The sequence below is a fragment of the Leucothrix arctica genome, assembly GCF_003172895.1.
Lineage (GTDB): Bacteria > Pseudomonadota > Gammaproteobacteria > Thiotrichales > Thiotrichaceae > Leucothrix > Leucothrix arctica.
In genome coordinates, this window is record NZ_QGKL01000041.1 from 115,344 (window position 1) to 173,014 (window position 57,671).

General features: G+C 44.0%; 47 protein-coding genes. 20 read left to right on the top strand and 27 right to left on the bottom strand.

Going from position 1 to position 57,671, the window contains the following annotated elements; genetic code table 11:
- Positions 1-666: 666 nt before the first annotated feature.
- Positions 667-2,049, bottom strand: coding sequence for a signal recognition particle protein (gene ffh / locus DKT75_RS16830; RefSeq protein WP_109824931.1), 1,383 nt, complete (start codon positions 2,047-2,049; stop codon positions 667-669).
- A gap of 153 nt (positions 2,050-2,202) precedes the next feature.
- Between ffh and DKT75_RS16835 the strand changes: the two genes are divergently transcribed.
- The 4 genes from DKT75_RS16835 to glnD are packed head-to-tail and all read left to right on the top strand — an operon-like array spanning position 2,203 to position 8,231.
- Positions 2,203-3,012 carry a cytochrome C assembly family protein gene (locus tag DKT75_RS16835; RefSeq protein WP_109824933.1) on the top strand — a complete coding sequence of 270 codons (810 nt, stop codon included), beginning with the start codon at positions 2,203-2,205 and terminating at the stop codon, positions 3,010-3,012.
- The gene (locus DKT75_RS16840; RefSeq protein ID WP_211665472.1) at positions 3,009-4,295 is read left to right on the top strand and encodes an HlyC/CorC family transporter; all 1,287 of its coding nucleotides are present in this window, start codon (positions 3,009-3,011) and stop codon (positions 4,293-4,295) included. Before DKT75_RS16835 ends, DKT75_RS16840 begins: the two co-directional genes overlap by 4 nt.
- Complete coding sequence (gene radA, locus DKT75_RS16845) at positions 4,288-5,649, top strand: DNA repair protein RadA (protein WP_109824935.1); 1,362 nt, start codon at positions 4,288-4,290, stop codon at positions 5,647-5,649. Before DKT75_RS16840 ends, radA begins: the two co-directional genes overlap by 8 nt.
- Complete coding sequence (glnD, locus tag DKT75_RS16850) at positions 5,646-8,231, top strand: [protein-PII] uridylyltransferase (protein WP_158278898.1); 2,586 nt, start codon at positions 5,646-5,648, stop codon at positions 8,229-8,231. Before radA ends, glnD begins: the two co-directional genes overlap by 4 nt.
- A gap of 17 nt (positions 8,232-8,248) precedes the next feature.
- On the opposite strand, the gene DKT75_RS16855 is transcribed toward glnD, so the two are convergent.
- Entirely contained in the window at positions 8,249-8,680 is a 432-nt protein-coding gene (locus DKT75_RS16855) for a hypothetical protein (protein WP_109824939.1), read from the bottom strand.
- A 205-nt stretch (positions 8,681-8,885) separates the two neighbouring features.
- On the opposite strand from DKT75_RS16855, the gene DKT75_RS16860 reads away from it, so the two are divergent.
- Entirely contained in the window at positions 8,886-10,064 is a 1,179-nt protein-coding gene (locus tag DKT75_RS16860; RefSeq protein ID WP_109824941.1) for a BaiN/RdsA family NAD(P)/FAD-dependent oxidoreductase, read from the top strand.
- Positions 10,065-10,107: 43 nt separating this feature from the next.
- On the opposite strand, the gene serC is transcribed toward DKT75_RS16860, so the two are convergent.
- The 5 genes from serC to DKT75_RS16885 form a co-directional block, all read right to left on the bottom strand.
- Entirely contained in the window at positions 10,108-11,283 is a 1,176-nt protein-coding gene (gene serC, locus DKT75_RS16865; protein ID WP_109824943.1) for a 3-phosphoserine/phosphohydroxythreonine transaminase, read from the bottom strand.
- Positions 11,284-11,394: 111 nt separating this feature from the next.
- Complete coding sequence (gene pdxR, locus DKT75_RS16870) at positions 11,395-12,927, bottom strand: MocR-like pyridoxine biosynthesis transcription factor PdxR (RefSeq protein WP_109824945.1); 1,533 nt, start codon at positions 12,925-12,927, stop codon at positions 11,395-11,397.
- Between the two features lie 239 nt (positions 12,928-13,166).
- Entirely contained in the window at positions 13,167-13,904 is a 738-nt protein-coding gene (locus DKT75_RS16875; RefSeq protein WP_158278899.1) for a sulfite exporter TauE/SafE family protein, read from the bottom strand.
- A 151-nt stretch (positions 13,905-14,055) separates the two neighbouring features.
- Positions 14,056-14,955, bottom strand: a complete 900-nt coding sequence (locus tag DKT75_RS16880) for a substrate-binding periplasmic protein (protein ID WP_109824949.1) — start codon at positions 14,953-14,955, stop codon at positions 14,056-14,058.
- Between the two features lie 26 nt (positions 14,956-14,981).
- Positions 14,982-15,716, bottom strand: a complete 735-nt coding sequence (locus DKT75_RS16885; RefSeq protein ID WP_158278900.1) for a HAMP domain-containing protein — start codon at positions 15,714-15,716, stop codon at positions 14,982-14,984.
- 171 nt (positions 15,717-15,887) lie between these two features.
- On the opposite strand from DKT75_RS16885, the gene DKT75_RS16890 reads away from it, so the two are divergent.
- The 3 genes from DKT75_RS16890 to DKT75_RS16900 all read left to right on the top strand — a co-directional run bounded on the left by DKT75_RS16890 (position 15,888) and on the right by DKT75_RS16900 (position 21,089).
- Positions 15,888-16,679, top strand: coding sequence for an MOSC domain-containing protein (locus tag DKT75_RS16890; protein WP_109824953.1), 792 nt, complete (start codon positions 15,888-15,890; stop codon positions 16,677-16,679).
- Positions 16,680-16,878: 199 nt separating this feature from the next.
- The gene (locus DKT75_RS16895) at positions 16,879-19,053 is read left to right on the top strand and encodes a glutamine synthetase III family protein (RefSeq protein ID WP_109824955.1); all 2,175 of its coding nucleotides are present in this window, start codon (positions 16,879-16,881) and stop codon (positions 19,051-19,053) included.
- 116 nt (positions 19,054-19,169) lie between these two features.
- Positions 19,170-21,089 (top strand): alkaline phosphatase D family protein, encoded by a 1,920-nt coding sequence (locus DKT75_RS16900; protein ID WP_109824957.1) that lies wholly within the window; start codon positions 19,170-19,172, stop codon positions 21,087-21,089.
- A 37-nt stretch (positions 21,090-21,126) separates the two neighbouring features.
- Here DKT75_RS16900 and DKT75_RS16905 read toward each other — a convergent pair whose 3' ends face one another.
- The 4 genes from DKT75_RS16905 to DKT75_RS16915 all read right to left on the bottom strand — a co-directional run bounded on the left by DKT75_RS16905 (position 21,127) and on the right by DKT75_RS16915 (position 25,039).
- A complete protein-coding gene (locus DKT75_RS16905) occupies positions 21,127-22,512 on the bottom strand; it encodes a sigma-54-dependent transcriptional regulator (RefSeq protein WP_109824959.1) in 1,386 nt (461 codons plus the stop codon).
- 20 nt (positions 22,513-22,532) lie between these two features.
- Complete coding sequence (locus tag DKT75_RS16910; protein ID WP_109824961.1) at positions 22,533-24,182, bottom strand: two-component system sensor histidine kinase NtrB; 1,650 nt, start codon at positions 24,180-24,182, stop codon at positions 22,533-22,535.
- Positions 24,149-24,376: a PP0621 family protein gene (locus tag DKT75_RS22535; RefSeq protein ID WP_170310677.1), complete on the bottom strand. Its 228-nt coding sequence runs from the start codon at positions 24,374-24,376 to the stop codon at positions 24,149-24,151. Before DKT75_RS22535 ends, DKT75_RS16910 begins: the two co-directional genes overlap by 34 nt.
- Before the next feature lie 72 nt (positions 24,377-24,448).
- Positions 24,449-25,039, bottom strand: coding sequence for a hypothetical protein (locus DKT75_RS16915; RefSeq protein ID WP_109824963.1), 591 nt, complete (start codon positions 25,037-25,039; stop codon positions 24,449-24,451).
- Between the two features lie 153 nt (positions 25,040-25,192).
- On the opposite strand from DKT75_RS16915, the gene DKT75_RS16920 reads away from it, so the two are divergent.
- The 5 genes from DKT75_RS16920 (at position 25,193) to DKT75_RS16940 (ending at position 32,837) form a co-directional block, all read left to right on the top strand.
- Positions 25,193-27,187: a tRNA(Met) cytidine acetyltransferase TmcA domain-containing protein gene (locus tag DKT75_RS16920; RefSeq protein ID WP_109824965.1), complete on the top strand. Its 1,995-nt coding sequence runs from the start codon at positions 25,193-25,195 to the stop codon at positions 27,185-27,187.
- Positions 27,188-27,219: 32 nt separating this feature from the next.
- Positions 27,220-27,780 (top strand): hypothetical protein, encoded by a 561-nt coding sequence (locus DKT75_RS16925; RefSeq protein WP_109824967.1) that lies wholly within the window; start codon positions 27,220-27,222, stop codon positions 27,778-27,780.
- 88 nt (positions 27,781-27,868) lie between these two features.
- Positions 27,869-28,915: an efflux RND transporter periplasmic adaptor subunit gene (locus DKT75_RS16930; RefSeq protein ID WP_109824969.1), complete on the top strand. Its 1,047-nt coding sequence runs from the start codon at positions 27,869-27,871 to the stop codon at positions 28,913-28,915.
- Entirely contained in the window at positions 28,915-32,103 is a 3,189-nt protein-coding gene (locus DKT75_RS16935; RefSeq protein ID WP_109824971.1) for an efflux RND transporter permease subunit, read from the top strand. Before DKT75_RS16930 ends, DKT75_RS16935 begins: the two co-directional genes overlap by 1 nt.
- An 11-nt stretch (positions 32,104-32,114) precedes the next feature.
- The gene (locus DKT75_RS16940; protein ID WP_109824973.1) at positions 32,115-32,837 is read left to right on the top strand and encodes a metal-dependent hydrolase; all 723 of its coding nucleotides are present in this window, start codon (positions 32,115-32,117) and stop codon (positions 32,835-32,837) included.
- Between the two features lie 4 nt (positions 32,838-32,841).
- Here the strand turns inward: DKT75_RS16940 and pgi are convergent, their stop codons facing one another.
- A complete protein-coding gene (pgi, locus tag DKT75_RS16945; protein ID WP_109824975.1) occupies positions 32,842-34,515 on the bottom strand; it encodes a glucose-6-phosphate isomerase in 1,674 nt (557 codons plus the stop codon).
- A gap of 353 nt (positions 34,516-34,868) precedes the next feature.
- Between pgi and hemP the strand changes: the two genes are divergently transcribed.
- From hemP to DKT75_RS16975, 6 genes are all read left to right on the top strand, one after another.
- Entirely contained in the window at positions 34,869-35,051 is a 183-nt protein-coding gene (gene hemP, locus DKT75_RS16950) for a hemin uptake protein HemP (RefSeq protein ID WP_158278901.1), read from the top strand.
- 90 nt (positions 35,052-35,141) lie between these two features.
- Positions 35,142-36,359 (top strand): imelysin family protein, encoded by a 1,218-nt coding sequence (locus DKT75_RS16955; protein ID WP_109824979.1) that lies wholly within the window; start codon positions 35,142-35,144, stop codon positions 36,357-36,359.
- A 3-nt stretch (positions 36,360-36,362) separates the two neighbouring features.
- Positions 36,363-37,754: a di-heme oxidoreductase family protein gene (locus DKT75_RS16960; protein ID WP_109824981.1), complete on the top strand. Its 1,392-nt coding sequence runs from the start codon at positions 36,363-36,365 to the stop codon at positions 37,752-37,754.
- A complete protein-coding gene (locus DKT75_RS16965) occupies positions 37,751-38,890 on the top strand; it encodes an imelysin family protein (RefSeq protein WP_109824983.1) in 1,140 nt (379 codons plus the stop codon). The genes DKT75_RS16960 and DKT75_RS16965 overlap by 4 nt, the downstream gene beginning before the upstream one ends.
- Before the next feature lie 2 nt (positions 38,891-38,892).
- Positions 38,893-39,996, top strand: a complete 1,104-nt coding sequence (locus DKT75_RS16970; protein ID WP_109824985.1) for a DUF1513 domain-containing protein — start codon at positions 38,893-38,895, stop codon at positions 39,994-39,996.
- A gap of 185 nt (positions 39,997-40,181) precedes the next feature.
- Positions 40,182-40,763 (top strand): dimethylamine monooxygenase subunit DmmA family protein, encoded by a 582-nt coding sequence (locus tag DKT75_RS16975; protein WP_109824987.1) that lies wholly within the window; start codon positions 40,182-40,184, stop codon positions 40,761-40,763.
- A gap of 20 nt (positions 40,764-40,783) precedes the next feature.
- Here DKT75_RS16975 and aroQ read toward each other — a convergent pair whose 3' ends face one another.
- The 11 genes from aroQ to DKT75_RS17030 all read right to left on the bottom strand — a co-directional run bounded on the left by aroQ (position 40,784) and on the right by DKT75_RS17030 (position 52,591).
- Positions 40,784-41,245, bottom strand: coding sequence for a type II 3-dehydroquinate dehydratase (aroQ, locus tag DKT75_RS16980; RefSeq protein ID WP_109824989.1), 462 nt, complete (start codon positions 41,243-41,245; stop codon positions 40,784-40,786).
- 17 nt (positions 41,246-41,262) lie between these two features.
- Positions 41,263-42,504: an NAD(P)/FAD-dependent oxidoreductase gene (locus DKT75_RS16985; RefSeq protein ID WP_109824991.1), complete on the bottom strand. Its 1,242-nt coding sequence runs from the start codon at positions 42,502-42,504 to the stop codon at positions 41,263-41,265.
- 1 nt (position 42,505) lies between these two features.
- The gene (locus tag DKT75_RS16990) at positions 42,506-43,195 is read right to left on the bottom strand and encodes a spermidine synthase family protein (protein WP_109824993.1); all 690 of its coding nucleotides are present in this window, start codon (positions 43,193-43,195) and stop codon (positions 42,506-42,508) included.
- 137 nt (positions 43,196-43,332) lie between these two features.
- The gene (locus tag DKT75_RS16995; protein ID WP_109824995.1) at positions 43,333-45,183 is read right to left on the bottom strand and encodes a DUF937 domain-containing protein; all 1,851 of its coding nucleotides are present in this window, start codon (positions 45,181-45,183) and stop codon (positions 43,333-43,335) included.
- A 114-nt stretch (positions 45,184-45,297) separates the two neighbouring features.
- Entirely contained in the window at positions 45,298-46,272 is a 975-nt protein-coding gene (locus DKT75_RS17000; RefSeq protein WP_109824997.1) for an ABC transporter permease, read from the bottom strand.
- Positions 46,269-47,396 carry an ABC transporter permease gene (locus DKT75_RS17005; protein ID WP_109825001.1) on the bottom strand — a complete coding sequence of 376 codons (1,128 nt, stop codon included), beginning with the start codon at positions 47,394-47,396 and terminating at the stop codon, positions 46,269-46,271. The genes DKT75_RS17000 and DKT75_RS17005 overlap by 4 nt, the downstream gene beginning before the upstream one ends.
- Positions 47,393-48,934 carry an ABC transporter ATP-binding protein gene (locus DKT75_RS17010; protein ID WP_109825004.1) on the bottom strand — a complete coding sequence of 514 codons (1,542 nt, stop codon included), beginning with the start codon at positions 48,932-48,934 and terminating at the stop codon, positions 47,393-47,395. Before DKT75_RS17010 ends, DKT75_RS17005 begins: the two co-directional genes overlap by 4 nt.
- Positions 48,935-49,079: 145 nt before the next feature.
- Positions 49,080-50,072: a BMP family lipoprotein gene (locus DKT75_RS17015; RefSeq protein WP_109825006.1), complete on the bottom strand. Its 993-nt coding sequence runs from the start codon at positions 50,070-50,072 to the stop codon at positions 49,080-49,082.
- Between the two features lie 154 nt (positions 50,073-50,226).
- Positions 50,227-51,180 (bottom strand): YheT family hydrolase, encoded by a 954-nt coding sequence (locus DKT75_RS17020; protein WP_109825009.1) that lies wholly within the window; start codon positions 51,178-51,180, stop codon positions 50,227-50,229.
- Position 51,181: 1 nt separating this feature from the next.
- A complete protein-coding gene (locus DKT75_RS17025) occupies positions 51,182-51,790 on the bottom strand; it encodes an HD domain-containing protein (RefSeq protein WP_109825013.1) in 609 nt (202 codons plus the stop codon).
- Positions 51,791-52,591, bottom strand: a complete 801-nt coding sequence (locus tag DKT75_RS17030; protein WP_109825015.1) for a hypothetical protein — start codon at positions 52,589-52,591, stop codon at positions 51,791-51,793.
- Positions 52,592-52,764: 173 nt separating this feature from the next.
- Between DKT75_RS17030 and msrB the strand changes: the two genes are divergently transcribed.
- Positions 52,765-53,214, top strand: coding sequence for a peptide-methionine (R)-S-oxide reductase MsrB (gene msrB, locus DKT75_RS17035; RefSeq protein ID WP_109825018.1), 450 nt, complete (start codon positions 52,765-52,767; stop codon positions 53,212-53,214).
- A gap of 55 nt (positions 53,215-53,269) precedes the next feature.
- Here msrB and DKT75_RS17040 read toward each other — a convergent pair whose 3' ends face one another.
- From DKT75_RS17040 to DKT75_RS17055, 4 genes are all read right to left on the bottom strand, one after another.
- The gene (locus tag DKT75_RS17040; protein ID WP_109825021.1) at positions 53,270-54,442 is read right to left on the bottom strand and encodes an acetylornithine transaminase; all 1,173 of its coding nucleotides are present in this window, start codon (positions 54,440-54,442) and stop codon (positions 53,270-53,272) included.
- 337 nt (positions 54,443-54,779) lie between these two features.
- Positions 54,780-56,066, bottom strand: a complete 1,287-nt coding sequence (locus DKT75_RS17045) for a hypothetical protein (RefSeq protein ID WP_109825023.1) — start codon at positions 56,064-56,066, stop codon at positions 54,780-54,782.
- Between the two features lie 95 nt (positions 56,067-56,161).
- Positions 56,162-56,725, bottom strand: coding sequence for a PhnA domain-containing protein (locus DKT75_RS17050; RefSeq protein ID WP_109825026.1), 564 nt, complete (start codon positions 56,723-56,725; stop codon positions 56,162-56,164).
- A 124-nt stretch (positions 56,726-56,849) separates the two neighbouring features.
- Positions 56,850-57,665, bottom strand: coding sequence for a hypothetical protein (locus DKT75_RS17055; protein WP_109825029.1), 816 nt, complete (start codon positions 57,663-57,665; stop codon positions 56,850-56,852).
- Between the last annotated feature and the right edge of the window lie 6 nt (positions 57,666-57,671).

The following is a 57,671-nucleotide window of genomic DNA, read 5'->3' on the forward strand; positions in this document are numbered from 1 at the left end:
GCATCCTGTCAGAAAAGGAAACGCGGAATTGTACTCTAATCTTGAAATATTAAAAGAGGTATTTACAAAGAATACTGTAATAGTTCACACGTCGATTAGTGCCGCCCGTACATCTCATGATAGAAACAGCCTAAATAATATGTAATTATCTAGCCATGTCCGCTTCATTTTCAACACGTTAGTGTCATTTGAGGGGTACGTACGAATCATAAAATCCTGAGGATTATAGCATCTAAAGGCAATATAAAAATTATAATAAACAAATGAGCCGCCCCCGAGGATCATCCATGAATCACATAAGAACAATTACACCCTACGCACTCGCCTTCACTTTATCATTTGGCGCATGCAACCTATGCTCAGCAAGCGATATCACACCAAAAAGCGCGACATTAGTACTTGAGATTGACACATCGAAGCTAATCAGCTTCAGCCTTGTAGAAAAAAAGAAACATACTTTTGAGAAAACAACCTCAGTTAAGCGCGACAGCAAGATATCCAAAAGCATCAAACGGGCTAAACGAGCCTTAAATAAGTTAACTAGCTTCAAGTACGGCAAAAAACAAAAAGTTAAAGCCCACTTAAGCAAGTCTAGCTACCTTCTTCAGTACACTCACAAACTTTAAACAAAAAAGGCCCACTATTTCTAGCGGGCCTTTTTAAACATTACATTCCGGGAAAACCACCGCCACCACCGCCCATTCCAGGAGGTAACTGACCTTGCATTCCGCGCATCATCTTCTTCAAACCACCACCGGAGAACTTCTTCATCATCTTGCTCATCTGCTTGTGCTGCTTCAACAAGCGATTAACATCTTGAATCTGAAGCCCACAACCATTAGCGATTCGGCGCTTACGTGAGCCTTTAATCAAATCAGGAGCACGACGTTCTTGCGGAGTCATTGAGTTAATAACAGCAACCATGCGCTTTGTTTGTATCTTGGTTGACTCTTGGTTAACAACATCGGCCATCTTACCCATACCCGGTAATTTATCGACCATACCGCTCATACCGCCCATCTTTTCCATCTGCATCATTTGAGTTTTAAGGTCTTCTAAATCGAAGCCTTTACCCTTATTAAGCTTTTTCGCTAACTTCTGTGATTGCTTATGGTCAACATTACGCTGCGCTTCTTCGACAAGTGACAGCACGTCACCCATACCTAAGATACGAGACGCAATACGATCGGGATGGAATGGCTCAAGCGCATCAAGCTTCTCACCCATACCGATAAACTTGATTGGCTTACCAGTGATTTGCCTTACGGATAATGCTGCACCACCTCGAGAATCACCATCCGCTTTCGTTAACACAACACCTGTTAGCGGTAATGCATCACCAAAGGCTTTTGCCGTATTCGCAGCATCCTGTCCGGTCATACTATCGACAACAAACAGTGTTTCTACCGGCGTTATCTCAGCATGAACCGCTTGAATCTCTGCCATCATCTCAGAATCAATATGCAAGCGACCCGCTGTATCGACAATCAATACATCAAGATACTGCTTTTTAGCTTCTGCCAACGCATTACGAGCAATCTCTACTGGCGACTGATCAATACTACTTGGTATGAAAACCGCACCGGTTTGTTCTGCCAATGTTTCTAACTGCTTGATCGCAGCTGGTCGGTAAATATCACAACTGACCACACCAACTTTTTTCTTTTCACGTGTTTTCAACAACTGCGCTAGCTTACCAGCGGTAGTCGTTTTACCCGCACCCTGCAAACCCGCCATCAAAATAACAGCTGGGGGTTGGGCATTAAGGTCTAGTGATTCGTTGGCCTTACCCATCGTCTCAACAAGTTCGTCATTTACGATCTTGATTAGGGCTTGACCCGGAGACAGGCTAGAAATAACTTCTTTACCAACCGCTCGCTCTTTTACACGTGAGACGAAGTCACGAACAACTGGCAGCGCAACGTCAGCTTCCAGTAAAGCCATACGCACTTCACGTAAAGCATCTTTAATATTATCGTCAGTAAGTCTCGCTTGACCGCGTAACTTTTTGACCGTATCCGACAGGCGATCGCTTAAATTCTCAAACATATTATTAGTACTTTTTTAATTGTTACTAGCGTATTAATGGATGTACTGAGCGAGGCAACATTAACTAAAAAAAATCTTAGCCATTACGCTCTATGCACAAAGCAGGTTACATTATACCATTATGCACTAAGAATATTCACCTGAACTAAAATAATGATAACAATTGGTACCATCGCAATTCTCTTGTATGCCAGCACGTGGTTCGCACTGGCCGTAGGGTGGCGGGCGACCGTTAAACGTGAAGATATACCTTCGTTGTCCAAACATTACTTATGGGCATGGGTACTCGCGACAGTCCTCCACGCGACCTATTTATACTTACCGCTGTTCTATCAACAGCAGTTAGCGCTAGATTTTTTTAGTGCTTCGTCACATGTCATGTGGCTAGCAGGCCTTGTTCTCCTTGTTACATCGAGCACCAACAAACTGGAAAGCCTAAGTTTGTTTTTACTGCCATTCATAATTTTAGCGCTATTACTTCAGCTGGTTTTTTCCAACCCGAGTGAAGCGACGCTCATCATCAGCAACGGTGTTGGCGCACATATTCTTTCAGCCCTACTCGCCTACAGCATGCTAATGATTGCCACAATTCAGGCAGTGCTTCTGGCCTATCAGCACAACTCGCTACATAATCAAAAACCTAATGTTTTGTTACGGACATTACCTTCGTTACAAGACATGGATAAGCTGTTATTCCGCTTTATAGGTGTCGGCTTGACACTACTAAGCATCGCGTTACTGACTGGTTTTATTTTTCTGGAAGATTTATTTGGACAACACGTCGCACACAAAACAATTCTTTCAATAATTGCATGGCTGGTATTTTCTGCCTTAATCGTCGGTAGATGGCGTTATGGTTGGAGAGGCATTACGGCAACTCGCTGGACATTAAGTGGATTCGCTCTACTCATGCTGGCATTCTTTGGTACAAAATTCGTTCAAGAGTACTTACTAACACCGTGAATATAGACAGCATCCCCTTGGGGTTATTATTCTTTATACTATTCGTTCTATTTCTACTATCTGCCTTTTTTTCTGGCTCTGAAACGGCGCTTATGGCGCTCAACAGATACAAACTAAAGCACCTAGTTAAGCACAACAAAGGGGCTAGGTTAGCTTCAAAACTGCTAGAAGAGCCCGACCGTTTAATCGGGTTGATACTGCTTGGCAATAACCTCGTCAACATCCTCATTACTCAGCTTGCGACACTTATCGGCTTCCGCCTTGCCGGTAACCTTGGTGTCGGTCTGGCCACGGGTGCGCTGACAATCATGCTGTTAATTTTTGCAGAAGTAACGCCAAAGACCATCGCTGCACTAAAGTCTGAGGCCGTCGCGTTCCCATCCGCTTATGTATACACACCACTGCTAAAAGTAGCCTATCCGCTGGTATGGTTAATTAACTTAGCCGCAAATGCGATCGTCAGATTGTTTGGGGTAGACCCAAAAGACGCCAATTTGGAGTCTCTTAATCATGAGGAACTCAAGGCCGTAGTCAGTGAGTCTGGTGACAACATACCAGCAACCCATCAAGACATGCTGGTTAGTGTGCTGGATATGCAATCCACCACCGTCGAAGACATTATGATTGCTCGAACAGACGTAACGGGTATTAATATCGATGATGATTGGAATGATATAGAAGAACAGATTCTCCATACACACTACACACGACTACTTATATACCAAGGTCAATTAGATAACGTATTAGGTTTCGTCAATATACGTTCGCTATTGCCGCTATTGCATGAAGACAGACTCTCTAGAGACGACTTAACTGAAACCATAAGGCCAGCCTACTTCACACCTGCCGGTACGGTACTGACACAACAACTTATTAACTTCCAATCAGAAAAGCGACGAGCGGCGATTGTTGTTGATGAGTATGGCGAAATCCAAGGTATTGTGACTTTAGAAGACATCATGGAAGAAATAGTGGGTGCCTTCTCCCCTACGCTATTTAACGGCGAATTAATCCCTCAGGATGATGGCACAATATGGGTTGATGGCAGCATGCATACCCGAGAACTTAACCGCCAACTAAACATTGAATTACCCACAGACGGAGCAAAGACAGTGAATGGTTTAATCACTGAACACCTTGGCTCCTTGCCTGCCCCTGGCGTGACCGTTTTAATTAATGGATACCCTTTGGAAATAAGACAAACACGAAATAATGCAGTAAAAACATTAATTCTGTATCCCCGTATTGAGCGATACATAATGGCGGACAACGACGATGGCTAAACCAAAAATACAATATGTGTGTACGGAGTGTGGCTCTATACACCTCAAATGGGGCGGCCAATGTAGCGACTGCAATGAATGGAACACACTTCAGGAAGAAACAGTTGTCGCAGCTGCACCTGCTGACAAAGCACCACATCGTGCGGGATACGCGGGTGAAACCAGTCGTATCAAGTCAGTCAGTGATATTGATACAAAAGAAGAAGCACGTACTTATACGGGACAGTCAGAACTAGATCGTGTTCTTGGTGGCGGCTTAGTTCAAGGCTCTGTCGTATTGATTGGTGGTGACCCCGGTATTGGTAAATCAACCATACTCATCCAAACACTTTGCAGTCTGCCAGACATGAAGACGCTATACGTGACGGGTGAAGAGTCATTGCAACAGGTCTCTATGAGAGCGCAACGCCTAGAGCTAAACACTGACGCATTACGGCTACTTACGGAAACCTGCATTGAGCGCATTATCGAGCTGGCTAACAAAGAAAAGCCGGAGGTAATGGTTATAGACTCAATTCAGACCATTTACACCGAGCATCTTACTTCTGCACCTGGGTCGGTTAGTCAAATTCGTGAAGCGACCGCCAAGCTCACACGCTACGCAAAACAAACAAACACAGCCGTCTTTATCGCAGGACACGTGACTAAAGAAGGCACGCTTGCTGGGCCTCGTGTACTTGAGCATATGGTTGACACTGTTCTCTACTTTGAAGGTGACCCTGGCAGCAGATACCGCTTACTTCGTGCTGTTAAAAACCGTTTTGGTGCGGTCAACGAGCTTGGTGTATTTGCCATGACTGACAAGGGTTTAAAAGGTGTCGCTAATCCGTCATCCATCTTTCTGTCTAGACATGAAGAAGACGTTCCAGGCAGTGTCATCATGGTTACCCGTGAAGGTACACGCCCACTACTTGTTGAGGTTCAAGCACTGGTCGATGAAAGCCATGGCTCACAACCGCGTCGTGTGGCACTGGGTCTAGAGCAAAACCGTATGGCCATGCTGCTAGCCGTTATGCATCGTCACGGTGGCATCTCTATGTTTGATCAAGATGTCTTTGCGAATGTAGTGGGTGGCGTAAAAATCACTGAAACAGCAGCAGATCTTCCGCTGATGATTGCTGCGCTATCTAGCTTTAGAAGCAAGCCACACCCTTCAGATATGATTGTGTTTGGCGAAATTGGTCTTGCGGGTGAAATTCGCCCCGTACCGAACGGCGAAGAACGACTAAAAGAAGCACAGAAACATGGTTTCAAACGCGCCATTATCCCAAAAGGAAATATGCCGCGCTCACCGATTAAGGGACTTACCCTTTACCCAGCTCAACGACTAGAAGAGGCTTTAGAATACCTGTGATACTTAAAGAATTACTGGACGAATCTTACCTAAAACTAAAACAAGATTTCGAAAAAAAAGTCCATATAAAGCAACTATTACTCGATCGCAGTAACACTATTGACCACGTCGTAAGCGAGCTATGGAATAGCTGTGGCTTGATGGATAATGACTCGACCTCACTAGTAGCCGTTGGCGGCTATGGTCGAGCTGAAATGCACCCTGCTTCAGATGTTGATCTGCTACTACTTCTGAAGGACGAACCTGACAGCGCACTAGAAGAAAAACTATCTGACTTCCTAACATCTCTCTGGGACTTGGGGCTTGAGATAGGCCATAGCGTAAGAACGGTTGAGCAGTGCGTTGAAGAAGCGGTGTTAGACCTAACAGTCATTACCAATCTCATTGAGTCACGCCACATCATTGGTAATAAAGGGTTATTCGAAGATCTTCATGAGCAAATTTCGACAGATAAGATATGGCCTAGCCACACCTTCTTTGACGCAAAAATGGAAGAGCAGCGCCAACGCTACCGCCAATATGGTGATACAGCTTATCGTGTTGAGCCAAACCTTAAAGAAGGCCCTGGTGGCTTACGTGACATCCAAACGATCGATTGGGTTATTGAACGTACTTACAATATCACGCTGCAAAACACACCGACATCTTCAGAACAAAAGTTGCTTAACCCTGTCGAACTAAATCTACTTATCGAAGGAAAACACTTTCTTTGGTCAGTACGATTTGCCTTACACATGCTTGCCGCACGAAAAGAAGATAGACTACTCTTCGACTACCAGCGCGACCTTGCACACGCATTTGGTTACACGGAAGATGCTGACAATCAGTCTGTTGAACAATTCATGCAACGCTACTATCGAACAATTACAGAACTAGAGCGTCTGAATGAAGTATTACTAGGCGTCCTACGTAAACGTATTTTACCGCCATCAAATGTTGACCCTGTTGAGATTTCACCGCTTTATATGAATGATGATGGGTATCTTGCTATTTCAGCACCTGATATTTTCAAAAAACACCCTCATGCATTACTGGGCGTCTTTCATCAACTGCAGTTAACTCCCGATTTAAAAGACCTAACACCTGACACCATTCGCGCAATTCGTAACAACCTGCCACTCATTAATGACGCGTTTCGAAACAAGGCTGAACACAAAGAAATCTTCATAGACATATTAAAAGAGTCAAATGGGATTACCTTTGTACTACGTCGCATGAACCGATACGGCGTGCTAGCCGCTTACATTCCGGCCTTTGCTAATATTGTTGGTCGTATGCAATATGACTTATTCCACGCGTTTACTGTCGATGACCATACGCTAGGCTTGGTTCGTAACCTTCGTCAATTAACGATAGCAAAAGGCCGCAAAAAGAACCCATTTCAAGCAAAAGTCTTCGATAAAATTCACAAGCCTGAACTACTGTACTTAGCCGCGCTGTTTCACGACATCGCCAAAGGACGTAAAGGCTCTCACTCAGAACTAGGCGCAGTTGATGCTCTTGAGTTTTGTAAGAGTCACGGACTCAGTGATTATGACTCGAATCTTGTTAGCTGGCTGGTAAAACACCACCTCACTATGAGCACAACCGCTCAGCGTAAGGATATTAGTGATCCTGAAGTTATACAGAAGTTTGCAGATATCATTGCGCTACCGCACCGTTTAGATCATCTGTATCTATTAACGGTCAGTGACATTCGTAGTACCAACCCTACCTTATTGACCGCTTGGAAAAGTTCGTTACTCGTCGAGTTATTTAAATCAACAAGTAACTGCTTAAAACAACAAGAGACACTCTCAATTAGCACGCAAGAGCTGCTTCAAGAGAAAAAAGAATCTGTACTTGGCTTGCTAGCAAATGATGATGTACCGGAAGAGTACTGCTCAGAGTTCTGGACCAACATGAGACAAGAGTACCTGATACAGCAACCTGTAAACATTCAGGCTTGGCACATAAAAGAACTTAAACGTGCCGAAAAGAAAAAAACCGTCATTCGCATCAGAGAAGCAGCCAAAGGCACTAGTACTCAATTATTTATCTACACCAAGGATAAAGATGTTTTATTCCCTAAAATCTGTGCGGTGCTAGAGCAAATGCAACTAAACATCGTTGCTGCCTACCTTGCTACAGGTAATGATGGGTTTGCACTCGATACGATTATCTTTCTAAACAGCAAAGGTAAGCCTGTCAGCCTAAAAAGCGATCAGGAAGTTATTCTTAAAACTATTAAGAGAAGCCTGAAGAAGAAAAACTTTGATATAGACGATGGTCACTATCGAGTACCGCGCCAATTGCAATATTTTGACACGCCAACGACGGTTCATTTCTCACAAGGCAATGCTAATAAGCAAACGATACTAACACTGCAGGCAGCTGATACACCGGGGCTACTTAGTAGAGTCAGTAAAGTGTTTCATACGAAAGGAATTGTAGTGCACAATGCAAGAATTGCGACATTAGGAGAGCAAGCGGAAGATATCTTCTATATCACCACATTGGTAAATCAGCCGATAACGGATAAGAATATGCAGAAGGATATTAGAGATGCGATTAAGGAAACGCTACAGCAAGCAGAGCTGTAACGTTCCTTTGATCAGTTCTATTCTGCCGGAGCAATAGCTACCGGCGGAATAACGACAGGAGTAGAACCTGGTGACACAGGTACTCCACTTCTCACACTGTCTTGTAAACTAGCCCAGTACTCTTCAGAACGAACTTCACGTTCAAAATCTTCAGCGCGCTCTGTTCTTTGAGCAATACGTACGAAAGATGGTTTGATAATTGTAGAACCGCTTCCTTGTGCAAGCAGGCGCTGCCCATAACCCATGCGACGAAATTCGCGCATTTCTTTTTCTAGCAGTATTCTCTGATGAATATTTTCAACAACTTCCTTAGCTTCATACGGCTTTGTTAAAAACCCTGATACCGCTACAGCCCCCATTACAAGCGAAATTGCAAATACAGCTGCTAAAGTATATGTTGGCACTATGTCGTCAGCCCCAACGATAAACGACTTCTTTTTTGCGATCATGACTAGCTCCATGAATCTTTTTTTATTGTTGTTCCATTATCACCGACACAACCGAAACAAGAGATTAACAACACCATCAAATACCTATATTTATTATGACGCCAAGAAAAAGTTGACCCAACAATAAATACTATGCGGTATGGATACAAGTTGTTAGTTATCCGCTCAAATTACTAGTAAGAAACTACCCCTGAAGAGAACTTTAGTGAATAAATACGACACAATAATTATTGGTGCTGGCGCTGCTGGCTTGATGTGCGCGATAGAAGCAGGTCAGCGCGGTCGATCTGTTCTAGTAATAGAAAAATCCAACAAACCAGGGAAGAAAATACTGATCTCTGGGGGTGGCCGATGCAACTTCACCAACCTCTATACCGAACCTTCATCATATCTATCTAATAATTCTCACTTTTGTAAGTCAGCACTTTCTCGCTACACTCAGTGGGACTTTATTAGCCTGGTCGATAAACATGCACTTGGCTGGACTGAAAAAACACTTGGACAATTGTTCTGCGACCAAAAATCAGGCGCTATCGTTGAGATGCTATTGACTGAATGTCAACTGGCCAACGTTGAGATCAAACTGAACTGTGATGTAGAGGCGATCACACATGATGAGCAATACTCTGTTCGAACCAATTTAGCAGATTACTCTAGTAACAATGTTGTTATCGCAACAGGTGGCCCATCTATTCCTAAAATGGGTGCCACTGACTTCGCTGTGCGCATTGCTAAACAGTTTGGCCTAAAGACACATAACTTTGTTGCGGCGCTCGTTCCTTTTACGTTTCCCGAGGATCAACTTGAAAACCTGTTTAGGGAGTTATCGGGAACTGCTGTCGATGTCGTTTTATCTGTCGGCAACACTAGCTTTAAAGAAGCAATCCTATTCACACACCGTGGATTGAGTGGCCCTGCTGCACTACAGATATCATCCTATTGGACACTCGGTGACGAAATATCCGTAAACTTACTGCCTAATGACAATGCTCTGGACTGGCTAAACGCGCAACGCGATGAAAGCCCTAACGCTGAACTTAAGACCTTACTATCTCGCGTCATTGCAAAGCGCCTTGCGTCTAAGCTTTGCGAACTGTTTATTATCAATAAACCAATGAAGCAATACACACCAGGTGAACTTGAAGCGGTCGCTGAAGTGCTTAGTAACTGGAAACTTAAACCCCATGGTACCGAAGGCATGCGTACCGCTGAGGTTGCCTTGGGTGGCCTTGACTGTGATGAGCTGTCTTCAAAGACAATGGAGTGCAAGTCGGTAAAGGGACTTTATTTTATTGGTGAGAGTATTGATGTGACTGGACACTTGGGAGGGTTTAACTTTCAATGGGCATGGGCGTCTGGATGGTGTGCAGGACAGTTTGTATAGCTACATACCACTGCCGCAGTCATTGCTGCGGCAGTATATTCACTTACCAATGTTTCTTTGCAAACTCTCGCATGAAGTCGGCAAGTCGATTAGTCTCATCAACAGTAACACCGTTATAAAGACTTGCTCTTAGGTAGTCTCCCACACCAAATGGCGTCGGTGTTCGTAAGCCCACCATACCCTGCTCAAAGCTCTCAATTAAAAACTGATTAGTCAGTGCTTCGTCGCCAGAATTGACATTAAAAGGGACATTCATACGGCTTCTGACCGACACATCTGATACTGGCGTCTTGTAGAACCCATTAGACTCATCAATCACTTCATACAACGCTTTCGCTTTACTGATCGAACGTTGCTCACAGGACTCGATGCCACCTTCAGCCTCCAACCAGTCCATGACAAAGCCGATAACCTCGATATTAAATGTCGCAGGTGTATTCCAAAGGTTTCCAGCTTCGCTATTGGTTGTGTAATTAAACACACCCGGACATAGTGGCGACGCGTTATTCAGTAAGTCTTTACGAACAACGGTGATCGTAACACCTGGGTGTCCAATATTTTTAGACGCACAAGCAAACAGCACACCCACTCCAGCGCCATGCCAATCAACTGGTTTTGTAGAAAAGTCCGAACTTGCATCAACGATCAAAGGTATATGCTTACGAGACTCAGGCAAGACAGGCAGACGATGCAGCTCAATACCATTCACCGTCTCATTAGAACAAACATAAACATACTTTGACTCAGCATCTACGTTTTCTTCAGTCAGTTCAGGAAAGCTCGTGTAACGGCCCGTCTCAGGGTCTTTCGCATCGATAGTTTTTACCTGACAATAACGTTTCGCTTCGTCACTACCTCGCTCAGACCATGTTCCATTAACTACATAAGTTGCTAAGTCTGAAGAAGATGGGCAAAGGTTTAACGGCAATGCTGCAAACTGGCCATGGCCACCTGCGTGGGTAAATAGCACCTCGTAGTCATCGGGTATTTCCATCACTCGTTTTACAGTGCTTGTTGCATGCTCCAAAATCTTAAGGAACTCTGGCGTACGATGCGACAGGGCCAGTGAAGTAAAGCCTGATTGTTGAAAGCTTTGAGCAATACGCACCTCAACTGCTTTTGGCAGTGAGGTAGGCCCAGGGCTAAAATTGATAATATCAGCAGTCGGGGCTGTTGAACTCAGTGAACCAATTAGAGCGGGGTGTAGGTCATTCTCCATTAGGGCGGATACTCCTGTTAACGCTGTATGATTGAAAACATAAGCCTAAGTATGAGCCTCCATTACTTTTTGCCGCTAGCGCCAACGATAGGTTTTATTAGAGCCAGTAAACTATCCACTCGCTAATCTTGCGTCACAAAGCTCATTTAAATAGGGCTGAGAGGTGCTATCAAAACTATCAATTAAGCCGCCTAAGACCTTCAAACCACCTAATATTTTTTCGGTATTAATCGCGGAAAAACCCAACCGGATATAGTTCTTCGGCGCATCATCCTCCATAAACAAGGTATCACCCGACTCAACTAAAACCCCATGTTTTGCGGCCACTTCACGCAGTGAGCAACTGGTCATTCCTTTTGGCAAACCAATCCAAAAACAAAAACTACCGGGCGTTGAATGTATTTCGCAACTAGATAAGTACTGCTCAACCCCCTGCTGCATCCGTAACCATTTTGTTTCATAGGTGCGACGCATACGCCGAACATGACTATCGTAATAACCCTGACTAATAAACATAGCGGTAATACGTTGATTGTTCGATGGCGGGTGACGGTACTGTAGCTCACGCAGCCGACGTAACTCTGTAATTAGTGTGCGATCTGCCACTAGGTAGCCAATACGAATACCGGGCGTCAACGATTTCGATAAACTACCTACATAGATTACTCGTCCATCTTGGTCGAAACTTTTTAATGCAGGCAGCGGCTCTTCTATGAAATTAACTTCACTTTCATAGTCGTCCTCAATCACCACAAAGTCATCTTGACGTGCTTGTGCCAATAAAGCTTTGCGACGTTCAACCGGCATAGTTACCGTCATTGGGTGCTGATGACTCGGTGTCACACATACATAGTCACAGCCTTTTAATTGCTGACCTATTTCCATACCTTCTTGATCAAGCGCCAACGGCTTCATCGGACTACCGCACAATTCAATCGCGTGACGTAAGTTGGGGTAACCAGGGTTTTCCACACCAAACACGACCGAGGGGTCGGCTAACAAACTGGCGAGTAAGAACAAAGAACTTTGCGTGCCGAGAGTGATCAACACCTCTTCAGCTTGTGCACTAATGCCCCGCTTGGATAGCACCTGCTGACGTATTTGAGAGACAAGCTGAGGATCATCAATACCGATATACCCTTCTACCCACTCATGCACCTTGCCTTTGCTTTCAGCTATACGGGAGCACTCTCGCCACTGATACAAGGGAAAGTCATTGACATCAATGTGTCCGTAAATAAAGGGGTACTGATACTTCAACCAATTTTCATCTTTGTTAAGTGATGAAAATTGGCTGGGGTGTTTTTGTATACGAGTTGACCAATCTGGTTGACGAATATCTTGTGATGCACCAATTTGACCCAAATGCACTAGATTGGACTTTGCATTGTTTATTGATAAGTCAGGATTTACAAAGAAGCCACTGCGCTTTCGAGCAACAAGATAGCCCTCATCAACCAAGCTTTCGTAGACCAATACAACGGTGTTTCGGGAGACACCAAGCATCTCCGCCATTTTACGGCCAGAAGGCAAGGCCTTCTCACCAAAGGCATCTTGCTCAATCAACTCAACTAGCTTTTCGCGAATCTGTTGCTGATATGTGCTGCTCTGATGCAGCTCCATATTGATTAAAAACTCAGTCATATACTACCTACCAGAACATGGGCACTAATTTTGTGGGGGATTTGTTGGCATAATTTTAGATTTTATTGTTTAAATTAAAGCAATAATCACGCCATAAAATACCATGTCTAGTCATATGAACTATGAACCTAAAAAATCAGGCAAGCTTTATTTAACTCCTGCCGTAAGCATCACATTTACGGCAGGCTTTTTTAATTTTTGTAGCTCACTTTCTTCTCTCAGCCTATTGGTGTCGTAACTCAAGCAACCACACTCATCGCCGAATTACCAATACCCAACAAAGCCACCGTTACCATCACCGGCAATGCAAAGCTTTTAAGTGACTGAGGCGGCTTACGATTAAACAAATATTGACCATACTGAACGGCAATTAATGTCGGCAGTGTCAAAATCAATAATGCATTAGATAATGTGCTGTCGACTAATCCGGAGCCAATTAAGGTCGCGACTGCTAGCGCCTCACTAGCGACAAAGAATAAAATCATTGTTGCGCGCTGATTAACGGTACTCAAGTTACTTGATGACATGTAGTACACAATCATAGGGCCACCGATAGAAGCACTGACAGTACCTGCACCTGATGCAACCCCAAACCCAAGCTTAGTCTGTGTTTTATCCGCATTAAACGGTCGACTCTTGGAAAACAACAATCCTGCCAGAATTAGAATAGCTATACAGATCAGTAGTTTTAGTATGCTTGGCGGAATCAATAACAAGAAGCAGTAACCAACAGGAATCCCAAGGACTGAACCAATAATTAGCGTTTTTAAGGTAGGATAATGCGCCTGCTCAAACGCTTGCTTCATTAAATTCAAACTGCAAATAACATCCAACGACAACACGATAACTACACTTTGCTGCGGCTCAAAAAAGAAATTTAAACCAACCACTGCGATCACGGTAAAACCGAAGCCGCTATAGCCTCGCACAATGCCCGCAAAAATCACGACGGGTAATACATACCAAATATGTTCCACTAACATTCCTTATAGGGATTAATAATTAGCCCCACTATATGAAACATATATCAAACTAGGTAAGAGCCAATCACTAGCAACGATAGCGCCACTCTCTCCTTAAAGCCTAAAGTGATATATTCCAGCTACTAACAAATCAACGTTCAGTTAATCAGTAGTTGCTCAACTTATCCAGATCACGCACTGGATCAAACCAAAGCTCAACATCATCGATTGGCGTTTCTGGTGGCAACACAGGATTAATGACTTTAAATAAACGCCGACTTTCAATATTGCCTCGCTTGATCGTATCACCATGATATTCGTAGAAGATTTTATCAAACTCACCTGACTGGATCATTTTTCTTAGGCCTGCTTCAACACGCTCCGCAATTTCAGGGTGTTTTTTTGAAACAAAGAAGTAATATGGCCACGTGTAAAATAACATCAACTCTTTCTCGACGGCCAAATCTGGCAAGCTTTCGACACGTTGACTATATTCAACCGGTGCTTCGTTTATCCCCCGTGGAAAATAATCAAAACGTCCCTTAACCACCATTTTAAACAAGCTCTCATATTTGCTAGCTGTTTCAATACTAAATTTGTTAGGCCGATATACTTTTAAATCACCCCAGTCATGCCCCTGCCCTAGTGTCAGTTGCTTCAATTGCTCTAGACTAGTTACCTTAGAAAATACTGGCTGCTTATCTTTGTGAATAAGAAATAATCGATACCCCAACAGTCCCTTTCTTAGCGGAATACGAATCGGTATCAGTAACTGTTCCTGCTCGACAGATGTCCCCGAATAAACAAGATTGACACTATCCCCAGCTTGGACTTCTTGCAAATAACGCCCTTCGCTCATTGGCTCATTACTGGGTCTTAAAATATAGTCTCCATGAGTATCACGTGTCGCTTCTAGGGACGCTTCCAACAACGTCAGTAAGTCATTGAAGCGCGCATCGCCCTCAGATTGAGTTTTTGGGTACACAACCTCCATCGTTTGAGAAAATGCTAAGTTTGGAACCAACAAGATCATTAAAGCCAATAGCTTCAGTAGTTTATTCTGCATATTACAACCCCCTCCCTCTTATTAACTTAAATAGGTGAAACACGCTTCATAGCGATAACATAGCTCTTTTTAAGAAGGTTAATGGACCTTGATAGCTCACCTACTTCATCCTTGGCATTCATTTCAAGTGGCACATCAAAATCACCACGACTGACACTATGAGCCACGTCGGTAAGGTGTGTTAATGGCGTAACCACTAAACGACGCAATACTAAAAACGTTACGATGGTAATCATAACGATAAGCAAAAAGGCGGAAAACAACTGCGATTTATAAACACTTTTGATCTGCTCAGTATTAAACTTGTCAGATGAGAAGACTTCTATAAAGCCAATATTCTTTCCCTTATGCTGAACTTCTTTCAGCGATGAAACTAAACCACCAGAATAAGCAGTCTCAGAAACTGTCGGATCACTAAGCTCATTTATTTGCCACGTTGAATTACGATCAACCCCTAAATAAAAGTCCTTATTTTCATCTAACACAACAATGCCATAGATATCATCATTGAGCATCTCAGACTTAACAGACGCTAAAATCAGCTCCTCATCTAGTTGCCACAGAGGTAACTCAACATGATTACTCAGGCGAATACCTGTGTTTTTATTTTCGATAACTAACTCAGCACCTAAGGTTTTTTGAGTCTGAAAGACTTGGTATACCCCTAGACCAGATAAGATTAACGTTAAGAAAATCGCGAGAAAGAAACTCACTTTAGTTTGAATACGATGCTGCCACGGAATCTGAACCGAGTTCTGCATAATTACCTCCTTGTATAGTTTACTATTGCCACAGCTCTGGTGGGTTTTCACTAGCCTCACGATAATCAAACAAACACTCATGAGCAAATAAGAGAGAGAAATAAAGGCTATAGCCTTTATTAATTAACTATTTCATCCTCACCAACTTAACTTAAACAATTGAGTGTCCATATGATTACCATCTCAAAACTAATCACATACCCATTTAAGTCAGCCAAAGGTATAGAACTCCCCCACACAGGCTTTGACGCTGAAGGACTAACTAACGATCGACGCTTAATGGCAGTAGATGAGGAAGGTACCTTTATGACCGCTCGTAATAGCCCTGAGTTACTACAAATATCATGCGAGCCAACGCTTACTGGGTGGCTACTGGCCCACCCAAAAGCCCAAAGTACTTTAACCATAAGTAACCATTCCACAATAGAACTAAGCGGTGATGTTTGGAGTGACCCAATCCATGCAAATAACGCAGGTGATGAGGCATCAGAGTGGATTAGTAATGTATTGAATACAAAGTCGCACATCGCTATTTGGAAACCTCAAGCTCGCACTTCAAGAAAGTACAGTTTAGAAACCACTTTTGCCGATGCCGCTCCGATTCTAATTACTAGTGAAGCGAGTATGAAACAAGCTTGTGACTGGGGTGGTGTCGATAATGATTACCGTCGCTTTCGACCAAACATCATCGTCAGCGGAGTAGAAGCATTTGAAGAAGAAAATTGGACTCGCTTTACTATAGGGGATGCGACATACGAAATGCTCGATACCTGCTCTCGATGCGTACTCGTCACTCGTGACCCAGACACTGGTGAAAGACACCCAAAACTAGAACCAATGTTGTCACTAATAAAAAAGCACAGCAACGCTAAAAAAGAGCCCATCATGGGCATTAACGTAAAACTCATATCTTCGCCAGAAAGCGTTACTATTACCGTTAATGATAGGATTTCTTTGATTTAAACCCTACATAAGCACCAAAATAGTGCGAAAATCGCGATTAGCGGTATCCTTTTTAAACAACTATCAGCACCTTCTCGGTGCATAGTTCTATAAAAATCAATTGGATACATTTACCCAATATTAATATTACCGTTTGGCATGATGTTTGCTTAACATTAATATCAGTTACATGATTTAAATTTATATTAAGGAATTTTGTATGAGTGGAAACGAGAGTCGTAATCAAGCTATCTACCAAATCACTAACCGTGAACCTACGCTAGTCGATAAGCCTAAGTCATTAAGTAAGATCTGGGCACAAGACGTTTTCAACCTAGCTAAAATGGAAGAAGCACTTTCTAAGAGCGCTTACAAAGCAATCAAGAAAACTGTACAGACAGGTGCTCCACTAGATGCTGCGACTGCTGATGTAGTTGCTGCTGCAATGAAAGAGTGGGCAACTAAGAAAGGCGTTAAGTTCTTCTCACACATTTTCTACCCAATGACAAACGCGACTGCTGAGAAGCATGACGGTTTCGTTATCACTAGCCCAGATGGCAGCTGCATTACAGAATTCACTGGTAGCCTATTAATTAAGGGAGAGCCAGACGGTTCATCATTCCCTAATGGTAGCCTACGTATGACTAACGCTGCGCGTGGTTATACTGCTTGGGATCCAACCAGCCCTGCATACATCATGCACACGGCTAATGGCGCTACACTAATGATTCCTAGTGTATTTATGTCATGGACTGGTGAAGCACTAGATAAAAAGATCCCATTACTACGCTCTAACGCGGCAATGAATACTGCTGCACAGAAAGTACTAAGCTTGATGGGCGAGACAGAAATCGCTCCTCTAAACTCAAGCTGTGGTGCAGAGCAAGAATATTTCCTAGTTGATGAAAACTTCGCTAATAGCCGTCCTGACTTACTACTAGCAGGTCGTACACTATTTGGTGCTCCATCACCTAAAGGTCAAGAGTTTGATGATCACTACTTCGGTGCTATCCCACCGCGCGTTCAAGTGTTCATGCAAGACTTCGAAGACAGACTTTACAAGCTAGGTATCCCAGCTAAAACTCACCACAACGAAGTTGCTCCTGGTCAGTTTGAAATTGCGCCTTACTATGAAGCAGCTAACGTTGCAGCCGATCACCAGCAGTTATTGATGACTGTTATGAAGATCACTGCGAAAGAGCACGGTTTCCTATGTCTTCTTCATGAGAAGCCATTCGCAGGAATCAATGGTTCTGGTAAGCACGTTAACTGGTCAGTTGGTAACCCAACACAAGGTAACTTACTAGATCCTGGTAAGACGCCAAACGAAAACCTGAACTTCCTGCTCTTTTGTGGTGCAGTAATTCGTGGAGTGCACCTTCATGGACCACTACTACGTGCAGTAATCGCTTCTGCTGGTAATGACCATCGTCTAGGTGCTAACGAAGCGCCTCCTGCGATCCTTTCTGTATACCTTGGTGATCAGCTAGAGCAAGTTTATAGCGACATTAAAGAAGGTAAGCTAGAAGCTGTTGCAGACGGCGGTGAAATGGATTCAGGTCTATCACAGATCTTGAACTTCACTCGCGATCCAGGCGATCGTAACCGTACTTCTCCATTCGCATTCACTGGTAACCGTTTTGAGTTCCGTGCGGTAGGTTCTGCTCAGTCAGTATCTGGCCCATTGGTAGCAATGAACACAATGCTTGCTGACTCTCTAAACTGGATTGCTGAGAAGCTTGAAGCAGCACTAAGCGGCGGCGCTGATAAGAACGCTGCGGTTATTGTTGTGCTTAAAGAGCTTATGGAACTACACGGCAACGCTGTATTCGGCGGTGACGGTTATTCTGCTGAGTGGCATAAAGCGGCTGTTGAAGAGCGTGGTCTTAAGAATATTCCAACGACTGCTGACGCACTTCCTGCATTCCAGTCTGACGAAGTTAAGGCACTGTTTGAATCAACAGGCGTACTAAGCGCAGTTGAGCTTGAGAGTCGTTATGAAGTTTACTCTGAGCAGTATGTTCTTTCGATTGAAGTTGAAGCTAAGCTAGTGATTGAGATGGCTAAGACAACTATCTACCCAGCTGCTTCTACTTACATGATGGATCTAGCAACGACTTATTCTGGCATGGCTCAGATGGGTCTTGAAGTAGACAAGACTTCTGCTGAGGTTGTTGCCGTTGAAACTAACGCGATGATGGCGGCAGTTGCTAAGCTAAGCACAGCAATCGAGAAAGAAGACTTTGCAAATATCGAAGAGCACATGCAGTTCTTGGCTAACGATGTTTGTTCTCTAATGGCTGAAGTTCGTTTACACGCTGACACACTTGAAGGCGAAGTAGCTGACGACATGTGGCCACTAGCTAAGTACCGTGAGATGCTTTTCATTAAGTAATCTAACGACTTAACTGTGTGATAAAAAGGCCGCTAACAATAGCGGCCTTTTTTTATTCCTGTGATTCCCTATTCTCGGTATGATCAATTCTTTTTAGAGTTGATTGGCTTCGTACTATGCACGAAACATTACCGCTCATTCTTGCTGGCCCTATCCTTAGAAAGTGCCACAAGCAACAAGTAACTATCTGGCTTGCACTCAGCAGCCAACCGTCAAGTATTTGCCTAACTTTGCGCTTAAGAGAAACAGGTAAAATACTGTTCGATGGTGCGTTAAGTGAGCAGCAACTCAAGTCTATTTGTGTCGGTAAACACGCGCATATTACGCTCATTGATTTAGCGCTCGATGACGCGCTACCAATCAATGAAACCATTGAATATCAACTAGCCTTCAATGATGAAAATAAGACTCAAACACTCACTGAACTTGCACCGTCGCTTTGCTACCCCGAACATAACCTTCCCAACTTTGTTATTAAAGAAACCTTGGATAACATTATTCATGGGTCCTGCAGAAAGCCTCACGCACATTGTGATGATGCGCTACCTCAAATTGATAACACTATTGGAAATAGCTTAAAGGGTGATGGTAACCGCCCAGATATTATTATGATGTCGGGGGACCAGATTTATGCAGACGATGTTGCAGGCCCCATGCTACAGGGCATTCATCAAGTCATTAAACTACTTGGGCTAACACCAGAAACGCTAGATGGATCAAACGCTTCAGACTCAGAAGCGCTATTTAATCATGAGTTTTGCTACTACCAACGTGAGAAGTTACTGCCTAAGTGTAAGGACAGTGAGAAGTTACTGCCTAAGTGTAAGGACAGTGAGAACTTACTTAACCTGTTTTTCGGCGGCAGCAGCAAACCAATATTCACTACCGTTTCTGCTCATAACCACCTGATTACATTGGCTGAAGTGATAGCCATGTATTTACTCGTATGGTCGGACAGACTCTGGAAGTACATTACGTTTGATAAATCACTTGTCGCTGACGAGTTCATTGAAGTCTTCGAAAAAGAACAACACCTCATAGAACAGTTTCAATCAGGAATGACGGCAGTACAACGTGCATTGGCACATACGCCTACTTATATGATCTTTGATGATCATGACATTACTGATGACTGGAATTTGTCTATCGGCTGGGAGCAAGCGGCTTATGGCCACCCTTTTTCCAAACGTATCATTGGTAATACACTGCTTGGCTACTTACTTTGCCAAGGCTGGGGAAACAATCCTGAGGTCTTTGATGACATCTATGAAGACAACAAAGCTAAATTTGAAAACACGGAGCAGCTAGACCAAGATGAGTTAATCGACACCCTACTCACCTTTCGTGAGTGGGATTATACGATCGGTACCTCACCTGCCATTATTGTCATCGATACTCGGACTAACCGATGGCGCTCCGAAAACAATCTATCCGCACCTTCTGGTTTAATGGACTGGGAAGCACTCAGTGATTTGCAGCAAAAGCTAATCCATCATGATACGGTGATTTTAGTGTCACCCGCACCGGTGTTTGGTGTGAAATTCATTGAGACGGTACAGCGTATCTTCTCATTTTTTGGGCAGGCGCTCATGGTCGACGCTGAAAACTGGATGGCACATAACGGCTCTGCCAATGTCATTCTCAATATTTTCAGACACCCGAAGACGCCTAAACACTTCATTATTTTATCCGGGGATGTGCACTACTCGTTTAACTACGATATCACGCTACGCTTTAGAGACGGTGGCCCTGATATCACTCAAGTTACGGCTAGTGGCTTTAAAAATGAATTCCCAGATCGTCTGTTAAACATCTTTGATAGAGTCGACCGGTTTCTTTACTCTCGACGATCCCCTCTCAACTTGTTCACCAAGCGTAGACGTATGAGCGTTCAATCACAAAAGCCTGAAGGACTCAGCCCTAGACGACTGGTTAATAGTAGTTGTTTCGGCGTGCTTACTCTCGAAGACAAACACTTTGGCTCATCAAAAGTTGTAAAAGCTAATGGTGAAGAGGTTAAGTTCAAACATGATTAACCTCTAATCGTCTCTAGCTGCATTGGTATGCTTTATACTAACCTGCATCATCCAAGTCATACTTCTTAATACGGTAGCGTAACTGTCGGAATGTCATACCCAACTGTTTTGCCGCAGCAGTACGGTTCCAACGAGTTTGCTCAAGTGCATCCAATATTTGATTCTTTTCATCGTCAACTGACGGTTGTGCTTGCCAATCAGGGTGAGCACTAATCTTTGCCTGCATCGCTTCTGTCGTCTTCACAACAGGGCTAACATTAGGTAGCTGCAAGTCAAACGGCTGAATCATATTATCCTCACAAAGCGTTGAAGCACGCTCCAGAATATTTTCCAACTCACGTACATTACCTGGGAACGGATAAGCATTGAGTGCTTCCATCGCTTCCGCTGACAAGAAAATCTCTGGTAACTCCCAACGCTTCGCAATCAACTTAAGGAAGAAGTTTGCAAGCAGCTGAATATCCCCACCACGCGCATGTAACGGCGGTACATCTAGCTTGATCACGTTTAAGCGATAGTATAAATCTTGACGGAACCCTCCGTCCTCAACCGCTTTTTCTAAATCTTTATGTGTCGCACTCAAAATACGAATATCGACCGGCAACTCTTCTGTGCCACCAACGGGCTTAATCGCTTTTTCCTGAATCGCACGCAGTAACTTCACCTGCATACCTAGCGGCAAATCGGCAACCTCATCCAAGAATAAAGTACCTCGATGAGCTGCTTGGAATAATCCTTTCTTATCTTCAACTGCGCCCGTAAAACTTCCCTTCTTATGACCGAAGAATTCACTCTCCATCAAGTTCTCAGGAATCGCACCACAGTTAACGGGTACGAACGCGCCAGTAGCACGCGGACTCAGCTTGTGAATTTCATTGGCAACCAGCTCTTTACCACTGCCCGACTCACCATGAATAAATACTGGTGCTTGGCTTCGTGCAAGCTTGGCAATCGTTGCATTCAAACGCTTAATAGCATCCGATTGACCAATAATAGAATTACCTTCAGAACTACTCCCACCGGATGCAGACTGACCTGTGGGCGAGCTCACTTGACCCGATAAAGTGAGCGCTGTCTGTACAAGGTCACGTAACTTACTTAGATCAACAGGCTTAGAGACGAAGTCGTAAGCACCTGCTTTAAGCGCTTCAACGGCTGACTCCATGCTTCCGAAGGCAGTAATTACCGCCACTGGAACATGAGCGTATTCACGCTGAATATAACGCACGATATCGAGACCCGTACCGTCTGGAAGTTTCATATCCGTCAGACACAAGTCAGGCTTGAACGACTGAATAGCCAGCAGTCCTTCTTTTACTGAACCAGCCGTTGCCGTATCCAATCCCATGCGTAACAGGGTGATTTCCAGCAACTCACGAATATCTGGCTCGTCATCAATGACTAATACTTTTTGTTGTGCCATAAGCCTTCTCTATTATTTTTCTAATTACTTTTACGATGAGCGAATACGATTCTAAAGCAACTACCCCTTCCATTAAGCTGAACGTACTCTAAGTTCGCGCCATTGCTTAAACATAATTCTCGCGCCATGAAGAGACCTAAGCCTGTGCCTTTAGTGCTTGTTGTGTAGAAAGGCTCAAACAAACGTTCTTGCCCAGTCTCGCTAATACCAACACCGTTATCCATCACGCTCAAAATCATATCTCTGGTATGAGCGGGCTGCATGCACTGGATTTCTAGCTGTAACTGACTCGCGTCTTCATGCGCATACTTTTCTGCATTTCGACACAAGTTCCACATGATCTGGTCAAAGTGATTTGGATCAAACTGAATCTCTGCATCAGTAGGTTCTAGGAATACATTGATCTGATTAATTTGCAGCGTCGACTGACGAGCAAAGTCTTCTCTGAACTTCTGAATCCATGATTCCAATACAATGTTTTCACGTGTTGCTTCACGCTTACGAGACAAGTTCAGCACGCTTTCAATCGTCGTATTCATGCGCTTGGAGTTTTCTTGAATGATTTGAATCATTCGCTGGTCAGGTTTACTTAGCTCTGGTGACTCAGATAATAACTGGGCCGCGTGACTAATCGCACCTAATGGATTACGAATCTCATGAGCAATGTTGGCTGTTAACTGACCCAAGGATGCCATCTTAACGCCCTGCTGCTTCTCACGTTGGGCACTGGTATCTTCTAGGTAAATCAATGCTGCGCCGTTTGAGCTCGTGCCTAATTGCGATAAGCGAAAACTGAGCTCCGTTGTGCGCCAGTGCTTGATGTCATAGCTCACAACCTTAGGGCACACATTCGCAACCCAGTGCTTAAAGTGCGCATTTAGCTCTGGAGCAAAGTCTCGTAGCGGCTTACTGCGCCAATCATCTGGGCGACCCAACATATCCCAAGCGGTTGGGTTCATATGACGAATCACACCTGAGCGCTCCACGACCAAAATACCGGTTTGAAGTTGATCAAGAATAGACTGGTTAAGCTGTGAAAGATTAGCAAGGTCAACACCACGACGCTTTGCTAGCGCGGCTGTTATTGATGCTTTTTCAAACCATTTACCTAACATCCAAGAAGCGGCAAAAACAAACATTGCCAAAATACCTGCATAGGATAAATCAGATGCGGTACGGGCAGCTTCTTGCTGCATGTAAACTTCAACACCGAGCAAGCCCATTATGGCCATAGCAGTTAACATCAACGCAAACTGACCGGGTCGCAGTATATTTTGTAGGATAATAGGCAAGCTAAGTAATAAGCCCATGCCTGAATGCAAACCACCGCTAGCAAAAATAAGCACCAACAGACAAAGAATATCAACGACTGGATGCAAGTAGACTTGAGCTAAATAAAATGGCCAGCGAAAGTGCGCACTAAAAACAGCAAGGACGGCAATAACAGTAAAGACATTAAGCCCAAGAGAAAATAACTTATCGTCATAACTCCCAAGCTGCATGGGTATTTGAGTTGAAGTTGTTACTAACTGCAAGACACCCACTAAAATGAGTCGGTAGATGCTATAAAGTTGGAGTGGATTCCACGGATTTTGGTGAAGGACAAAAGCCGGGTAGGCCTGATTTCCCCCGCTGCTCACTTGGGAGGCTTGGCGTGCTCTAGACTGCAAAAATTGTTATCCCCTATTTTTATCGCTTCTTGTTCGGGGACATGTAAACCACATTCATCACAGGGAACCATTTTTTGGCTTTGTGTTGACTTTGTCAGCGGCTTTTTAGTTTTTTCTAATCGTCCCCGTTGCCACAACTTTACGGCATACAAGCTGACTGCAAGCAGAACAAACAATAAAATCAAACGAAACATATAACACTACCTTAGGGGAAGATGGATAACGATTCGTTAGAGGATACGGGAAAATCTGAATCTCAGGAAAGTTTATTCAGCGCCGCCGCCAAGAAACATTTTAGTCACTTGACCTTCTTTAAACGTGAACACTAATCCACCATAAATAGATCCAGCAACAAAGCTCTCACCCAGCTCAGAAATCGTTGGATCAACTTGATCTTCATAGGCTTCAAAGACAGCTTCTTCTGTACTGCCTATACCTATACCGCGTGCTGTTTTGAACTCACTCGGCGCAATAACAGTGATTGACGATACAGATTGGTCAACTTTTGCGTCGATCGTACTGAGTTGGATTTTCACACCACACTCATCATATCGCCACTCTTGGATAATTTCGCCAATACCGGTCCATAACACCGGCTCACTTTTTTCAACGCTACACGGTAGTAGAGGGATGAAATCAGCAATAGCCATGTCGACTTTGATATCACCAATGGACTCACTGCGAATAAGTGAGAACTCGTCAAGCTCATCATCGGTTAATATCACAGACTCACCCATAGAGGCGGTCATAAACTCAGCGCGTTCTTCTGTATTGTCACTCGATAGATTGGATGTCGAATTTTCAGAGCAACCAACCATAATAGTTAGTAGTGCTATCAACCCTATTTGTTTAAACATCAACACTCCCGATGATAGTCTCTGTTTTAGGCTAGAGTATCATTTTATGTTTATCATCAATAATATGAGAGTGTAAAACGGGGGATTAGTTCCACTCTCTAGTATTCGTGACGAACGGTGCATTCAAAGCTGTCAGGTGTATAATACGAAATAATGAATATTGAACACCGACAAATACTGGTAATTAACGGCAATCGTCAACAATCTGTCGCACAGTGTCAAATAATTCTGAACGGACGGCAGTCTTTCTGGCTCAGCGACCAGCAAATCGACTCGATTGATACAACCCCCTTTAAAAAAGCACGCACGCAACTTGGACAAGAAAATACTGCCATAGTATTTGATGCGATTGATCACTTTGACGCCAATGCTCTAGGTGCCGTTGCTGGGACATTAATCGGTGGCGGCTTACTCATTCTGCTATTGCCAGCTAATACCAATAATCACCAACAGCCCCGTTTTATAAAGCGACTTAATACACTGCTGACCAGCCACAATATAAAAAACTATGCCGCCGAGAGTGTGACTACCAATGTTCCCCTTTATGACCTGCCAGTTCTTAAACCAGTCAAAACGTTTGAACTAACCGCAGAACAACAAACCATAGCCTCAGCGATTATTAATGTTGCGAAAGGCCGTCGTAAACGTCCACTAGTCATCACTGCCGACAGAGGTCGAGGGAAAACAAGCGTACTTGGCGCTGCTGCACTGGCTTTGACTGAGAAAGGCATTGAAAACATCATTGTCTGTGCCCCAGCAAAAGCGATGGTGCAACCGCTATTTCAGCATGCGGCAGGTGCAGACAACCTGACCTTTTACGCGCCAGATGAGTTAGACCAAAAGCGCCCAACAGCAGACCTTGTTATTATTGATGAGGCGGGTGCTATACCCGTGCCACTATTAACTCGATTGCTACAACATTATTCACGCATCGTGTTTTCAACAACGGTGCTGGGCTATGAAGGTAACGGTCGTGGTTTTGCTATTCGCTTTCAAGATCAGTTAGACCAATACACACCTAGCTGGCGCTCCGCAACGCTAGAAGCGCCAATTCGTTGGGCTGTCAATGACCCACTTGAGTCACTATTGAATGACCTGTTATTACTAGGCACTGCAGCGACAGAACTAACGATGCCAGTAGCGCAGGATAAAATCACTTACCAACAAGTGTCATCTGACCAACTTATTGAAGATGAGTATTTACTACGCCAAATCTTCGGCTTGTTAGTCATCGCTCATTACCAAACACGCCCTTCTGACTTACTTCAGTTGCTCGATAGTGACGACTTAAGCATCTACACTTTAATGTTAGACGACAAGGTAGTGGCCGTTGCAGTAGTGAGCCATGAAGGTGGTTTAGACGCCGAGCTGACACAGAGCATCTTTGAAGGTAAGCGTCGCCCTCAAGGCCATTTAGTCCCACAAGTACTCACCTTTCAATCAGGGATACCCAATGCCGCTTGCTTGCGTACCGATCGTATTATGCGAATTGCAGTACACCCTGAGTGTCAAAATCAAACACTAGGCACCGAATTACTAGCTCATATTCGCCAGCACTCAACAGCAGACTACCTTTCGACTAGTTTTGGACTGTCATCCAGCTTATTAAACTTTTGGAGCAAATCAGGTTATCGCCCTATTCATTTAGGACTAAAGCGAGAAGCCAGTAGCGGTTACCATTCGGCTGTCTTTATATTACCAATGTCTGCAGAAGGTGAGACTTTACTCGTCGACGCTAGCAGCCATTTTTCACGTAATTTTGTCGCGTTACTGGCCGACGCTTTAAAAACATTTAAACCAAATTTAGTATTAGTACTACTCAAGCAATACCAATTATCAGCGAATCTGTCTTTATCTATTGCAGAACAGAGAGATATAATAAGATTTTCTCAAGGTCAGTGTGGTTATGATCTTGTGATGGCTAGTTTAAAACAATGGCTTCCCCCAGCCCTAGCAATGCATGGCGAACAACTGACTGCTGAAGATGCTCAGTTACTCGTTATGAGAGTTTTACAACATCATGACTGGGCGAGCTGTTGCAGCACGTTATCCATTACGGGCAAACAATTTGCACTCGTAAAAATGCAACAAGCGGTTGCTACTCTCGCTGGTCTGTTAGCTAGTACAGACTGTCCTAGGAACAAATAATTCGCTGATCAAGAGCACTAGAATATCTAACGATGAGAGACCTAAAAACATCAATTTTTCGTGGGCTAACAATCCTACTACTTCTTATCGCAGCAGTGCTATTTTTGCTGTCGATGGCTGACACGGTATTTGTGACAACAGAGCATCCTATTAAAGGTTACTGGGTGTTACTGACTGGCTGGATGGGCTTTGTAATATTCCAATTCGCATGGTTCGCTAACCCACTCACCCTACTTTCTTTAATGTTATTTAGACGTAGAACAGGCTGGGCTCTGGTCTCCAGTACACTTGCGCTCATCTGCTTATCACAAGCCTTCATGTTTAGTGAAATCCCTGTCGATACGAGTGGCGAGTCAGTTAAAATTATTGCTCGTGGCGGTGGTTTTTATTATTGGGTCGGCATGGTCGGCTGTGTGTTCTACGCATGCATTATGATGATGGTCTACCGTGCACTTAAAAAAGACCTTATCAAATCACCACCGGAAGTCCCAAGCTCTATTTTAGTGGCTGATCAAAACCTTCATAGCTCTATGCCGCAAGTCACTTCACTCAGCTTTCCTGATGGTGCAATTAGTACGCGCAGTAACCCATAATGTACGCTACTTACTCATAACTATTGACATAAGTTCTTAGTTAAAGAATGCTAACCAACAATAATTTCAATTATGTTGCTGGTAAAAAATGATAACAATTCAGGCAAAAATATGGGCCACTCTATTAGTTCTAAGCAGCATGTTTTCTGTTATCGCCGCTGGCCCTGAGCCAACTGATACAAGTAAACCCTCTTTTCTTCGAGTCACAACTCAAGCCTTATCTGAGTTGTTATTTACCACCAACTACAGCGCACCTGCAACGGTAGTCAGTTTAAATGACAGTAATATTAGCGCCGAAATTCAAGCGCGTGCGATCAAAATAAACGCATTCGTTGGCGAGCAAATCAAAAAAGGAAAACTATTAGTTGAGCTGGATTGTCGTAATTTTATAAATACCAAAAAACAAGCTGAAGCAACATTCAACTTAAGCAAGGTAGGACTAGACCTAGCAAGAAAACAACTCACTCGAAATACTCGCTTATTCCAACGTGGCGCGTTACCACGAGAGAGCCTAGATCTCGCAGAGTCAGAAGTACGGTCTAGTAGTGCAGATATCGCGTTAAAACAAACCTCTATCGACTCCGCTACAATTGCAATTTCAAAGTGTAAAATCTATGCGCCATTTAATGGCCAAGTAACAGAAAAACAGGTGCAGCAAGGGCAGATAGTTAGTCCAGGAACACCTTTGATGAGACTACTAGAAACCGATACTTTAGAAGTAGAGGCTGAACTGTCACCTCTCGAACTCACTAAAGCTAAAACAAGCAGGCAACTCCGCTTTACAACTAAAGAACAGTCTCGTGATGTAACGCTAAGAACCGTTATAAAACAACTCAGCAGTACCAGTAACACCCAACGTATACGCTTAAAGATAGACATGGATGACGGTGTGATAGCAGGACTTAACGGTCGCTTAGAGTGGCAAGATACTGCTCGTAAAATCCCACCAGAATATTTGGTTCGTCGCGGCACAGCACTCGGCATTATGCTAGTTGAAAACGGTATTGCTAAGTTCCACGCGATTAAAAATGCTAAAGAAGGTCAGCCCGCTACGGTGAGTTTATTAAGCAACACGCAAGTGATTATTGTTAATCGCTACTCTGCTGAAGATGGTCAAGCGGTTGCAATAGACTAATGTATCGACGCCTCTTACAAAACCACGTACTCGCAAACCTAACCTTCATTCTGATCTTGGTCATCGGTTACCTTTCTTACCAAGGTATGCCGCGCCAACAAGACCCAACCATCAACTTCAACTGGATCACCATTGTTACGTCGCTGCCCGGTGCATCGGCAAGCGATGTTGAGTCACGCATCACCGACCCTATTGAAGATGCTATCAACGGCATCCCTGACATTAATTTCGTCTCAAGCAATAGTCGTGAAAATATCTCTAGTGTCCTCGTACGCTTTGAAGACTTAGAACCTGCCGTATACGAAAAGTACCTATCGGACTTACGCCGTCAATTACAAAGCGTACAGGCTCAATTACCTTCTGAAACAATTGAGTCTCAAATCATTGAAATCACGAGTGGAAATGCGTTCCCTGCTGCTCTGATTGCAGTCACTACGCTCGCAGATGACGAACTGCTTCGACGCTCCGCACGTAATGCTGCCCAAAGCATTGACCAAATCTCAGGTGTTGACCGTGTTGATACCATTGCACTAGATGACCCAGAGCTACAAATCAACTTTGACCCTGACGCACTAGAGGCTTACGGCTTACTTCCGGGGCAACTCTCTGATGCATTACAGTTATGGTTTCAAGACACCGCTGCAGGAAATATTGATATCGGTAAACAAAGCTGGTTAGTGCGTTTAGTCGGTAAAACGTCAGACCCAAGAAAGGTCAGTGAGCTACCGATTCCAGCACTGGATGGTGAAATAGATTTAGCGCGTGTCGCCACGGTACAACGAACCCGTAAAAAAGCGTCCCAAGACGCTAGAGTTGACGGAAAGCCAGCTGTCATTTTGTCTGTAATGAAGCAAGACAACACCAATATATTAGTCCTTATCGAAAAGCTAAATGAGTGGGTAAGCGACCAAAATGATCTGAATAAAACCACTGGTGTTCAATACCAACTGATTGATGATCAAACGCTACCGACGCAAAAAGCCATCGACATTATGCAGAGCAATGCATTGATTGGTTTACTGCTTGTACTATTGGTCGCTTGGATATTTCTAGGGACTAAAATTGCGATATTAACGTCTATAGGTATTCCTTTTGTCCTAGCCCTTACTTTCTGGGTGCTCTCCGCCACAGGCGAGACGCTAAATGTAACAGTGCTACTAGGGGTGGTTATTGTCCTAGGAATGTTGGTAGATGATGCCGTTGTGGTGGTTGAAGCTATCTACTACCGTTTACAGCGCGGAGCAACGGCACTGGATGCTGCTGTTGATTCGATGAAGGAGGTCGCACTCCCTGTCACAACCGCTGTTTGTACAACTATCGCTGCCTTTTTGCCGCTTATGTTACTGCCTGGTATTTTAGGTAAATTCATGAAGGTCATCCCAATGGTCGTTACCATTGCACTAGCGATCAGCTTGATTGAAGCCTTTTGGATGCTACCCGCACATATCACTGCTGCGAATATTGATTTAACCAAAAAATCCCGCGTACAACGCTGGCGTGAGTCAATGATTCGTTGGATACAGCTCAAGTACACGAAGCTACTCATAAAAGCCTTGCGCTGGCCTAAGATGACACTCCTCAGTATCATTTTTGCCTTTCTGACATCCATTGCGGTACTGTCATTAGGCATGATCAAGGTAGACTTTTTTGCAGGCGACACCATACGTCTGTTCTACGTTAATGTAGAAATGACCGCCTCGACGCCCCTCTCTGAAACATTAAAGAAGGTCTTGGAAGTTGAGCAGCAAGTTAAGAAAAACCTAACACCTAAAGATGTACGCTCCGTTGCCGCTTATGCTGGCAGAATGCTAACTCAGACAGAACCTAAAGATGGCGACCAATATGGTCAAATCGTCGTTAGCTTATTACCACAAAGCGAAGACGCACGGGATGTATACACGATCATTGAGGAGATGCGTAAGGATGTAACCTCGGTCGTCGGTGCTGAGAACATTTCATTCTTATCACTCGCGTCTGGACCACCCTCTAGCAAACCGATCAGCCTTAAAGTACGTGGCGATGACTACCAAGAAATCCAAAAAGCCAGTGCTGTGCTCACCGACATACTGGGTAATATTAAAGGCATAAAAGACATCAGTAATGATGCTAGTCGTGGACGCATGGAGCTCACCTTGGAAATGGATCATGATGCGATTCGTCGAGCAGGTTTAAACCCAAGCAACATTACTCGTACTATTCGTTTATTAGTTGATGGCGAAGTTGTTTCTGAGATGCAGGACAACGGTGAAAAACTCCAGGTTCGAGTGAAATCCGCTCGTACACAAATTGACGATATGGACAAGCTGCTTAGCTTCCGAATCCCCCTTCCTGCTGGCGGCTCCGTCCCGCTGAATAGTTTAGTAAACGACACGCGTAAAATATCGCTCGGTAATATCCGTCACTACAACTTCAAAAAAGCAATTACGCTCGAAGCGGATCTCGTCAAGCTGACGGAAAAAGAAGACTTCTGGCTGTGCCGTCTAGGCCCGGCTTTGGGGAAAGTTGAGCGCGATTATAACCAGTGCCAACTGGATACCGTCACTGCAAATGATCTATTAAAAGAAGGTTGGAAGGATCACCAAGCTAAGTTCCCAACGATTGACTTAGATTTCTCAGGACAGTTAGATGATATCAACGAAAGCCTAGATTCAATTGGTGTGTTGTTTCTCATTGGTATCGGCATCATGTATTTGATTTTAGGAACGCAGTTCAAAAGCTACTACCAACCACTGATGATTCTAGCAACAGTGCCGTTAGCCTTTACCGGGGTTGTTCTCGGCTTGCTAGTGACACAAAACCCACTCAGTTTGTACACGCTTTATGGGGTTGTAGCACTGGCAGGTATTGCAGTAAATGCAGCAATCGTACTAATTTCAGCGGCTAATGATCGCTTTGACGCAGGTATGAGCGTGGTTAAGTCAGCGGTTTACGCAGCACGTCGCCGTGTTATTCCCATCTTGATCACAACGCTGACGACTATTGCAGGGTTATTTTCTCTGGCAACAGGTATTGGTGGTAAGTCATTACTGTGGGGGCCGGTAGCAACCGCTATCGTTTGGGGCGTTGGTTTCTCAGCATTTTTGACGCTGTTTACTATCCCGACACTCTATACCGCAGGAATGAATAGAAAAGTTCGCAAAATGAAACAAAAAGCGGCTAAACTCGCAGCCCGAGATTCTAGCAATTAAATTGGTTATTCATGGCTAACTTTAACACCCATATCGGCGTTGCCGCTGTCGCATCTGGCTTGCTAAGCACACTGTGTTTACAAGTCGGTTTTGTTGACTCAAAAGAAGCAATGATACTGATTTTAATGGGAACCATCGGCGGCATACTGCCTGACATTGATTTGCACTACTCCTACCCCAGCCGAATCATATTCTCGCTGCTGGGTATTATTACGTCATTTCTCTGGATATTGTCAGCCGAAAACGATTTATCCATTACCGAGCTATGGGCTATCGGGGCGCTTATTTATCTCGGAATACGTTATGGCTTATGGAAGATATTCCATCTTTATACCAAGCATCGAGGGCCGATACACTCCGTGGCAGCTGGCGTACTCGCGATGGTGCTAACAACCGTACTGAGCTACGACGTATTTCAAAAGAATGAATTCATCTCATGGCTCATTGGTTTTATGATGTTTTTTGGTTTTATTATCCACTTGCTGCTAGACGAGTTGTACAGCGTGGACTTTATGAATCGCAGAATAAAACGTTCATTTGGGACAGCACTCAAGCTAATTGATACGCGTTACGCGATTAGCAGTAGTTTTATTGTATTGCTGACGGTAGCACTATGCTTTTTTGCACCCAGCCCACGAAGCTTTGCTGATACGTTTACATCAGCAGGCACCTACAAATTGATAGGTCATCGTCTACTACCCGACAACCTACCCTTCGTACAAAAGCAGCCGTAGTTAATTACTTACGGTGTTGTCTAAACCAACTAATTAGCCCTTGTGTTGAGCTATCGTGATCAAACTTATCTTCGCCGCTTTCAAGTTCCTGAAGCACGTTTTTAGCCAGTTTTTTACCTAGCTCAACGCCCCACTGGTCATAAGAGTTCACATTCCAAATAATGCCTTGGACAAAAATCTTATGCTCATACATAGCAACGATACTTCCTAGGTTATAAGGCGTTAGCTTATCCATCACGATAGAGTTTGTCGGCTGGTTACCTTCAAAGTACATATGCGGTAAACGCATTGCCGCTTCTTCTTTGCTAACACCCTGACTCTCAAGCTCTTGTGCTGTTTCTTCTAAAGAACGGCCACGCATAAGCGCTTCTGTTTGAGCAAGGAAGTTTGACGCTAGAATATCCGAATGATGCTGGTTATCTGTTTGCGACTGAACGGATGCAATAAAGTCAGCAGGAATAATACGTGTACCTTGATGCAACAGCTGGTAAAACGCATGTTGTCCATTAATACCCTCAGCACCCCAAACAATTGGACCTGTACCGTAACTCACGGCAGCGCCATCACGAGTCACCGACTTACCATTACTCTCCATATCCGCTTGCTCAAGATAAGCAGGCAGTAGACCTAAGTTATGGTCGTATGGCAAAACAGCCTGAGACTCAGCACCGTAAAAATTCACGTACCAAACACCCAAGACCGCTAAAATCACTGGAATGTTCGTTTCGAATGGCTGCTCAGCAAAGTGCGTATCCATATCATGCGCGCCAGATAACAACTCAATGTAGTTATCCATGCCGACATAAAGAATGATTGATAAACCAACCGCAGACCATAGCGAGTAACGACCGCCCACCCAATCCCAGAAACTAAACATATTGTCAGTATCAATACCAAACGCTGACACCGCGTCTGAATTGGTGGATACCGCTGCAAAGTGCTTAGCCACATCTTGCTCTGTCGTTGCATCTTGGTCCAAGAACCATGCGCGACACGTCTTAGCGTTAGTCAGTGTTTCTTGTGTGGTGAATGTCTTTGACGCGACAATAAATAGCGTCGTTTCAGAACTTAGACCACTCAATATTTGAGTCACTTGCATCGCATCGACATTAGAAACGAAGTGAACATTTAAGTGTGAAGCGTAAGGCTGCAATGCCGTACAAATCATATCTGGTCCAAGATCAGAACCACCGATACCGATATTTACAATGTCAGTAATCGCCTTACCTGTATGACCTTTCCATTCACCCGAGCGTACTCGTTCACTAAAGCCACGCATCTTATCCAAGACATCATTAATGCTTGGCATAACATCTTCACCGTCACTTAAGACCGGCTTATTCGAACGATTGCGTAACGCTGTGTGAAGTACTGAACGGTCTTCAGTCGTATTAATCTTTTCACCAGAGAATAGCTTCTCACGCCAGTCCTCAACACCTGCTTGCTTAGCTAGGTCGAACAATAGTGCCAGCGTCTCTTTGCTCACTCTATTTTTAGAATAATCTAACAGTAGGTTGCCCTGCTGTAATGAGAAATTTTCAAACCGCTTAGGGTCAGTAGCAAATAAATCGAGTATGTGTACTGACTTATTTTCTTCGTAGTGCTTGGTTAAAGCTTGCCACGCAGGACTGTTAATAAGCTTCTCGTCCTTTTGTATGGCTTGTCTAACTAATCTCATGCTAACTCCTTAAATCTCGTTTGGTTCATTACAGTCTATTGGTAACCAACTGTCGTAAAGAATATTTGTAGCCGCAAAAGCATAAGAGAAAACGGCTTTACTCAGGGGGTATTCTTTTCTTTAAAACACACATTATATGATACTTTAATTCGACAACTATTAAAAAGCAGCCAATCCCCTAAGAATAACGTTAATCCTGACTCCGTATACAACAAAAGCAAACACTTAACCGATACGCGGGTATCAGCAAATCTATCATTCAAACTTAAACAAGAATGATTTGCATTTATAAAAAGGCTTTGCTATCGTCTACATTAAATGAGAACACTTCCTATTAAGCAATAGAGATGATTATGAGTAACCCCAACCTTCCAAGCATAAAGCTGAAAGAAATCATGGCTGATAGTAAAAAAATTATCTTAAGACATGGGGATAAACCCTATCTTCTAAGTATCACTCGCCGAGGTAAATTAATCCTCACCGCCAGTGAAGAGCCATCCAGCCAACCGATCACTTCAACATTGGTATCCGGTTAAACAACGTTTAGACATGCAGCCAAGCACCTTAAATGTGTCTAGCCAGTGTGACTCATTATTTCCCCCACAAAATTCAGAACTCTTATACCTATGAAAGCACTTATATCAACGCTAGCACTAACTAGCATCTTAGTCTTTAGCACTGCAACAGCCGCTCCTATTACCCCAAAAGACACGATGAACACCTACGTTAACATCGCTCATGCATCATTTGCTGACTCACTTAGCACGGCAAAAACGCTGAAAGTTGCCATTGATGAATTTGTTAGTAATCCTACTACTGAAACGATGCAAGATGCTAAGGACGCATGGTTGGCTGCGCGTATTCCTTATGGCCAAACTGAAGCATTCCGCTTTGCTAACCCAAACGTTGATGACTGGGAAGGACAAGTCAATGCATGGCCACTAGACGAAGGTTTGATCGACTACGTTGACAGCACTTACGAGCATGAGGATGGTAATAGCTTAGGCGAAGCAAACATCATCGCTGGTAAAGAAAAAATCGATATGGCGCTGCTACGCTCTTTCCACGAAAAAGGGGGTTCAGAGGCGAATGTTGCAACAGGCTACCACGCAATTGAATTTTTACTTTGGGGGCAAGATCTAAACAAGTCTAAAACAGACGCAGGTCTTCGTACATTCACTGACTATGCAAAAGGCACTGACTGCACAAACGGCAACTGCGACCGTCGTGGTGAATACCTAACGGCTGCAACTGACCTTTTGGTTGCTGACCTAAATGATATCGTCGCTGACTGGGCACCTGAGAAAGATAACTACCGTAAGACTTTCTTGGCGCTAGAAGCTAACGAAGCACTACGTCGCATGTTATTTGGTTTAGGTAGCTTGAGCTTAGGTGAGTTAGCGGGACAGCGTATTAATGTAGCTCTACTTGCACACTCTCAAGAAGATGAGCACTCATGCTTCAGTGATAATACACATGTTGATATTGCTGAAAATGCACGTGGTATTCAGAATATCTACACCGGTACTTACAAGCGTGTAAATGGCGAGACATTCAAAGGTGCAAGCCTTGCAGAATTATTAGCGCTTAAAAACCCTGAGCTTAGCAAGTCATTAACTGCAAAGCTGGCAATCTCTCAAAGCAAAGCGGCTGATGTTGTAAAAGCAGCAGAATCAGGCGAATACTTTGACCAGCAAATCGCAGCAAACAACAGTACAGGTAACGCACGTGTTCAATCAGTTATTGACGCACTTCGTTTGCAAACAGGCGATATTGAAGCTGCATCAAAAGCATTTGGCATTCCTAGCCTTAGCGCTGATAGCAGTGAATCAACAGGCGGATAAACAATGAAACAAACACTACTAGTCACAGCGTTGGCAATCATCACGCTACCCGCTCTAGCCAATAGTGAAAACGATATAAAATCAGGTGGTGCGACAACGGTCTTTGACCAAGGTCGCAACGCCTTCTCCCTACCCGCGCACAACTTGGGGATTTTACGACGTGATAACTTCTTTATTGGTAACGCATTTTTCACACAACCTTGGGTAAGCTCTCCAGCATCGACCAAGGCACGTGATGGATTGGGCCCGCTATTCAATACCAATAGCTGCCAAAGCTGTCACGTTAAAGATGGACGCGGCAAACCACCCATGGGCAAGAATGAAGACTTCCTATCCGCACTGATTCGCCTAAGTATTCCTGCAACGACAGATGCTCAACGCGAAATGGTACGAAAGGATGGTGCTGTTGCAGACCCAAACTACGGTGGCCAAATCCAAAACCGAGCCATTCAAGGCATCAAGCCTGAAGCCCAACCTCGGTTAACGTATCAGGAAATCAAAGGCAGCTTCAAAGATGGAGAAGCCTACACGCTCATTAAACCAACGCTTTCGTTCAAAGACTTAGCCTATGGCGATTTGCACCCAGAGCTTATGACGTCTGTTCGTGTTACTCCTGCCATGATTGGACTTGGTTTATTAGATGCTATCTCTGATGAAGATATTATCAAAAATTCAGACCCAGACGATACTGACAAAGATGGTATTTCAGGTCGTGTGAACAAAGTTTGGGACATTAGCAAGCAAGATACCGTGATTGGGCGATTTGGTTGGAAAGCTAACCAACCGACCATTTCACAGCAAGTGATGGGCGCATTCAATGGTGACATGGGATTGACCTCAGAACTATTTCAGAACCAAAACTGTACCTCCGTACAATCCGACTGTGCGAAAGCACCCCATGGTGGAATACCCGAAGTACCTAAAAATATCATGGATACCGTGGTGTTCTACTCTTCTACCTTAGCGGTACCTGCACGTCGTAACACGAAGACTGAAGCGGCGATAAAAGGTAAGCAACTGTTTACCTCAGCAGGCTGCTCTAGTTGCCACACGACGAGCTTCAAGACCGGTGATCACAGCAGCATTCCTGAGCTATCACAGCAAACGATTCACCCTTACACAGACCTTTTATTGCATGACATGGGCGAAGGTTTGGCCGATGGCCGTCCAGACTTCCTTGCCACAGGCTCTGAGTGGCGCACGCCTCCACTATGGGGCATTGGATTAGTTGAAACGGTTAACGCGCACACACGCTTTTTACATGACGGACGCGCTCGAAACTTAAGCGAGGCAATCTTGTGGCATGGTGGCGAAGGTGAGCAATCAAAACAACGCTACACTGAAATGAGCAAAGCGGATCGCGATGCCCTAATTACGTTCTTGGAAACACTATGAAAACACTCACTATTTTAAACTCAGTGATGATATCAATGGCACTGGCGAGTAACGCTAGCTTTGCTGAAACTGTTACCAAAGATGAGACTAACAATGTACTAAAAGTCTCTGAAAAAAGTGACTCACTGCAAGCGGTTGAAAACGTTAAGTCGACTGACACACTAGTTAAGCCAATCATTGAAAATGTAATTTTACCTTTATATAAAGACGCAGCGGAAAAGAGCGAGTTACTCAATAAATCTACCTTGGCTTTCTGTGAGCAACCTACTACAGAGACTTTAAACGAACTGCGTAAGCAGTGGTCACTCGCCTTATCAGCTTGGCAAGCGACTGAGATCTCACTGTTTGGCCCTGCGCTAGAGAAGCAGCGTGACCTACATATATACTTCCGCCCGGTTAAGAAGCGCGTCATTAAAATACTCTGGGCGAGCGACAAGCCTATTACTTTAGAAGCGGTTAATTTTGCAGGTGTTGGCGCGAAAGGTTTCGCCACACTTGAGTATTTATTGTTTGACCGTTCACTGACTGACAGCGAGATTTTGGCACGTTTTGATCAGCCTGAGTCTACCGCTCACTGTCAGCACTTGCTTGCAGTCAGTATATTACTGAAAGATGACATCAATACGATCGCCAACGCTTGGGCGACTGGCTACCCTGCTGAGCTAATTGCATCAGGCGAAGAGATATCTCTTATCCTTGGCAAGGTTAATCAAACAGTACAGGGCGTTGAAACTAAACTTCGCCATGCACTGGCGATAGACGCTTTCCTAGCAGGCAAAGATGATAAACGTGAAAATCGCAATGCGCATAAACTCGAAGCTTGGCGCAGTGGTCACACACTTCAAAACATTCATGCAAACCTATTGGGTGTAACACTGACATTGTGCGAAGGTGGCTTCATTAACTGGCTTAACGATAATAATCAGAGCGAACTAGCTGACAAAATTTCGAAGCAACTCACTGCAGTCGATGCGATATCGTTCACTAGTGATGACTTATTCCAGCAAGTTGAAGACGGTAAACTTGACGCTGGCGATGCGCTATTCAAAGAATCGATGCAACTGTTTCGTTTGATCAAAGAACTTGCGCTAGCGATGGACATCCAGCTTGGTTTCAATAACAACGACGGTGACTAGCAGTGAATAGGCGTGATGCGTTAAAGCTAGCCTTCGCGGGAGCTGCTAGTTTTGCTATGCCTAAGTTAATGGCAAGCAGCGGGGCTGGGTTAGCGAGTACATTATTTTCAGCCAGTGAGAATAATATTGGTCAGTACCAACTCAGCCTTTTTACCTTAGCGACTAACGAGGCAAGGCACTTCGCCTTGCCTTTTCGTGCTCACGATATACTCCCACTACCCTCAACAAACCAAGTGCTAGCCTTTGGTCGACGCCCACAAATGCAATGTGTACTCGTCAATACGGATGGCAGCGGTACCGCAAAAGAAATGAATGCGACCGAAGGACGACACTTCTTCGGTCATGGCTGCCTTAACACGGACAATTCGGTACTGTTTACTACCGAGAGTGAATACGATGAAGCCAGAGGTGTTATTGGTCTGCGAGATGCAAATACGCTCCAGCCTATTGGTGAATATGAAAGCTATGGCATGGGCCCACACGATATCCACTTAATGCCTGATGGTAAAACCTTGGTTGTCGCCAATGGTGGTATTGAGACTCATCCTGACTACGGTCGTCGCAAGCTCAATATAGAGACCATGCAGCCCTCTTTGGTTTACATCGATGTGGCATCAGGCAAGAAAATAGATGAATACCGCTTAGATGATCACCAACTCAGTATTCGTCATATTGCTGTTAGCCCAACGGGTGGCGTCGGTGTTGCAACTCAGTTCCAAGGTGACCTTTCGAAGCGACAGCCGAATAGCTTAGTCGCGTGGCAACAAAATGGTGGTAATTTAGTAAATTTACAGATGCCTAAGGCTCTTATCGAAAGCCTGAAAGGCTACATTGCAGATATCGCTTATAACGATATAAACCAACAACTCGTTGTGACAGCGCCTCGTGGCAATCAAGTATTGTTGTGGGACTTACAACATCAGTCGGCAGTTAAGACATTTAATCTTAGTGAGCCAAGTGGCATTAGTGTTTACGACAATAGCTTTGTTATTTCCAATACTAAAGGCGCGCTAATGACCTTAGACCCAAAGCACCCGATTAGTGGTTTTAATGAACACTATAAAGACAGTAATATCAACTGGGACAACCATTTAACTATTAGTTGAAAGCCCTGCATGCACTCACTTAAAGCGATAAAAAATACTAAGCTCAACTTTAGTGCTCCCCAATATTAACCTCACCTTACAGACCATTTTTTGACGAGTTAAAACGCCATTTTCTGAATTGGCATGCCTATTGCATAATATTTACTAAAACAAATTAATAATCAAAATACAGCAAGGACGGAATTATGCAAATGACAACAAGAGGCCATGAACGCCCTATCTACAGGGACGTTAAATTAAATCGACAATCACTCCGACACTTATTTATAACGGAAGAGGCTAGCTTAGACTTACTAAAGCCGCTATTTGAAGCCTGTAAGCGCTATTACAAACAATCATTAGTGATTACTGATTTGGACATAAGTCCTATTAAAACCAATAGCTATCAACTCATACCGCGAGCGAAGTCGGCTCAATTTGTGGCGAGCTTAGTGAAAGGACAACTGACTAGAACGACTATCTATATCGCAGGGACTGAAGGGTTCATGTGGGATATTCAAAACTTAGTGCTGAAGTCTGGTATCGATAAAGAAAGTATTCGTATGTTTGAGCCTATCTCTGACACACGACGTGTTATTTGCACGCACTGTTTTACGGTGATGGATAATATCAACCACCGAACTACGCAGTGTACTGGCTGCCAGCGTATGTTAGAGGTACAAAACAAGTTCTCAGAGTTACATGCTGCATATTCGGGTGTACAACTAAAGTTCGACCCTAAACAGTCACCGCTAGTACGACCAAGACCTAGTAGCAAATTATTCTAAGCACTGAACATAAACACTATTTAGCTTGTCGGTAAACCCGCTTTGCGTACAAGCGCTTCGATACCTAAGACGTAACCATCTACGCCCAATCCAACAATGATGCCTGCTGCGGCAGGTGAAATATAGGAATGATGGCGGAATGGTTCACGGGCATGAACATTTGAAATATGTACTTCCATCACAGGTACTTCACTCCCTTTTATAGCATCATGAAGTGCTACTGAAGTGTGCGTGTATGCGCCAGCATTCAAGACGATACCCAGTACACTCCCATCTAATACGCCTTCCCTAGCAGCATGAATAGCATCAATCATTACGCCTTCATGGTTACTCTGCAAACAGTCAACCTCAATACCTAAACGCTGCCCTGCGTCGCGACACAACTGCTCAACATCTGCCAGTGTTTGGCTACCATACTGTTCTGGCTCACGTACGCCGAGTAAGTTTAAGTTTGGTCCGTTTAGCACTAGTATTGATTTCACGTTCACACCTATATTTGTTATTTAAAGCGATCTGCGCGAAATGCTTGCAAATCAATATCTGTTGGCTCGCCAGTCATGGCTTGAGCAAGTAGCTTGCCTGTAATTGGCCCGCAATTAAAGCCTATATGACCATGACCAAACGCAAACCACAATCCTTTGTGATGAGGTGATTCGCCAATGATTGGCTTAGCGTCTGGAAAAGATGGTCTTGCACCACACCAAACATCATCATCCGGTTGTGATTCTATCTGTATCGCTTCGTTTACCCGCGCACTAGCATCTAACAACTGAGAAGCATTGGAGGCGGCATCTGTTTGATTAAACTCTACGCCCGTCGTGACTCGCAAGCCTTGCTCTAATGGCGACATTATATAAGCGCCATCTACATCATGAACGGGTCGTGAAAGCGTACTTTCTTGGGTCAGCTTGAAGTGCAGGTGATACCCACGCTCGCTCGCCAGAGGCAGGTTATAGCCTAATGGGCTTAACAACTTACCAGACCAAGGCCCTGCAGCAACTACCATAGTATCAAACTCCATAAACTCGTCATCAAGCTCTAGCCTATAACCTTGCTCGAGCGGCTCAATACCCAACACTTTTTGCTGTTTAAAGTGCCCACCAGCATGAATGTAGCTAGCTGCATACTCACGTAATAAAGCCGCAGGGTTATCCACCATACCAGCGTCTTTGATCCACAAGGCACTATTAAAAATGGGGCTGAGGCTAGGCTCCAAATCGCGTAACTCTTGAATAGTAAGTACGTCGGTATCAATACCGAACTGAGATAATAACCGGCGCTCAAAACTGAGGTCTGCTTTTGGACGGTCTTCTCTATAAACTTTCAAACACCCTGCTTCACTATAGCGATGACGGTTATTTGACTGCTCCATCATCGCAATATGCGCGTCATTCGCACGGCTAACTAGTTGAAACAGGTCATGCGCATTTTGGCTGGCTTTAGACTCGCCCGCTTGACTAAAAAAGCGAATGAGCCAAGGTAACTTTCGTAGGCCATAGCCAATATTGTATCGAACGGATGGGTGAAGATTGCTTAGATAAGCGGGTAACTCAGATAGCAGGTCAGGGTTATTATTGGGGATAAACGCGCCACTGTTAATAACCCCTGCACTTCCAAAAGAAGTTTTACTGGCGGGTGGTTTTGCATCTATTAGAGTGACATCCCAACCGCGTTGTAATAAGTGACTGGCACAAGAAATACCAATTGCTCCTGAACCCAACACACAGACCTGCTTTGACATATTAATTCCGTTGCAATTTCTCGGCAACCCAAACAGTGTGATGTACAGTACCTGCTACATTCATGGGAACATTATGCTGCTCTACCATAAACCCTGCTCGAACTAGCTTGCCTTTAAATTCTTCGTTGGCAACAGATGACCATATTGCTAAAACACCCATTGGTTCCAACGCCTCAAAACATGCACTGAGTCCGGAAAAGGTATAAAGCCAATCGTTCTCGTTAAAGTGCAAATCTTCAGGGCCATTATCGGTATCTAACAAGATTGCATCAAAGCGTTTGGTTTTAGAACGTAGTATTCTCGCGACGTCTAACTCATTTACCTTTACACGTTCGTCTTTCGTCGGGAAACCAAGCTTCTCTCCCAAAGCTCCTTCATGCCACTCTATGACTTCTGGCAGCCATTCCGACACTTCTACTTTAGCTTGAAGGTTAACCTGCTTGAGTAATTCAACGAGCGTAAAACCGATCCCTAAACCACCCAGCAACACTTTTGGTTGATGACGTTTACAGATGATTTTTGCAGGAATCCTTGCAAGAGCACGTCTTGATTCTGCGCTTTTTGAGTCAACCCAAGTACTTTGGCTGGCAGGGTCTTTCGTTAAGCTCAGCGAGTCACCATTCGAAAATAAGTATAACTTTCCTTGCTGGCGGGGTAACTCGGCGGTACCGAGCAACTTTGCTTCATCCATGATAGGCATCATTCCGCTAAAAAATGGCTAAGCATAGCATGATCAACGCTGTGTGTTAAAAACGAAAATGCCGGAATCCTATTCGGATACCGGCATCAATTTTCGAACATTTAGGCCGTCTTATGCGACCTTAGTTTTTACTCGCCAGATAAACCAGCAAGCTTTTCTTTTAACGGTTCGATAACACCACCGAGTACTGAACCAACACCAGGGATAGCCATTACCTTATCAAGCATTGGCTGCATCTGACCCAGACCACCTTGAAGTACTGAGTTGAAAATTGGCTTAGCAGCTTCTGGCAACTTATCTGCCATAGAAGTAATGCCATCTAACTTATCACTGAAGTCAGTCAGAGCAGGAAGTGCTGATTCGGCAGACTTAGCATCTGTAATACCACCTAGACTTGTTTGTGCTGTGTCGAACAAACCTTTTAACTGACCGGCCACATCGCCACCACCAGAAACCATTCCAGTTAATGCACCTGCTGCCTTTTCTTTCATTGCTGCTAATGGGTCTGTTGAGCCTTCCTTCGTAGCTGTAGCTGTTTCTTTAACTGATGCTACCGCACCTGTTGTCGCTTCCATTGCAGAGGCAGCTTTTTCCTTCATTGACTCTACTGCACCAGAAGTTGCTTCAGTTGCGGTACTCATTGCGCCCGTCGTTGTTTCTTTAACAGTATCTGTCGCTTTGTCCATCGCTGCGCCAGCAAAGTACTTGTAACCAAAGAAAGCTAGAACTGCAAGAATCGCAATTGGAATCAGCTTCTTAATCCAAGAAGAACCACCCGCTGCAGCAACTCCGCCAACGGCTGCTGCGCCAGCAACTGCACCTGTCGCTAAACCTGCTACATCACTTGCTGAACCTGTTACACCATCAACCGCTCCAGTCACTGCATCTGTAGCAGAACCTGCAAGATCACCTACTGCGCCTGTTACACCGTCAACAGCTCCAGTAACAGCATCTGTAGCAGAACCTGCGATATCAACTACCGCACCTGTGACACCATCAACCGCGCCAGTCACTGCATCGGTAGCTGAACTTGCAACATCACCTACCGCACCTGTGACACCGTCAACCGCGCCAGTTACTGCATCTGTAGCTGAACTTGCAACATCACCTACCGCACCTGTTACACCGTCAACCGCGCCAGTCACTGCACCTGTAGCTGAACTTGCAACATCACCTACCGCACCTGTGACACCGTCAACCGCGCCAGTCACTGCATCCGTAGCAGAACCTGCGATATCACCTACTGCACCTGTTACGCCGTCAACCGCGCCAGTTACTGCATCTGTAGCTGAACTTGCCACATCACCTACTGCGCCTGTTACCCCGTCAACCGCGCCAGTCACTGCACCTGTAGCAGAACCTGCGATATCACCTACCGAACCAGAAGCTGCACCGGCTAAACCAGCAACAGCACCTGCGCCGCCAACTAGACCACCCAGTAAACCTGAAGCATTAAAGCTGTCAGACAAACCTTTAGGAAGCGCCGCTGAAATATTATCTTTTTGACTCATTAGCATGCTAGATAAGCCTGCTTGACTCATCTCACCACCACCCGCCATGAAACGCTTCATCGTACTCATCGCCATTGGAGCGATCATTCCAACGATTGAGTTAGCGCTGGACTCGTTTACAGAAGTTGTTGAAGAAATCGCACTCACTAAACCAGTGGCAGTTTCACCACCAAGCAGTGAACCGACCATGTGCTTGCCGCTCTCAACTAATGAATCTTTGTTTGAGCTACCGATCACACCAGAAAAATTATCCAGAATGCTATCGTCTTGCTTACTTACCGCATCAAATAAAGAGGCAGCGCCTTCTTCAGAAGACGCTTTACTCATCAGGCCGCCCAATACTGCAGGTATTGCGCTTGCGATCACAGATTTAGTTGATTCTGGAGTTTCACCAACCGCATTACTAATTTGACCTAACACTTGGCCATTTACTTGATCTTTAATTAAATCTACTAGATTGAACGACATCGTAAGCTCCTATATATAATTTATAGTGATCAATTACTTAGATCACCCCTCAAGACATAGTAAATAGGTCGCACCAGCTACAATACGGTTCATAAGCAGAACAATAAACTCTCTTTATCGCTCTTTAACATATGGTATGCCACTTGCCTTTGGCGCAACAGCCCTACCAATAAAGCCTGCTAGCAAAATAACCGTCAATATATAAGGCAGAGCCTCAATCAACTGAACCGGTACTTCGCCAATCACAGGTAATACGACACCTTGCAAACGGACAGCAAGTGCATCTAAGAAACCAAACAATAGACACGCCATCATGACTGACACGGGGCGCCACTTACCAAAGATCAATGCCGCCAATGCAATGAAACCCTGACCAGCAGTCATGTCTCGAACAAATTGTGCGTTATGAGCCGTTGAAATATACGCACCAGCAACACCACAAAGCACACCACAACAAATCACGGCTAGGTAACGCTGTCTAGACACTGAAATACCCGCGGTATCGACTGCATTTGGGTTTTCACCAACGGCACGAAGACGTAAACCAAAGCGTGTTTTGTAAATCACCCAATAAGTAACCGGTACCATCGCGAACGCAACATACACTAAGGCGTTATGCCCACTAATAAGTTCTTTATAAATCGTTCCGAGATAAGGAATACCAGAGAGCAACTCCACGCCGGGTAACTCTATTGAAAGGAAACGAGCATCATTGATCAAACTCGGTGTTTGACCACCTTGATTAAACAAATAAAGACCAATAACCATCGTCAAACCAGACGCTAGTATATTAATAGCAACACCACTAACGACCTGATTACCACGGTGAGTAATACATGCAAAACCATGTAACAACGCTAATAGAATAGAGACACCAATAGCCGCAACCAAACCAAGCCAAGCGGAACCAGTGAGTGAGGCGACTGCTGCTGCCATAAACGCGCCAGCCAACATCTTACCTTCAAGCCCGATATCAACAACACCTGCGCGCTCAGAAAAGAGTCCAGCCAATGCAGCAAGTACTAAAGGTGCTGACACGCGTAAGGTCGCATCAAATGTGAGAAGAATCACTTCAAACCAATCAGTCATGACGTTACCTCCTGAGCGTTATTTTCACCTTTGCTAGCAAGGTATAATTTCATTAACCAAGGGCGATACATAAACTCTAAAGCACCACAAAACAAAATCACCAAACCCTGCATAACGACAACAATATCTCGTGTGATATTTGACATTTCAAAGGCTAACTCTTGACCACCTTGAGACAGCACACCAAACAGCAATGCCGCCAAAATAATACCAATAGGATGATTACGTCCCATCAATGCTACCGCGATACCCGCAAAGCCATAACCGACATGAAAATCCAACATAAGACGGTGATTTACACCCAAAATCTCATTAACTCCGACCATGCCTGCAAGTGCACCTGAGATACACATACTTAATACAATGACACGAGGTGGTTTGATACCCGCATAAATAGCCGCTGACGCATTGCTACCCGTGGTACGTAATTGATACCCCCAGCGTGTATACCAAATAAATATCCAAACAAACACTGACGCTAGTAACGCTAAAAAGATCGACACATTTAACGGTGATGACTCTATTTCCACACCAAACATGGCAAACAGCTCATGCATCTGTGGAAGCCAGACTGAGTCAGGGAAGGTGACACTTTCTGGTGACATTTTAGAAGGGTCATTTAGCACGTTCACCATTAAGTAAACCATTAGCGATGCCGCTAAAAAGTTAAACATAATTGTCGTGATAACGATATGACTGCCGCGATAAGCCTGTAAGTAAGCAGGAATATACGCCCAAGCTGCACCAAACAAAGCAGCACCCAAAATAGCTATTGGGATAACCAATAGACCCGGTAGCCACTCAGCTAAAAGCAAACAAACTAAGCCTGCGCCCAGGCCACCAAGATAGGCCTGACCTTCACCACCAATATTGAATAAGCCCGCATGGAATGCAACGGCTACCGCCAAACCTGTGAATACAAAGTTCGTCATATAGTAAAGCGTATAACCAATACCTTCACCATAACCAAACGCGCCAAACAATAAAATCTCACCGGCTTCAACGGGATCGACACCGATCACCAAGAAAATCCCAACCATTACTACAAATGCCGTCATGATATTTAAAAATGGCAGCAGTAATGCATCCATCCAAAACGGCATTTCACTATTTGACTGACTCATGCGACCACCTCTTTCTGAGCGTCACTGCTCGTCATCAACAAACCAAGCTCACGCTCAGTTGCTTCAGCGGCAGGCACTTCACCTGTAATCACACCATCACACATTACTAATACTCGATCACTCACCGATATAATCTCTTCTAATTCAACTGATACCAACAATATCGCTTTACCCGCATCACGCATTTCAATAATACGTCGATGAATAAACTCAATCGCACCAATATCCACGCCTCGCGTAGGCTGGCCTACCAATAGAATATCTGGGTTACGCTCCATTTCACGCGCAAGGATAAGTTTTTGCTGATTACCACCAGAGAAGTTGGCGGACTTTAGATCAGGGTCACGCGGGCGAACGTCAAAGGCATCCATCAGCTTGCGGCAGTAGTCACGCACTTTGCTACGGCTCATAATGAAGCGGCCGTTATATTCTTTATCGTTGTGATAACCCAAAATCGAAGACTCAGACGCACTAAAACTAGTTACCATTCCCATATGGTGACGATCTTCTGGGACATGTGCCAAACCACGAATGCGCATTCTTTCTGGACTTGCAGGCTTCTTACGACTGACTTCATGGCCATTGATGATCATGCTACCGCTATTAACTTTAGTGATACCAGATAATGCTTCGAGTAACTCACTCTGACCATTACCAGACACACCCGCGATACCGACAACTTCACCCGCTTTCACTTCAAAGCTAACCTGCTTAACGCGTTCGACACCTTGAGCATCTTTAATCGTTAAGTTATCCACTTTAATAAGTGCTTCACCCACGTTGGCATCTATTTTATCAACTTGTAATAGAACCTTGCGCCCTACCATCAACTCAGCAATATCTTCTTTGGAGGTCTCACTCGTTTTGCGGTGAGCCACCATGGTTCCTGCGCGCATTACCGATACATTATCAGTAATCGCCATAATTTCTTGCAGCTTATGTGTAATCAATAAGATCGTTACACCCTGCGCTTTCAATGATTCGAGTATACGAAACAGCTCGGCCGTTTCTTGTGGTGTCAGTACGCCTGTTGGCTCGTCCAATATTAGGATTTTCGCACCACGATACAGCGCCTTCAAAATCTCAACACGTTGTTGCAAGCCCACCGATAGGCTTGACACTCGCGCATGCAAATCAACGGCTAGACCGTACTCATTTGCTAGACGTTTCAACTCTGTTTCAGCGGCTATTCTACCTTCTTTGAGTAGCTTTCCACCTTCATTCCCTAGCATGACATTTTCTAAGACGGTGAATGGCTCAACCAACATAAAATGCTGATGTACCATCCCTACGCCTGCGGCTAACGCTTCTCGGGAGTTATTGAAATACTGAGCCTTGCCGAACACTTCAATATGACCCGTATCGTATTGATAGAATCCATATAGAATACTCATCAGCGTGGATTTACCCGCACCGTTTTCACCGACTATGCCATGGATAGTCCCTGACTCGACACACAAGTTCACCTTGTCATTTGCGCGAACGGCACCAAACCGCTTACTCACATCCGTGAGTTCAATTGCTATGTCAGAATGCATAGAATCCCTTATCTATAAACGTAAAAAAAGGTAGTCAGAGGACCTGACCACCTTCTTAGGTACACTAGCTTATTGGTAGTCGGTGACTCCAATAGGCACTAATAACAGCGATACTTCTAATAACTGTCATGCCTTCACTATCAGCTTAGTATTCGCACTTCTTATCTGACATGTAGTCATGTACTTTGATATGACCAGAAATGATAAGTGCTTTTAACTCACCCATACGCTTTTCCATATCAGGAGTAACCAAGTCGCGGTTATTGTCATCTAGCGCCCAATCAACACCACCGGCTTTAAGATCCATCACTTTGATTTCTGACTTCCAAGTGCCTTCTTTTGCTTCTGAGAAAGAAACATAAGCTGCTTCACCAACACGCTTAACCATAGACGTTAGCATTGTGCCTGGCTGAAGGTGGTTTTGGTTACTATCGACACCAATCGCATACTTACCCAAATCTTTTGCTGCTTGGTATACACCCGCGCCTGAACCACCTGCTGCTGAAAATACTACGTCAGCACCTTTTTCAAACTGGCTCTTTGCTAGCTCGCCACCTTTACTAGGGTTGTTAAATGCTGCACCTGTGGAGCCGATCATGTTAGACATCACTTCAATATCTTTATTTTGGTACTTAGCACCCTGCTCATAACCACAAGAGAACTTACGGATTAGAGGAATATCCATACCACCAACAAAACCAACTTTAGCTGTCGTTGACTTCATTGCTGCCAATGCGCCCACAAGGAATGACCCTTCGTGCTCAGCAAAAACGATTGATTGAACATTAGGTAGTCCAACAACCATATCGATGATTGTGAACTTAGTCTCTGGATACTCTGTTGCTGCTTTCTCTACTGCACTCGCCATTGAGAAACCAACACCAACGATTGGGCTAGACTTACGCTTCGCAAGCTTGCTTAACCCCTGGCCAACTTGTGCTTCGTTTGTTGGCTCAACTTCGCGAACTTTAATACCGGTGTCTTTCGTAAACTTGGTAATACCGTGGTAAACAGCTTCGTTAAACGACTTATCGTTTTTACCAGCTTTGTCATAAACTACCGCTGGCGAAATATCGGCTGCCATCGCATTACTTAACATTAAACCTGCAACTGCTACCACGGGAATAAATCGTTTCATGAAACACCTCTTTAGGGGGTCGGGTTAATAATTATTAAAACTTCCTGACCATATGGATACCATATGCTGTCAATGTTGGCAATATATTGGGTTATACACTTACTTGTTTGGAGCAAAAATATTACCTATACGGTCATGAGATTGATATTTTTAACTATTTTTCATCTTTAAAAAATTGTAACGCGCGCCACTCAGACCACATCACACTTCCTTTTGAACGTTGATAAAAGCCAACATGACCACCATGCATAGGAGCCTCAAAAGTCACTTGCTTGCAATGTTTAACCATCTCGTAAGGATAGCACTCTAGTGATAAAAAAGGGTCGTTTACAGCATTTACCAGTAAGGTGGGCACTGCGATAGACTCAATAAAAGGCAGTGAACTACACTGCTGATAATAGTCATCTGCATCTTTAAAACCGTGCAAGGGCCCAGTGAACACGTCGTCAAAATCGGGCAGATTCTTTAACCCCATCATTGCATCAACATCAAAACCTTCCGACCTAAGCAGCGTTTCTTTAGCGAGTACTTTTTGCTTTAAGCTTTTCACAAAGTTTTGCGTATAGACCTTATTAAAGCCTGTGGCTAGTTGGTGACTAGAAGAACGTAAATCACAGGGCGTGGAAAAGGCACAAACACCTTTGATCAATGGACTGATCGATGTTGACTGCTCCCCAGCGTACTTCAATGTTAGGTTTCCACCTAAACTAAAACCCACCAGATAAATACTTTGATAATCCGCAGAGTCTTGGACATGACTCATGACGGTTTCAAGGTCATACGTCGCCCCTGAATGATAATACTTACTGGTACGATTGATCTCTCCCGAACAGCCACGGTAGTTCCATGCCAACACATCGTAATCGTTATTCTTAAACAGATTAGCAATGCCCTGCACGTACTTTGCATGGGAGCTAGACTCCAAACCATGAGAGATAATCAGTAATTTACTGTGGCCACCCTTTAGCCAATCCAAGTCAAGGAAGTCATCATCTGGGGTCGTGATGCGTTCTCGCTGGTATGGCTGCTTTAAAACGGGGCGAAAGAAGTATGGCAATAAGGTTTCAACGTGACCATTGATGATCTTGCTGGGTAAATCTAAAGACATGTTAACGATCCATTCGACGAGTTAAATTGCGCCTTGCTTGAGACTCGTATTGCTCAAACATCGCGTCAGTATGATAGATACGCTCACGTGACAAAAACGATGCTAAAACTTGCTTGCGACCTGACTCATACGCTTTCGCAGGTACCCACTGATACTCTCGTCTTACGGCTTGATCATAAGCCTCAAAAGCAGCGTCAGATGCACCTAAAATACCTAAGTCTATATCTAACATAATGGCAGAGTCATGATTAAATGGCTTATGCGTTTTGGTGGCAATAATCATCGCATCTATGCGAGAGACGACACCTTCAGCCACACCTTTACTTGTTAAATAGGACGTTGCCCATGCCGCACTTTGCTCTTCATTATCAGATTTTTGGGAATCATAAATGGCATCATGAAACCAAATCGCGACTTTAATCTCGGCAGAATGCTCAGCTAAGTGTCGAAACTTTTCGAAATGACGTAAGCATTCAATGACGTGTTGATCACTATGATAATGACGGGAGGGACTGCGGTATTGCTCAGCAAGTTGCTCAAAGATATCGCCACTATCAGTAACGCCTAAACTCGCTAAGACTTGCGATAAATTATCGTGACTAAACAGCATCTAGTCTCTATTTTGAATCAGGTGTTCAAACTTATAACGACGAAACTTTGGGCTAATCACTTTTAGACACTCATACGAATACAGTAACGCAATAATAGACACTATAGAGACTGCAAGCCAAGGTAATGAGTCGACACTAAAAAAGTGTATGAACTGCTGCTCTGCACTTATCTGTTTGCCTACAAAATACGTTTGAAATTTACTATATAACCCCGTAAACAAACCCGTAGTACCAATAGCAAAGGACAACATCATTAACGCGGTGTGCTTTGTTAAGTGTCGATAGCGTTTATGAGCATCAGCCTGATCAAATAATTGGTGATGGAGCTTAACTGGATGACCGCCACGTAGAACAGAGTCACATACGGGAGGTGTTAACTGATCGTGGTGAGAGCCGGTAAGTACTTCAACCGTCATATGTTGATTGGGTTTTAAGCGCTCAAAGTAGACCACTACTTCTGGTGACTCTATTTGATAATGAGGTACTGTGCCCTCGTTGGCAAAGCCTGCTTTCTCCGAAATAACCTGCAAGTCATTAAAGTGAAACGCTAACTCGGGCTCAGGAAAAAAGTCTGAGGGGGTGATGTCGCGATTGCCACTATTGAATAATGTGATTTCATAACGGACAAAATGAGAGGTTGGTTTGCCTAAGTAAAGCATTTCCACGCATTCATTCGCTGTTGACTCAATCAACTTATTCGAATAAATAAGAGTCAACTCATTGGTCCGCTTACCTTTATAGTAAACAGATGCGCCAAATACGGCAACTAAAACCCCAATGATAATTATAATCAATTCCAAGCGATAAACCTCTTTTACATCTCAAATACCCCAAGGAGATGTATGATACTAAAGCAATCCTTAACAACATATTAAAATGCTGCTGTGTGACTTACAAGACAAAGAATCCGTTTATTTTTTAATTAGATTTGTGTGTGATAGGATTCGAATTTTACACCATGTAAGGGGCAGCTATGCTTAAGTGGGATGACGTGATTGCGTTTGCAGGGAAAGATAACCCAGCACCCGACACCAAAGTCACAAAAACAGATGAAGAATGGCGCGAACAACTCAGCCCAGAAGTATATCAAGTGACTCGCCTTGCCGGTACAGAGCGTCCTTTCAGCTCTGAAATGTGCAGCCTATTTGAGCCGAGCTTATACAGCTGTGCCTGTTGTGAAACGGTATTATTTGATGCAAGAGAGAAGTTTGAGTCGGGCACTGGTTGGCCGTCATTCACTCAACCTGTCACAGAAAATGGCGTTGCGTATCATGTAGATGACAGTTTAGATCGCACACGTGTAGAAACTGTTTGTAATACTTGCGACGCTCACCTCGGTCATGTGTTCCCGGATGGACCAGAGCCAAGTGGCTTAAGATACTGCATTAACGCAGTCGCGCTAGTTAAAGCAAAAGATCAGTAAAACGGTATTTGCAAAAACACTCCCTCCTATGACTGAGGGAGTGTCATGTTCGAAATTACTCAGCCATCTCAGTCAGCACTTCTGACAACACAGCCATCAAATGGTCAATTTCACTATTACTCAAGTTCAGCGCAGGCATTAAACGAATCGCGTGAGCTTGTGGCGCATTGATCAAAACCTTCTTTTCCATGCACTTTGCCGCAATCGTTGCAGCATCTAAGTCGCCTGTATCTAACGCTAACAGCAAACCTTTACCACGCACATTCCCCATACCGAACTGCTCAGACAAGTTCATTAGGTGCATAGTGATGTACTCACTACGTGCTTGAACCGTTGGTAAAAAGCTAGGCTCAGTCACAGCTTCTAATACGGCTATCGAAACAGCCGTCATTAGTGGATTACCGTTGTATGTTCCGCCCTGCTCGCCCGGTTCAAACACACAAACTTCTTTCTTAGCCAATAGTGCAGAGATAGGAACACCGCCACCCAAACCTTTACCCAAGGTCATCATGTCTGGCTCGATACCGTAACCTTCATAGGCAAACAACGTACCTGTACGGCCAATACCTGTCTGTACTTCGTCAACAATCAGAAGCAGATTATGCTCATCAGCCAAGGCACGTAGGCCTTTCATAAACTCAGGATCAGCCGGAATCACGCCTGCTTCACCTTGAATGGGCTCTAGCATAATCGCAACAGTCTGCTCATCAATAGCGCGCTCTGTCGCGTCTAAGTCATTGAATGCAACCTTAGTGAAACCGGGCGTCTTAGGCTCAAACATTGGAGCAAAGGCCGCTTTACCGCTTGCCGACATCGTCGTTAATGTACGACCGTGAAACGCGCCATCAAATGTGATGAACTTATACGCGCCATCTTTATGAACCTTGCCCCACTTACGTGCTAGCTTGATCGCGCCTTCGTTAGCTTCAGCGCCAGTATTAGCAAAAAACACCTGATCAAATACTGAGTTTTTAGTCAGTAAGTCAGCGCACTCAACCATTGGGCCGTTGTAAAAAGCAGGGCTAGCGTTAACCAGTCGAACGGCTTGTGAAGTTAGTGCTTCTGTAATCTGTGGTGCACAATGACCCAGCGTATTAACTGCCCAACCTTGAACACAATCTAGGTACTTATTCCCTTCAGAATCAAACAACCAGCTACCTTCCCCTCGCTCAAACACTGTGTCAGGACGTGGTGTAATTTGCATAATCGAGTCGAATTGCTTACTCATGTTAAGTCTCTCGCGTAATTTATTTCTGATTTAATTTTTTTGAATGTAAGGCGTGAAAAAGCCACAGTGAATAGGCTGTGGCTTTTTAAATTTCGTTGCTCTTTCGAGCGTAAACACCGCTAGAAGATTCGCAATTCCATAGAAGCACAGCTAGGTATTCTACGTCGTCGTAGACCTGTGAACGTGTTCTGTGTGGGCGAATAAGGTGTGTGCATGGGCTGATTATGCCGTTGTTTTGCGAGATTGGTCAAGAGTTGGTGTAGGAAGGATATGGTTCAGCCCTGCTAATTAAAAAGTTCGCGCATAAATTACAAACGGTTTTAATATTTATCGTTCTTTAGCTTTCATCCTTACTTCTAATAAGATATTCATAGTAGAAAAGGCATTTAATTAAATGATGTAAGTTATGCACCTCACGAAATAGTACTAGTATCATCCTCATAAAATCCAAAAAATATATCACTTGCCCTTCTGTTGGCTCAATACTTCCGCCTTTAGGAAAGTAGGTTATCTCTTGTGTAATATCGTTGTACTCAACATTATTGTGGGCGATTGCGTTTCTAACGCTAGCATCAACCACATCTTTTTCTAGAGGGTACCAACAGTCATCTAAATATTTAAACTTATCAGAAAGGGGTTTTGACGCGAATTTATCAAGAGAGCTTAACGCTTTACCACTCATTGGTAAAAAAGACTCACTATCACCTCTATGTATTATATTATTAATACCCGCAACTAATATGAGCTGTCTGGCAAAGACCTCAGCTATATCCTTGTACAAATCTTTATACATCTGGAAGTCTTTAGTTGAAACTCGTGCAGCCATTTGTGCCTTCTCATAGTTATTAACCAAATCCAGAAACAAAGCAGGCCTCATCGGCATTTCAGCGTTATAAATTTCTGGGTATAACTTCAAACAATCTTTTTGTATCCTATTTAGAAAATTGCTCGAAATTATACTCTCCATAAATTTATTTAAGGGTTCAGGAGGCAACCTACTTGTTAAGTCCACGATTTTTTCAATAACAACATTTACATCTGTAACCCGAAGAAAGGGACGAAATACATGGCTAACGAAAAGATACAGACTAGCATTTATATCTTGAGGCTTTAAAGATGTGCCCTGATCTAGCTCAAGAAAATCTCCAACTCGCTTTTTGAATAACTGTTTGTTTTTCGCGCTATATAGTTTAATTATCAACTTAATTTCAGAAGACTTATCGTGAAAATAATTCAGCTGATCAAGTCTGAAATTTATAAAAATCATTTTTTCTTCAAAGCTACCCATATCTGTTTTTGAGCTAGCACCTAACTCTTTGATTGCCATCATGAATGGTGTCATCCCCATAGCATACTTTCCAAACCGTACGGGAAAATCTAAATGAAGATCAACAAATGGGTTATCACCTTTAAAAAGTCCAACAGGCTGGTTTTCGGATGGCTTACATCTCTTAAAATCAAACTTACTTCTGGGGGCAGAGGTTATATCAAGTGTTATTTCCATCAGGGAACCACAATGGGGGCATGAAAAACTTAGGGGCTGAATTTTTCGATTTGAATAGCCAATCCTACAATCAGTATCTTGCTCACATACATCGCAGGTAAACGTTAAATTTGTATTCATATATTTGGCCTAAAGTGATTTGAACTGTCTAATAGAGCCTTCTTAAAGACCTAATTAAAGAGATTGGAACAATATCTTTATTATACAGAGTCACCTCACACCTTTTTAACAGTTTTAGCTCCCAATACCACTCGCGTACCATTCAAGTTTCCCTCAATACTACGATCTGTATCCGTCAGTGAAATATTCTTAACCGTCATGCCACGCTTAGCCGTTATATTCATCCCTGTAATAAACACGTCTTTAATCATAATCGCCGTGTCACCCACCGCAAACGCAACACCGTTGCTATCTAGCGTCGGCCCATCAACCACTCTTTCCCCAGCCATTGCCCATTTTTTTATATCGTCTTCAATATAGAGCATTTCCAATAACTCATCGGGCCACCCCTCACCTTTAAGTTGATTGAGTAGTCGCCAACTCATCACTTGAATAGCGGCTGTCTCTGACCACATTGTGTCATTCAAGCAGCGCCAATGATTTGGCTCCATTGTTTCAGGGTTTTCGATTTGACCAAGACAGTTTGAACAGACCAACACTGACTTATCCAAACTCTTTAGGGTAATCGGAGGCACATCATAAGCCGCTAAGCCCTCATCAGACCCACAAAGCTCACACTTAGCGTTCGCACGTTTTAATAGCAGCGCATCAACAGACATGTTCAAACCTAAAATTTTCAAATAGTGGTGATTTTAAACGAAAAATCGGCTGATAACTAAGAAGCTATCAACCGATTATCAAAGTACTAAATATCTAGCACTTTCAACTTAGCGCATTAAACGCTTAAGGTAGCATTTCAACTTTTACATTTTTGAAATCGATACCGTTGTCTGGCGTATTCTTCTTTTTAGAAGAACCAAACGTCTTACTGTTAACGTGGAACGCTAACATACCGATATTTGTAATTTTCGCACCAGCATCTAGCTTACTAAACTGACTCAACACGCGGCCACCTTGGCTTAATGAACCAGACACTTGAACACCACCAGCTGCTTGCTGGATAGTCATAGTACCTGTGTAAGTCTGACCAGGAGCGAAGTTATATGGGTTACCGCCAGCTTTTAAGTCCGTGTAACCTTTTGTAGTACCTAACAAACGACCCGTAGCAGCGTTCTTGTGCTTACGAATGTTGATGTTAGATTTTTGTGGCATTCCTACATCGAAGTCAATCATGTAACCCGGCAAGCCGTTATAGTTAGCATTTGGCTTCTTAGAAGATGCTGATTGGTCACTATCTAGTGCTGCACGACCTGCTTTGTTATACATACCAATACGGAATGCAGAGTCACGCTTAGTTCCAATTGTTCTTGGCGTTACAAAGGTAAACGTCGCTTTAATCGACTTACCCGGAGATAGTGCTTGAGGTGCAAACGTTGTACGAAGACCACGACCTGAACCACCAGATACTAGACCTAAAGAACCTTTACTGATTTCAAGTGCTGCACTATTCGTTGTCTGCCACCAGTTTGAATCTTGTGCGTCAGCACTGTTCGTACGGTCGCCATCTGTAAAACTGTCATTTAGAACAACAGTTCCTGCCATTGCTGTGCTACATAGAAGGCCAGCCACTGCCAATGATGTAAGTGTTAAGATTTTCATAAAACT

Excerpts from the sequence above, each read along its gene's own strand:
- DKT75_RS16960 (WP_109824981.1), top strand. The coding sequence starts at position 36,363 with ATGAAACAAACACTACTAGTCACAGCGTTGGCAATCATCACGCTACCC.
- DKT75_RS16895 (WP_109824955.1), top strand. The coding sequence starts at position 16,879 with ATGAGTGGAAACGAGAGTCGTAATCAAGCTATCTACCAAATCACTAAC.
- DKT75_RS17055 (WP_109825029.1), bottom strand. The coding sequence starts at position 57,665 with ATGAAAATCTTAACACTTACATCATTGGCAGTGGCTGGCCTTCTATGT.
- DKT75_RS16985 (WP_109824991.1), bottom strand. The coding sequence starts at position 42,504 with ATGTCAAAGCAGGTCTGTGTGTTGGGTTCAGGAGCAATTGGTATTTCT.
- DKT75_RS17040 (WP_109825021.1), bottom strand. The coding sequence starts at position 54,442 with ATGAGTAAGCAATTCGACTCGATTATGCAAATTACACCACGTCCTGAC.
- DKT75_RS17000 (WP_109824997.1), bottom strand. The coding sequence starts at position 46,272 with ATGACTGATTGGTTTGAAGTGATTCTTCTCACATTTGATGCGACCTTA.
- DKT75_RS16920 (WP_109824965.1), top strand. The coding sequence starts at position 25,193 with ATGAATATTGAACACCGACAAATACTGGTAATTAACGGCAATCGTCAA.
- DKT75_RS17015 (WP_109825006.1), bottom strand. The coding sequence starts at position 50,072 with ATGAAACGATTTATTCCCGTGGTAGCAGTTGCAGGTTTAATGTTAAGT.
- DKT75_RS16930 (WP_109824969.1), top strand. The coding sequence starts at position 27,869 with ATGATAACAATTCAGGCAAAAATATGGGCCACTCTATTAGTTCTAAGC.
- DKT75_RS16835 (WP_109824933.1), top strand. The coding sequence starts at position 2,203 with ATGATAACAATTGGTACCATCGCAATTCTCTTGTATGCCAGCACGTGG.
- DKT75_RS17020 (WP_109825009.1), bottom strand. The coding sequence starts at position 51,180 with ATGTCTTTAGATTTACCCAGCAAGATCATCAATGGTCACGTTGAAACC.
- serC (WP_109824943.1), bottom strand. The coding sequence starts at position 11,283 with ATGGAGAATGACCTACACCCCGCTCTAATTGGTTCACTGAGTTCAACA.
- DKT75_RS16915 (WP_109824963.1), bottom strand. The coding sequence starts at position 25,039 with ATGTTTAAACAAATAGGGTTGATAGCACTACTAACTATTATGGTTGGT.
- DKT75_RS17005 (WP_109825001.1), bottom strand. The coding sequence starts at position 47,396 with ATGAGTCAGTCAAATAGTGAAATGCCGTTTTGGATGGATGCATTACTG.
- DKT75_RS16965 (WP_109824983.1), top strand. The coding sequence starts at position 37,751 with ATGAAAACACTCACTATTTTAAACTCAGTGATGATATCAATGGCACTG.
- DKT75_RS17010 (WP_109825004.1), bottom strand. The coding sequence starts at position 48,934 with ATGCATTCTGACATAGCAATTGAACTCACGGATGTGAGTAAGCGGTTT.
- DKT75_RS17025 (WP_109825013.1), bottom strand. The coding sequence starts at position 51,790 with ATGCTGTTTAGTCACGATAATTTATCGCAAGTCTTAGCGAGTTTAGGC.
- DKT75_RS16940 (WP_109824973.1), top strand. The coding sequence starts at position 32,115 with ATGGCTAACTTTAACACCCATATCGGCGTTGCCGCTGTCGCATCTGGC.
- DKT75_RS16885 (WP_158278900.1), bottom strand. The coding sequence starts at position 15,716 with ATGCAGAACTCGGTTCAGATTCCGTGGCAGCATCGTATTCAAACTAAA.
- DKT75_RS16995 (WP_109824995.1), bottom strand. The coding sequence starts at position 45,183 with ATGTCGTTCAATCTAGTAGATTTAATTAAAGATCAAGTAAATGGCCAA.
- DKT75_RS16890 (WP_109824953.1), top strand. The coding sequence starts at position 15,888 with ATGATTACCATCTCAAAACTAATCACATACCCATTTAAGTCAGCCAAA.
- DKT75_RS16925 (WP_109824967.1), top strand. The coding sequence starts at position 27,220 with ATGAGAGACCTAAAAACATCAATTTTTCGTGGGCTAACAATCCTACTA.
- DKT75_RS16935 (WP_109824971.1), top strand. The coding sequence starts at position 28,915 with ATGTATCGACGCCTCTTACAAAACCACGTACTCGCAAACCTAACCTTC.
- DKT75_RS16855 (WP_109824939.1), bottom strand. The coding sequence starts at position 8,680 with ATGATCGCAAAAAAGAAGTCGTTTATCGTTGGGGCTGACGACATAGTG.
- msrB (WP_109825018.1), top strand. The coding sequence starts at position 52,765 with ATGCTTAAGTGGGATGACGTGATTGCGTTTGCAGGGAAAGATAACCCA.
- DKT75_RS16955 (WP_109824979.1), top strand. The coding sequence starts at position 35,142 with ATGAAAGCACTTATATCAACGCTAGCACTAACTAGCATCTTAGTCTTT.
- DKT75_RS17050 (WP_109825026.1), bottom strand. The coding sequence starts at position 56,725 with ATGTCTGTTGATGCGCTGCTATTAAAACGTGCGAACGCTAAGTGTGAG.
- DKT75_RS16905 (WP_109824959.1), bottom strand. The coding sequence starts at position 22,512 with ATGGCACAACAAAAAGTATTAGTCATTGATGACGAGCCAGATATTCGT.
- DKT75_RS16880 (WP_109824949.1), bottom strand. The coding sequence starts at position 14,955 with ATGCAGAATAAACTACTGAAGCTATTGGCTTTAATGATCTTGTTGGTT.
- DKT75_RS16900 (WP_109824957.1), top strand. The coding sequence starts at position 19,170 with ATGCACGAAACATTACCGCTCATTCTTGCTGGCCCTATCCTTAGAAAG.
- DKT75_RS16975 (WP_109824987.1), top strand. The coding sequence starts at position 40,182 with ATGCAAATGACAACAAGAGGCCATGAACGCCCTATCTACAGGGACGTT.
- pgi (WP_109824975.1), bottom strand. The coding sequence starts at position 34,515 with ATGAGATTAGTTAGACAAGCCATACAAAAGGACGAGAAGCTTATTAAC.
- DKT75_RS22535 (WP_170310677.1), bottom strand. The coding sequence starts at position 24,376 with ATGTTTCGTTTGATTTTATTGTTTGTTCTGCTTGCAGTCAGCTTGTAT.
- radA (WP_109824935.1), top strand. The coding sequence starts at position 4,288 with ATGGCTAAACCAAAAATACAATATGTGTGTACGGAGTGTGGCTCTATA.
- hemP (WP_158278901.1), top strand. The coding sequence starts at position 34,869 with ATGAGTAACCCCAACCTTCCAAGCATAAAGCTGAAAGAAATCATGGCT.
- pdxR (WP_109824945.1), bottom strand. The coding sequence starts at position 12,927 with ATGACTGAGTTTTTAATCAATATGGAGCTGCATCAGAGCAGCACATAT.
- ffh (WP_109824931.1), bottom strand. The coding sequence starts at position 2,049 with ATGTTTGAGAATTTAAGCGATCGCCTGTCGGATACGGTCAAAAAGTTA.
- DKT75_RS17045 (WP_109825023.1), bottom strand. The coding sequence starts at position 56,066 with ATGAATACAAATTTAACGTTTACCTGCGATGTATGTGAGCAAGATACT.
- DKT75_RS16990 (WP_109824993.1), bottom strand. The coding sequence starts at position 43,195 with ATGGATGAAGCAAAGTTGCTCGGTACCGCCGAGTTACCCCGCCAGCAA.